Here is a 57,671-nt window from a genome sequence, read left to right on the forward strand (position 1 = left end):
CGGCACATCCTACGACCCCAACAAACACCCCGCCGCTAGCTTCTTGCTCACAACAGGTTGACACAGGAAGTCTCATGTGGCCTCCCCCAGAATAATTACCGGCAGGTCCCACTGGATCAGCACGACGCAGCCGTCCTTCGTCCACACCGAATGCTCGGTGCCGACCGGGTTCAGGATGACGCTGCCCCGGGGATAATCGCCGTTCTCGTCGCTCTGTGTGCCCTCGAGCACGACAATGGTTTCCAGGCCGACATGGCGGTGGCGCGGCACGCCGGCTCCGGCCCGATAGTCGAGGATCGCCACCGACGGCTCGACCGGTCCGCCCTTGAGCAGCCAATGCACGGTGATGCCGTCGCGAAAAGGCTCGAACGCCAGCTCGCGCCAGCCGCCACCGACGAGGCCGGCAAAACTCAGATTAGCCATTCGCGATTCCCTGCAGCACCTGGTCGGTCATCGCCGTCCAGCCGACGATCGCGCCCTGGGCGCGGATCATGGCGATGGCCGCCGCCTTGAACTCCGGAAAATAGCTTTCCGTCGCATCTTCGGCGAGCAGGCACTCATAGCCGCGATCATTGGCCTCGCGCATCGTCGTCTGCACGCAAACCTCGGTGGTGACGCCGGCGAAAACCAGTTGCCGAGCGCCAAGCCGCTTCAGCTCGTCACCTAAGCCGGTCGCATAGAAGGCGCCCTTGCCCGGCTTCTCGATGACGATCTCGCCGGGCAGCGGCGTAAGTTCGGCGATGATCGCGGTGCCCGGCTCGCCCGATATCAGCACGCGGCCCATCGGCCCGACATCGCCGATGCGGATCGACGGATTGCCGCGGTTGCGCTTGGCGGGCGGCAGGTTTCGGCGCGGTGGCACTCCATCGTATGGATCACAGGCAGGCCGGCGGCGCGGAACCCCTCGATCAGCTTCTTCACCGTCGGCACGATAGCCTGGATGCGGCTGACGTCGTTGCCGAGGCTGGCGCCGAAGCCGCCGGGCTCGGCGAAATCGCGCTGCATGTCGATGACGACCAGCGCCATCGTGTCGGGCTTGAACGCAAAGGCGAACGGCTGCGCGTCGATTTGCGCCATCAGTGATGTCCCGCCATATGCTCGCCGATGGTCTGTACGCTCGCGCCGGCGGTCGGCGTCTCATAGACCAGCGCGCCATCCGACATGACGAAAATGCGGTCGGACAATTCCAGCAGCTCGTCGAGGTCTTCCGACATCAACAGCACGGCCGCACCCGCATTGCGCGCCTTCATGATGCGGGCGCGGATTTCGGCCACCGCCGAGAAGTCGAGGCCGAAGCAGGGGTTGGAGACGATCAGCAGGTCGACCTCGCCGGTCAGTTCGCGCGCCAGCACCGCGCGCTGCACATTGCCGCCCGACAACGCGGCGATGGGCGAGGACAGCGAAGCGGTCTTGACCTTGAACTGCTCGACCAGGCGGGCGCTGAAGGCGCAGATGGCGCTGGTGCTGATCCAGTTCACCGGCCTGCCATTGCCGTCCATGTCGAAGGTGCGGAAGGAGATGTTTTCGGCCACCGTCATTTTCGGCGCGCAGGCATTCTTGAGCGGCTCCTCGGGAATGAGACGCACATTGAGCGCCCGCGCCTCGGCGCGCGTCGCCGCATAGGCGGCACCGCGCACCAACACCTCGCCGGCGTCACGCGGACGCTGGCCGGCCAGCACTTCCAGGAATTCCTTCTGGCCGTTGCCGGAAATGCCGGCGATGCCGACGATCTCGCCCGAGCGCACGCCGAGGTCCTCGATGCTGATCGACTTCAGCCCGGTTCGATCCGGCGCCTTCAGCGATTTGACCTTGAGCACGATCTCGGCATCGCGTTTCGGCGTCGCGCGGCTGTCAAGCGTGGCGATCGGCTGGTCGCCGATCATCATCGCCGCCATCGCCTTGCGGCCGAGGTCGGCGACGCGGCCGGCCCCGGTAAGCTTGCCCTTGCGCAGCACGCTGACATCGTCGGCGAAGGCAGTGACCTCATGGAATTTGTGCGAGATCATCAGCACGGTGAGGTCGCCGGCCTTGGTCATGTCGCGCACCAGCCCCAGCACCTCCTGCGCCTCGCCGGGCGTCAGCACCGAAGTCGGTTCGTCCAGCACCAGGAAGGAGCGGCCGAGATAGAGCTGTTTGATGATTTCGAGCTTCTGCTTCTCGCCGGCCGCAAGCTCCGCCACCTTGACGTCGAGCGGCAGCTTGAACGGCATGCGCTCCATGAACATGGCAAGATCGCCCCGCTCCTTGCGCCAGTCGACAATGCCGGGCACCTTTTCGCGCGAGATGACGAGGTTCTCCGCTCCGGTCAGCGACGGCACCAGCGTGAAGTGCTGGTAGACCATGCCGAGCCCGAGCGCCGAGGCATCCCTGGGGCTGGCAATCTTGACCTCCCGGCCATCGACCAGCATGTCGCCGGAGGCCGGGTGATAAAAACCCATCATGCATTTGACCAGCGTCGACTTGCCGGCGCCGTTCTCGCCGAGCAGCGCGTGGAAGGAACCTGCCGGCACGTTCACCGACACGGCATCCAGCGCCATGAAGCCGCCGAAGCGCATGGTCATGCCGATGGTTTCGACGCCGACGGCCTTTCTGACGCTGCCACTCATAGCGCCCTCCTCACGGCAGTTGCGCGACGAGCGCCTTCGAATTCGACACCGTGCCGAAGACGCCGCCCTGCATCTTGATCATCTTGATCGCCGCAAGATGGTTGCCGTGGTCGGTCGCCCCGCAGCAATCCGCCAGCATCATGCATTCATAGCCGCGGTCGTTGGCCTCACGCATGGTGGTGTGCACGCAGACATCCGTGGTGATGCCGGTGAGCACGATGTTCTCGATGCCGCGCTGGTTGAGGATCAGCTCCAGATCGGTGGCGCAGAACGAGCCCTTGCCCGGCTTGTCGATGATCGGCTCGCCTTCGATCGGATAGAGATCGGGGATGATGTCCCAGCCCGGCTCGCCGCGCACCAAGATGCGCCCGCACGGACCTGGGTCGCCGATGCCGGCATTGATGCGGCGCGAGCGCCAGCGCTTGTTGGCCGGCAGGTCGGCGAGATCGGGCCGATGCCCCTCGCGCGTGTGGATGATGGTGTAGCCCTTGGCCCGCATCACCGAGAGCACAGACTTGATCGGCTCGATCGGCGCCCGCACCAGCGACAGGTCGTAGCCCATGTGGTCGACATAGCCGCCCGGCCCGCAGAAATCGGTCTGCATGTCGATGATGATCAGCGCCGTGTTGTCGGGCCGCAGATCGCCATTGTAGGGCCACGGATAAGGCTCTGCGTCGATCGTGTGCTGGATGATTTCGGCTCTGGCGTTCACGGGCAAAACTCCAGTCATTTTGTGATCGACAGTTCGCCTGGCGCACCGGCGAGCGAGCGTGTCGGCGACGAGGTGGCGATCATGATGATGAGGGTGAGGATATAGGGGGCGGCATAGAACAGATAGTAGCCCTGCGTCACGCCGACAGATTGCAGCGCCGGGCCGAGCGCGCCTGCCCCGCCGAACAGAAGGGCGGCGGCAAAACAGCCGAGCGGGTTCCAGCGCGCGAAGATGACCAGCGCCACCGCCATCAGGCCCTGGCCCGAGGAAATGCGCTCGGTCCAGCTACCGGGATAATAGAGCGAGAGATAGGCGCCGCCGATGCCGGCCAGGGCGCCGCCGACCCCGGTGGCGAGCAGGCGCACAGTGTCGGGGTTGAGGCCCATGGCGCGGGCCGCGTCCGAACTGTCGCCCACGACGCGCACGATCAGCCCGGCGCGCGTGTTGCGGAAAGCCCACCACAGAATAATCGAGAGCACGGCCCCGATCAGGAACAGCACGTTGACGTCGAGCGCTGCCTGCACCTGCGGGATGTCGGACCAGCCGCCGAAGGGAATGGCGGGCAGGTTGGGCGCCTTCGGCTTGATGAACGGTTTGCCGAAGAAGAAGGCGAGACCCGAGCCGAACAGCATCAGTGCAATGCCGATGGCGATGTCGTTGACCTTCGGAAATTTGCAGATCCAGCCATGGAACAGGCCGAAGCACAGGCCGGCGCCGGCGGCGGCGATCAGGCCGAGCCAGGGCGAGTTGGTCATCACCGCGACCGCATAGGCGGTCATGGCGCCGAAGACGAGCGTGCCTTCGAGCCCGAGATTGATGCGGCCGGAACGCTCGGTGATCGCCTCGCCCAGCGAGACGAAAATGAAGGGCGTCGACACGCGGATGGCGCCGCCGAGGATGGCGAGCGGCACGCCCCAGAGTCCGATGCCGGTCGCGTCCATCAGGCAGTCCCCCTCGGGAGATCGGGCCTCGCCCAGAGATCGGGATTGAAGGCCTTGAAGCGGCCGTAGAAGGTTTCGCTGAACAGGATGACGATGAAGATCATGCCTTGCAGCACCAGCACGGTGGCGTCAGGCAGGTCCATGCGGCGCTGGATCAGCCCGCCCGAGGCATCGATGCCGCCAAGCAGGATGGCGACCGGGACGATGGCCAGCGGATTGTGGCGGGCAAGGAAGGCGACGAGGATGCCGGTGTAGCCATAGCCGGCCGCGAGCGAGGCGTTGGCGCTGCCTTGCACTGCGGCGACCTCTAGCATGCCGGCGAGCCCGGCAAAGCCGCCGGCCAGCGCCGTGAAGCCGACGATGAGCGGCCCGACGGCCAACCCCTGCACCTGTGCTGCCCGCACATTGCCGCCGGCGATGCGAGCGGCGAAGCCCCAGCGCGTCTTTTCGATGAGCACCCAGGAGAGGATGCAGGCGACGACGCCGACGACCAGCCCCCAATGCACGTCCATGCCCGGAATGTTACCGATGCGGTAGATATCCGCCAGCGGCTGGGTCGACGGCTTGTTGAGCGAGGCCGGGTCGCGCAGCGGCCCCTCCACCAGTTGGTTCATCAGCGCGATGGCGATATAGGCCATCAGCAGGCTGGAGATGGTCTCGTTGACCGCCCGGTAGTGGCGTAGCGCGCCGACGGCACCGATCCAGATGCCGCCGGCGGCCATGCCCGCCACGCCCATGGCAAGAATGACGATTGAGGGAGGCGCGCCGCTTAGCGCCACGCCGATGGCAGCGGCGGCGACGCCGCCGAGCACGATGGCGCCCTCGCCGCCGATGACGACAAGGCCGAGCCGAGCCGGCAACGCCACGCATAGCGCCGCCAGCAACAAGGGTGCGGCCCGCGACAGCGAGTTCTGCACCGAGAACCACGAGCCGAAGCCGCCCCGCCACATGGTCTCGTAGAGCAGGACCGGCGACTTGCCGACCAAGGCGATGAACAGGCTGAACAGCGCCATGCCGACGATCAGCGCCGCGAGCGGAATGACGAATGCCTCCGCCCGCCGCGCCATCCATTCCAGCGCCGCCGGATAGCCCCTGGCGCCGAATAGTGCCGGCATGCCGGCTCCTGTCACCGTATCCGTCATCGCCCCGTTCCCCTCAGATCAGGCGGTCGAGCCGACGACGCCCTCGACCAGATAGTCCATGCTTTCGAGTTCGATGGCGGTCTCCGGGAACGCCTGGCCCGCGGTGGCGACGACAGCGCCCTTGTTGCTCTTCAGCGGTCCCTTGATGACGGCGAAGCCGCCCTTCATCATTTCGGCCAGCGTGGCGTCGAACTGCTTGCGCGCCGGCTCGCCGACGGCGGGGCCGAGCGGGCTCATCTTGACGAAACCGTCGGCCAGTCCGCCGCGCGTGAAGTTGGGCAGCGGCGTGCCGGCCACCAGATCGTCGACGAACATCTTGTAGACCTTGGCCCAGTTCCACTCGGCGCCGGTCAGGTATTTCTCGGGCGCCAGCGGGCTCTGGTTGGCATGATAGCCGCAGACGAAGGCGCCGCGCCCGGCGGCCGTCTCGACCACCACTTTCGGGCTGTCGACATGGCAGGTGATGACGTCGGCGCCCTGGTCGACCAGCGCGTTGGTGGCTTCCGCTTCCTTGACCGCCAGCGACCATTCGCCGGTGAAGATGACCTGGCAGGTGATGGACGGATCGACCGAGCGTGCGCCGAGCAGGAAGGAGTTGATGTTGAGCAACACCTGCGGGATCGGCTTGGCCGCGACGAAGCCGAGCTTCTTGGTCTTCGAGGTGTGGCCTGCGACCACGCCGTTGAGATACTGGCCCATGCCGATATAGCCGAAATAGGAACCGGCATTCATCGGATGCTTGGTCTTGTCCCACATGCCGCCGCAATGGCGGAACTGCACGTCGGGGAATTTCGCGCACATGGCCAGCATGTGGGGGTCGAAATAGCCGAAGGAGGTCGGGAAGATCAGCGAGGCGCCGTCGAGGTTGATCATCGATTCCATCGTCTTCTGGACATCGACCGTCTCCGGCACGTTCTCCTCCTCGACGACGGTGATACCCTCCATGCCCTTCAGCGCTGCGGCACCCTCGGCATGCGCCTGGTTGTAGCCGTAGTCGTCCTTCGGCCCGACATAGATGAAGCCGACCACGGCAGCGGCGGCGAACGCCTTGCTGACGGGAAAGGCTGCGGAGGCAAGCCCTAATGCGGCTCCGGCGGCGGAGGTCTTGAGCAACTGGCGACGGCTAAGCACGAATCTGTCGGTCATCTCTTATGCTCCCCTATAGGACCCTTTCCGGGTCGGTTAACGCCTTCTCAAGAAAGTGCATGCAATCGTTGTGCCAATTCGAGTTTCAAAATTTCATCAATAAAATCAATCATCCTTGTGAGGAACCATGCACAAGCGAAAGGCAATTGCATGCACTTTTTGCCTTGAAAACAGACAATTTGACAAGAAGATTAAAACATAGGCATATCGGGTGCGGCCGAGTCGGGATCGTGCCGTTCGGCCGCAGGGTTTCAGGGACCTGGAACACCGAAGCACGGGAGGCGAAGCAGTTTTGTCGGGAAAGCGCAGCTTGATCCGGGCGGGCACGACCGTCGATCAGATGGTGAGGGCGATCGGCGACCGCATCGTTACCGGCGTGCTGCGTCCCGGCGAAAAACTCGACGAGGTCTCGCTTGCCGCCCGCTTCGAGGTGTCACGCACGCCGGTGCGCGAGGCGCTTGGCCAACTCAGCGCCATGGGCCTGGTCGAGCGGCGGCCCAACAGGGGCGCCATCGTCGCCGTCGTCACGCAGGAGCACCTCGCCTCGATGTTCGAAAGCATGGCCGAGTTGGAAGGCATATGCGCGCGCTTCTGCGCCGAGCGGATGACCGGCAGCGAGCGCCGCGCGCTCGAGGTCGAGCATCAGGCCTCGGCGCGGCTGGTACGGCTGGGTGCCGAGGAGGACTATGAGTACTTCAACACCGAGTTCCACAGCCGGCTCTATCGCGGTGCCCACAGCACGCACATCCACGAATTGACCGCGACGACGCGCAGCCGGCTGGCCCCCTTTCGCCGCGCCCAGTTCAGGCTGGCCGGACGCCTGGCGAAGTCCTGGCAGGAGCATGACGCCATCGTCACCGCGATCCTGCGTGGCGATGGCGCTGCTGCTGGCAAAGCCGCCAGGGAACACGTGTCCATCGTCAGCGAAGCGAGCGCGGTGTTTGTCGTTGACGGCCATGCACGAGGCGCGCCGCTACACTCCTAGAGGTCACTCGAGAGGAAATGGTTCCACCCGGCACTGCGCGCTCATGGCATTGTAGCAGCTCATTCGAATGAGGTTGAGGCATCCCTGAAAACGGTGCTGTCATGCCCAGCACCGCAAGAAATATCGCGGGGTTTCTGAATGTGGGGAAAGGCGGTAGCGCACTCCCGCTACCGGTCCACAAAGCCGTCGCCAGAAGCGATTTGGCCTGAGCCGGCTGGCTCGATTGCTCGCCCGGCCGTCAGGCCGTGCGAACGGTGCCGCCCAATGCGCGGCATTCCGATGGGCAAGGCGCCTCCGAAAGCAAGATACCAACGATGTTTCAGCAATAGCTAAAGGAACCGAACGGCGATCGCTGAATTTTGCTTCGAGCGGATATCGAAGGGACCGCGTTTCTGGAGCACCTGCATGGGCAACATGAGCGCCGAAGTCTCTGAGAAGCAGAGCAACATTCGGGCAAGAGGGCCATTCCAGCGATTCCTGCGCACAATCGGACCTGGTTTCATCACAGGCGCTTCGGACGACGACCCTTCGGGCATCGGCACTTACAGCCAAGCGGGCGCCCAGCTGGGGTTCAACGTCGGCTGGACCATGGTATTCACTTTTCCGCTCATGGTCGCGATCCAGGAGATAGCGGCGCGGATAGGCCGGACGACAGGCCGAGGTATTTCCGGCAATCTGGCCCGACACTACCCGTCTCCCCTGATGTATTTTGTAGCCTTGCTTCTGTTCGCCGCCAACGTGATCAACATCGGGGCGGACCTGAGCGCGATGGCTGACGCGCTGCGATTGCTGGTGGGCGGCCCAAGCTCGCTTTATGTCGTTGCGTTCGGCGTGGCATGCGTTTTGGCGATCGTCTTTCTCGACTACAGCCGATACGTCACGGTCCTGAAATGGACAACGCTGAGCCTCTTTGCCTACGTGGTGGCTACGTTTCTGGCCGATATCCCATGGGGCGAGGCCCTCAAGGGGGTAGTTCTTCCCCACGTGGAATGGAATCGAGCGTTCTTCACGACACTTCTGGCCATATTCGGCACCACGATTTCTCCCTACCTGTTCTTCTGGCAAGCATCGCAAGAGGTCGAAGAGGAGACGATCGACCCGAAGGCCAAGCCACTGAAGCGGGCACCATGGCAGGCGTCGCGTGCCTTCCAGCGCATTCGCGCCGACACCTTGGCAGGCATGGCTTTTTCGAACCTGATAGCCATTGCAATCATCGTCACAACGGCCGCCACCCTGCACAAGGCCGGAGTGACCGACATCAATTCCTCCACCGATGCGGCCAAGGCCCTGGAGCCGGTCGCGGGCAAATTCGCATTTGTGATCTTTGCAATGGGGATTATCGGCACGGGCCTTCTGGCGGTGCCGGTTCTCGCGGGCTCGGCCGCATTCGCCGTGGGCGAGGCGCGCCGTTGGCCAGTGGGGCTGGAGCGCAAGCCGAAGCACGCGATAGCATTCTATGCGACCTTGGCCACCGCGGTGGTGCTGGGAATGGGTATCATGCTCACGCCGATCGATCCGATCAAGGCGCTTTACTGGAGCGCCGTCATCAACGGCATATGCGCCGTCCCAGTCATGGTCGTCATGATGCTGATGACCGGACGTTGCGACATCATGGGCGAATTCCCCGTTGAGGGTTGGCTGCGCCTTCTCGGATGGCTCGCGACAATCACAATGGGACTGTCCGTGGTCGGCCTCGCGCTGCAATGGGCCTTTTGAACAGCCGATCGGCTGGGAGGTGCTTGCTGCAACGGTCATGGGCAGGCTGGAAAGCGGGCGAAGGAACCCAGCCACGAGAAGATTCATCGAGCCGCCCTGGCAAGCACCTGCCGGCACCATACTAGTCTAGCAACCCGGCAAGCCAACGAGGGAAATACCTTGAAGCTTGCACCGCCGGTTCCTCATGTGGATGTCAGAGCTGGCGGACGGCTTTCGCCCGACCGCACCGTCTGCGATTTCCAGCCAGGGCCGGTCCGCCCGGGCCTTGCTCCTCAACGTGCGCTCAGCGCGACCATGCGATCAAGGGCGCCGCCGAGTCCTTTCAGCGACACCGGAAAACTCAGCGGGGTCTCGGCCGCGGTGGTGACGTTGAGCTTGAGCTCGGTGCCTGCCTTGAGCCTCTGCGCCAGCGCCCGGTCGATCGGAAACAGCGCGACGCAGCCATTCGGCAGGCAGGTCCTGAACTTCAGAGGTCCGACGGGCTGCTGGTCGTCGACCTGCGCCGCCACGCCGGGGTCGAACAGGATGCCGAAGGGCAGCAGCAAGGTTCCGGTCAATCCGCCCTTCTGCGCCACGCGCAGCTCCACGGCCAGAAGCCTCTGGCCGTTTTTCTGCGTCTGGTCCTGCGTGACCGTGCAGACCCGGGCATTGTCCTGCATGCCGCAGGCCAGTTGCCAGTCCTGATAGGTTTCCTGGAGGGACGATGCGCCGTTCGGAAGCGACGCCGCCTGCTGCTGTTGCGCGAAAGCAGCCGGCAGCGAAGCGGAAAAGGCAACCGCGCAGATGGCGGCTGCCTTCAGGCAAGAATGTCTACGAACCAATGAATGCGGCCTTCTCTTCGGTGCCGGGCAAATGCCCAAAGTATCGGCTTCGAGAGCCCGAGTTTACTGTCACGTACAGACCCATTCTCGGATCTTGCATTGGATCCCCCCTGCCTCGCAGGCCTGCAGGGCGAGATCCTCCGCTTCCCGGCGGGTCTCGGCCGAGTTCACGCCCCAGGGGGTGAACCGGTGCTCCACCTTGTCGGCCACTGCGAGCGCGCCGCAATGCTTGTAGGGAAATCCGGTCTCGTCGTCGTCCGTCCAATGGCGGTGATTGCGGAACACGGCAACGACATTGCAGGTTTTTCCACCGGCATTCTCGCAATATTTCTGCGCTATGTCCTTGGCTTCCTGACGCTTGTCGGCACCCCAGAAGAAGCCGTACTTTGTATCGGTCTGCGAGTAGGCGATAGCCGCCCAGATGCCTTTCTCCTCCTGCGGCGGCTCGGACGGCTCCACCAGGTCGGCCGAGACCACCTGCCCGCTCCACAGCAAGGCCATGCACAAGACTGTCAAACGTCGCGATTTCATGGTCCGCAATCCTTTCCAGGGCGTCTCGCCCATTCGCCTGACATCCTCACTTGGCCGCCGATGCGATGGAAATCACCACACATGTATTGCCCGTCGGCAGGAGAAGCGCTTCGCCCGTGTTGCCGCCAAGCTCGTACACTTCGACCTGTCCGAGATGGTCGGTGATCTTGCTGCCTTGCGGAAGAACGGACGGAATGTCCGCGCACGGACTGGCGAACGGCGCCACCCGCACCATCGCGCCCTCGCAACCCGAAGCGGTGGGCGATGCGAAGACCACGCCAGCGGCCGGCCCGCTGTAGCGGTCCGTGGCATAGTCCATGCCGACAAAGGCCTGGACGGCGTGCTTGTCGGCGGCCTGGTCGTTCCACTGGGATTTGACGCTGTATTTCGTGCCGGTCGTCAAAAGCTGTCCGAGCACCGGAAAGACGGTCGAACAGGCCTGCACGCCGGCCTGCTTGACGTGCTGGAGGAAGGGCGAGTCCGGCAGCGCGGGAGCGGCGGCCGCCTCGGCCTGTGCGGCCGTCGGGCTGCCGACCAGACCGGCGATCGCGGCATAGTTCGCGCCGGCAAAGCCAATGCCCATCATGACCAGCCCCATCAGCGACAATCCGACGATGCGCGGCCACCGCCGCGGCGGCTCGACGGTCCTCTTGCGATCCGGCTCGGCGATCCTTCTGCGGTCCGGCTCGATGGTCGGATTGCTGCGCGTCGCGGAGATGAACGGGTCTTGCTGGCTCACGGTGCTGCCTCGGTTATTTGACTGGCGCAAGGGCCTCGGACAGCCCCTTGAGCGTTGCGGTGACGGTAATGGTCTGGCCGTCGACGGTCGGGTAGGAAATCGCCGGCGTCGCCTTCTGAGCTATCTCCTGGCGCATCAGGGGTCCCACCGGCAGCATGCCGACGCAGACCATTTCGTTGCAACCATTCAGATGCACGTCGATCGACTCCGCGCGCCCGTCGAACTTCAGCGACACCAGCCCGTCGCTCCTGGCGTTCGGCGCGGTGCGCAGGATCATGTAAGGCTTGCCGTCCTGGGTGGCGGCGAGCGACCAGCTGAACGCCATCTTGCCGGCGCCGTCCTCGATCACCTGCGAGACGTTGCAGACCTTCTTGCGCGCCTTGAGGTTCTCGTCGCAGATCAGCGTCCAATTCTCGAAGGGACGGATGGTGCGCTGGTATTGTCCGAGCTTCGCATCGGGAGGCACGACCACGTCGGAGGGCTTGACCCTGTAGGGCGAAGCCACCTGCCCGGCAGCCGGCGCCAGCCCGCCGGCAAGCGCCAGGCAGGTCAGGCATGCCATGGCAAATCCGGGAAAACCAGATGGTTTCCCCGGATTCGCGTCTAGCCTGTCATGGCCGGTTCGCCTGTTCATTGCCGCCCTGTTGCCCGCCTCAGTTCAAGGTGAAGCTCAGGCCGGCGCCGACACCGACATTTCCGCCTGCCGCCGTGCCGGACACATTGCCACGGATGCGGCCGTCCTCGCTGGTGTAGCCAGCGCCGAAGGCAAAGGCGCTCGAATCCCGCCAGAAGCCACCGCCGGCCGCCACGCTCAGCTTGCCGGGACGGTCGTCATAGCGCAGCGAGGCCGCCGCCAGTCCGATTGCCGCCGCCTGCCGTGCTTCGTCCCTGATGCCGCTGATATCGGAATTGAGCTGGCTGAACTTCTGGTCGGTATAATTGTTGGCCTGCTGCAGCGTCGTGACCGCCACCTGGTCGGTATAGGTCTTGCTCTGGGCCAGGTTCAGGTTCAGCTGGTTGACGTTGACCGCGTCGGTGCCGGTAACGCCGGGGCCGACATTGGAGATGACGACAGGCGCATTCGGGTCGCCGCCCTGCAGCGTTATCTTGTTGGTCTTGGTCGTCGATCCGTCCGGATTGTTGACGGTGTCGTATTGCACGGTGTTTTGGACGGTACCGCCGATGCCGCCGATCGTCTTGGTCAGATCCTCGATCGCCGTGTTGGTGGCGTAGAGCTGCGAGCCGTTGATCGCATCGGTGCTGTCGGAAGAAACGCGTCCGGCGGCGACATTGGTGATCGTCCGCTCGGAGCCGGCGTCGCCGACGCTGACGGTTCCGGTCGGGGTCGTCCCGGCAAAGGCGTAGGTCTTGCCGTTGATGACCGTGTCGGACGTGCCGACCGCGGCCTGCGACACCGAGCCCGAACCGAGCGCGACATCGCTGGCGTTGTTGGCCTGTGCGCCCTGGCCAAGCGCGACGGCGCCTTGCGCCGCGGCGATCGAGCCATGGCCCGCTGCCAGGCTGTCGGTGCCGCTCGCCACGCTCTCCGGCCCGATCGCCACGGCGTTGGTACCGCCTGCGACCGAGTCGGCCAGCGTCGAATTCGCGTGGAAATACTTGATGCCGCCGCCATTGTTGATGTTGGTCAGCGCATTGTCGACAGCGGTGAAGCCATCATAGACGGTCGAATAGTTGTTGCCCTGGATGGTGTAGGTCGGGCCGGTGATCGAGCCGTCGGGATTGACCGTGGTGCCGCCGCCGAACAGATTGGAAACGTTTTGCGAGACGCCGCGCAGTTGCGAGACGTTGACGCCGTCCGTGTCGGCCGAGCCCGCCGCGACATTGGTGAGCTTGCGTTCGGCGCCCGCGGCACCGAACGACACTTCGCCGGCGGAAGTCTGCGCAGCGGTCAGGCCAAAGGCGGTGTAGCCGGCCTGCGCGCCAACCGAGGTGATCGACGAGGCACCCAGTGCGACGCTGTTGGCGAAGGTGCTCTGGGCGCCGGCGCCGAGCGCCACCGACTGGATGCCGGAAGCGGTCGAGTCCGTACCGAGCGCGATGCCGTCGGCCAGCATCACATGGGCGTTCTGGCCGATGGCCGTGCCGCCGGGCGCCGTCTGATCGACGACGGCGCCGTTGCCGATGCCGACGCCATTGTCGCCATTGACGACCGTGGTCGGGCCGACCGCGACCGATTCCGCACCGACCGCCAGCGAGTCGCCAGCTGTCGAATTGGCATGGAAATATTTCGTCGGGGTGGTGGAGACCGCAGCGATCGCCCCCGCCAGCTGGCGCACCGTCACGGCGTCCTGGTCCTGCGTGCCGTCGGCGACGTTGGTGATCTGCCTGTAAGCGGTGGCGGTGCCGACCGAAACGGCGCCGAGCAGCGTCTTGTCGGTGGTGTTGTACTGGATGAAGTTCGACGGACCGGCGGCGATCTGCCCGGAAGCGGGAGCGATCGCGCGATCGGAGACCGAACCCGAGCCGAGCGCTACGCTGCCGTCGATGCTGGCCGCGCTGCCGCGTCCGAGCGCCAGCGCGCTGTCGCCGGTCGCGGTCGCCTGGTAGCCGACGGCCGTCGAGCCGACGCCCTGGGCGAAGGAATCGGTCTGCGCCAGTCCGGTCTCGTTGGTGCGGGCGTAGCGAATGCCCACGCCGTTGGCGTCGGTATAGGCGGTCGAGGTGTCGCCGGCGATGTTGTTGATCGTGTTGCCGAGATTGGCGATGTTGCCGCCGATGGAGGCGATGTCGGTGGTGTTCTGCGTCACCTGCTGGTTGGTGGCGAAGAGCTGCGAACCATTGACGGCGTCGGTGGAACCGCCGTTCAACTGCCCGGCCGCGACATTCTGGATCTGGCGCTCGGCGCCGGCCGAGCCGACAGAGAAGGCGCCGGCCGGCGTGCCGCCGGCGAAGCTGTAGTTGACGCCGCCGATCGTCGCGCCGCCGACAACCGTGGTTGGCCCCGATGCCGAATTGAGGCCGATCGCGACGTCGCCGGCATTGTTGGCCACGGCATTCGGGCCGACGGCGACGGAATCGGTCCCAAGCGCCTGTGAATCCGCCAGCGTCGAATTGGCATGGAAATATTTGATACCGCCGCCGACATTGATGCTGGTAATGGCGGCGCCGATGGCGTCGACCGCCTTGTTGGTGGCGAAGAGCTGAGAACCGTTGATCGCGTCGGTCGAGAGCGCGCTGATCCGCCCCGCCGCCAGATTGGTGAGCGTGCGTTCTGCGCCGGGCGCGCCGATGCTGACCGTCGAGGTCGGATTGATGCCCTGGAAGGCATAGGTGGTGCCGTTGATCACAGCACTGGGCGTAGCTACCGCCGCGACGGTCGTCGAACCGGAGCCAAGCGCCACGTCGCCGGAACTCGCCGCCGCCGTCGCGCCGTCGCCGAGTGCGACGTTGCCCGCAAGACCGGCGGCACCCGCCGTGGAGCCGTTGCCGAGCGCCACGGAGCCTTGCCCGATCGCCTTGTTGTTGTTGCCGATCGCGACGGCGCCCGCCGCCTGGTTGGCGGCCGTGGCGCTCGCCGTGCCGTCGCTGTTGGCGATGTTGTTGGCGCCGCTGGTGACGGCGCCGGTGCCGCTGGCATAGCTGGGGTCACCGATCGAGACCGCGCCGTCGCCGTAAGCGGTGTTGCCGGAACCGATGGAGACGGCCTTGCCGCCGGTCGCCACCGCGGTCGTGCCGATGGCGACCGACTGGGCCGAGTTGGCTGTGGCGCTGGTGCCCATGGCGATGGCATCCTGCGCGCTTGCATTAGCCTGCTTGCCGACCGCCGTGCTGTTTATACCGCTCGCAGTGGCGCCCAGACCCAGCGCGCTTGCGCTCGCGGCAGTCGCCCTGGCGTTGTTGCCGAGCGCGGTAGCTGAGACGTCCGTGGCCTGGGCTCCGGAGCCTGCCGAGACCGAACCGATCCCGCTCGACACAGCCTGATTGCCCAGGGCCAGGGCAAAATTGCCCGAAGCATTGGAGGTACTGCCGAGTGCCGCCGAGTTTACGCCGCCGGCAGCGGCCAGGCTGCCTACGGCAGTGGAATTGGAAGCGGAGGCAGCCGCTCCCACGCCGAGAGCGGTCGCTTGAACGTCGGTTGCAAACGCGTTCTGGCCGATCGCGGTGCTGGACGTGGCTGTGGCGTTGGCATTGGGTCCGATGGCGGTACCGTATTGGCCTGATGCCTTGGCTAGGTATCCAAACGCGGCTGCGTCGAGGGCCGATGCAACGGCCTCACGGCCGACGGCGGTGGAACTGGCGCCGCTGGCGACGGTGCCCCAGCCTATGGCCGTCGCATAATTATTGCTGGCCCAGGAACTGGTGCCGACGGCAGTGGAGTTGCCGCCCGAGGCAATGGAGAAAGTGCCCAAGGCATTGGCGCCGGCTCCGGTGGCACTGGCCTGAACGCCGAGCGCCACCGAATTGACACCGCTTGAGACAGTGCCCTGGCCCAATGCCATCGCGCCGCCGGTGCCTGTGGCTTTCGCGTTCAGGCCGAGAGCCACCGAGTACTGTGCCGACCCAACGGATTGACGTCCTATCGCGATGGCGTCGACCTGGGATGCCGTAACATCGGTGCCGATGCCGATCGCGCTTTGTGCGAGCGCGCCCGTTCCCGCAACGGTGCGCGAACCGAGATAGACGGAGTTGATCTGGGTCGCTAGCGACTGGAAGCCAATTGCGACGGCATTCTGGTTACCCGCATTGGCATTGGTGCCCTGGGCGATGGAATCGATCCCTGCCTGCGTTGCTCCAGAGCCAAGAGCGATGCCACGCAGCCCAGACGCGTTGGCGGAAGGACCAACCGCGACCGAGCCAGCGCCAGTCGCTGTTCCGCCGCCGGCCGCATACTGCGCCAGCGCCGGCGTGGCGATGCTTCCGAGACCTGCGACAGCCAGCGCCGCCGCAATCCGGCCGGCGCCGAGCATGCCGAGCCCATGTTCCTTGCGGCGCATACCAAGCACCCGATGCGCCATGCGCAATACTGCCATCAGGCGCCGGCGAACCGAGCGCGAGCCCAGATCGCCCCCCGCGATCCAGCGCCCGGCGAAATGCGCCGCGCGGCGCTGCACAACAAGCGAGCCGCTCGAAATCTTGGTGTCGGTCATGGTGCCCTCTCCGCTGGCCGGCATGGAATCGTCTGACAATTCCAATCCATGACAGGAAGACATGATTCCTGATTGCGGTATTTCATGATATTGCTGTCTTGTGAGAAAAGAGCCGAGCAACCGGACGGAGGTTAATAGCTAGTTACCTTAGCTACTGCTTTAAAACCAAGTAATCAAACAATGTCGCGAGCGGCGCCTCATCTAACCTTGGCGTTAAGCTTGCCCACCCGCGCCTGCAGCGGCGTCACCTGCCGGTATTTCTTCAGCATGGTGGTAAAATGGCTCTGGCTTGAAAATCCGCAGGAATGAGCGATGTCCGCGATCGCCATGCGGCTGTCGGCAAGCCGCCTTTCGGCAAGGTCCAGCCGCAGGTCGAGGACATATTGGTGCGGCGGCACCCCGAACGTCCTGGCAAACGCCCGCACGAAGTGAGAGGGCGAAAGCCCGCAGACCGCTGCCATCTCGGCAAGCGCCAGCTTGCGCGTGAAGTTCTCGCGCAGGAAGTCCTGCACCTTGCGTGCGCCGCGAGGCGAAAGCCCGCCTTTTGCGTTGAACTCCGGCTGCCGGGCCGAATTGATTCGGGAAACCGACCCGGGGAAATCATCATCGCCCGGCATTCTTCGGCCTCCTGACGCGTCCCAGATGCAGTTCAACCCGAGGCCTTCTTCCCCGTTCCCCCCAAAAACAATTCGTGATTGATCGCAGCAGGCATGCACCGTCAGGCCCGCTCATGGGATCGATCCATCCGACTGCGAACAATGCGCAGGCCGCATGGACGCAAGCATGATCGCTACGGGGTATTCCCTGGCCGGGAATGTCGGCGAACCGGACCCCCGAACGGAATGGATCACGCATCCTTGTGCGGCGGCCCTTCGCGGACCGGCACTTTCAGGAATGTTGTCCAATCGAGCTGTCCGCTCTCGATCGATGCCCCGGGAAACGCCGCTTTCCCGAGCCTCGTCCGCATGTTTCATTCGCGCTGCCTCAGTCGTCTCGACGCCGTCTCAAATCCCCTTTCCCGACCCGAAGCCAAGGTAACGCACGCACCTTGGCTTGGGAAGAACCCCCACGCGCAAAGAAAAATCTTTATTCGGGAAAAGAAAGATTGGTCGGCGATGACGAGCGTTTCATTTTCGCTTCGTGCGAGGTCTTCGCCATCCCGGAATTTTGCCGACCGGCCAGACACGACCGGTCATGCGATTCTGTATTCTCGTCAACCACTGATGGAGGCTGAAGGCCACGCACAGAGCCGGTGATTGACGGCCCGCGGCTACAGATCACCGCGCCGGTTCTCGTACAGATCCCAGGCGAGTTCCACGAAAGCCAGAAGAACGTCGTCCCGGTTCCAGCCGGCAGCCACCGCCGCCTGGACGATTTCATTGATGAGAGGCAGCAACTGGTCCTGGCAGTCGGCCGACATATCGCCGTCGCCCGGCCCTTCGAAGTTGAACGTCATCATCCGGCGCCCCCCTTCGCCTTCAGCCGAAGTGTTACATCGGCAATTTCATTCCCTTTGATATACAACGGATGCGGTTCCAAAGTACAGGAAGCCCTGGAGGACCAAAGCAGCACGGGACGACGCCGGATCACACCGGTTCTATGCTTTCCTGGGGTCAGGGGTGGACGCCGCTTTCAGCGTCCTGGTTTGCTTGCTCAAATAACCGTGCGCCAGCCGTTCTCGCATCCGTAGACGCAACCGGCAGCGCCGCGCGGCCAATGGGCGGTGTGGACATCGCCGGCTGCATTGCCTTCCGCGGGCGCTCGCTGGATAGTCCCGGCAATGTTCGAAACTCTGGTGATTCACTGGCCCCAAATACTGGCGATCATCTCGGTGGTGATGGCGACCATCGGCATTGCCCATGCCGTCATGACCAAGGAGGACGTCCGCGCCGCCACCGGCTGGGTCGGCGTCATGGTGCTGTCGCCGATCCTCGGCGTGCTGATCTATGCGGTGGCCGGCATCAACCGCATTCGCCGCGCCACGATCAGCGCACAGCGCCCGCTTGCCGATGGCCTGGTGTCGGCCAAGCATGAGCGCGACGTCGCCGCCGAAGAGGCGTTGATCATCGAGCGCTACGGACAGCGCTTCACCGGCCTCCGGACGCTGGGCGACAGGGTGGCGCGGCGCGCGCTCAATCCGGGAAATGCAATCGACGTGCTGGAGAGCGGCGACGAGGCCTACCCCGCCATGTGCGCGGCCATCGACGGGGCCGAGCGCAGCGTCCTGCTCGAGACCTATATTTTCGACAATGACGCCGTCGGCCTGTTTTTCGTCGAAGCGCTGGCCGGCGCTGTCCGGCGCGGCGTCACCGTCCGTGTGCTGATCGATGCCGTCGGCGCCCGCTACTCCGTCCCGAGCATCCTGGGGCATCTGCGCAGCGCCAATATCACGGCGGATGTCTTCAACGGCAACATCGTCATGGGCCTGCGCCTGCCCTATGCCAACCTGCGGACCCACCGCAAGATCCTGGTGGTGGACGGCACGGTTGCCTTTACCGGCGGCATGAACATCCGCAAGGGTTTTTCGGCGGAGTTCGCCGGGTCGAACAGCGCCAGGGACACGCATTTCCAGGTCACCGGACCTGTTGTCGCCGATCTCTTCTCGGTCGCCGCGGAAGACTGGCGCTTCGCCACCAAGGAGGCGCTGAAGGGCGATGCCTGGCGGATCACACCGGTTTCACCGCCCGCCGGCCAGCCGATGCTGGTGCGTGCGGTCGCATCGGGGCCGGATGCCAGCAACGAAACCAACCACAAACTGCTGATCGGCGCCTTCTCGGTCGCGCGCAAGTCGATCCGGCTGATGTCGCCCTATTTCCTGCCGGACCGGGAACTGATCAGCGCCTTGATCACCGCGGCGAGGCGCGGTGTCGAGATCGATGTCGTGGTGCCGGCGGTGAACAACCTCTTCCTTGTCGACCGCGCCATGACCGCCCAATTCGACCAGATCCTGAAGAATTATTGCCGCATATGGCGCACGGAGGGACCCTTCGACCATTCCAAGCTGCTTTCGATCGACGGCGTGTGGGCCTATGTCGGGTCCTCCAACCTCGACGCCCGCTCGCTTCGGCTCAACTTCGAGATCGACCTGGAGGTCCTCGACGTAGGTTTTGCCACCGAGATCGAGACCCGGATCGGATCGGCAATCGAAACGGCCGTCCCTGTCACGCTGGCCTCCTTGCGCGCCCGGCCGTTCATCATCCGCCTGTTCGACCGCATCCTTTGGCTAGGATCGCCCTATCTCTAGAAAAACCATTATCTCCGAGAAGAAACCCTATCTTTAACAAAACGACGTGTTTGCCCGATAGCGTGTCGCCAACCATGGAACATCGGCCGAAAGACTCTATTTCTAGGTGCATGGTGAGAACAGCAAGGATGATGGGCGCGCCATGCGAATGAACGGGCGCAGCCTGCCGGCCAGCGTGCTCCTGTCCATTCGCGACAGGCGGATGCGCAAGGCCAACGCCTTGTCGCCGAAGAAGGGTGGCGTCACCGGGACGCTGGTCGCCTCCTACAACGTCCACAAATGCATCGGCGTCGACCGCAAGTTCGATCCCGACCGCACCAGCCGCGTCATCCGCGAGATCGCCCCCGACCTCATCGCCCTGCAGGAGGCCGACAATCGTTTCGGCGACCGTGTCGGGCTTCTCGACCTGCACCGTCTCGAACTGGAAACCGGCCTCGTGCCGGTGCCCATTTCGGCAACGGGCAAAGGCCATGGCTGGCACGGCAATGTCCTGCTGTTCAAAAGGGGCGTCGTTCGCGACGTGCATCAGATCAGGCTTCCGGGTCTCGAACCGCGCGGCGCCGTGGTGGCCGAGATCGATCTCGACGGAAATCAGTCCTTGCGCATCATCGCGGCCCATCTGGGATTGCTGCGCCGCTCCCGCTCGCAGCAGGCCCAGGTCGTGCTCGATCTCATGAACAGCCCCGACGAGAAGCCGACGCTCCTGCTCGGCGATCTGAACGAATGGCGGCTCGGAAACCGCTCCGCGCTGAACACGCTGCACGCGACCTTCGGCCCGCAGCCGCCGGCAGTCCCCACCTTCCCGTCCAACCTGCCGCTGCTGGCGCTCGACCGGATCATGGCCAACCGGCACGGCATGATCGCGACCGTCGAAGCGCATGACACGCCGCTGTCGCGCGTAGCCTCCGACCATCTGCCGCTGACCGCCTTCGTCCACTTATAGTATGTGGCCGATAACGCCTTGATGTCGCCGGCGTAGCAAAGCGTGTGGATTTGAGCGGAACACCCGGTTCTTCCGCGAGTTTATGTGCATTGAACATTCAGGAGGATGGAATGAAGAAATTGATTTTGGCCTCGGTGCTGGCGTTTGCCGCGACAGCGGCAGCGATTGCGCCTACGCAGGCTGCAAGTGTGACAATCCAGTCCGACGACGGCAACCAATATTCGAATGACGATTCCGCAGTCGTCGTTCGCCGTCATCATGTGCGCCGTTATGACAACCAGTATGATGGCGACCAGAACGCTCAGTACAATGACTACGGCAATGGCGGCTACCGCTGGCACCACCGGCACCACCGCTGCCACATCGAGACGGTCGTGCATTGGCGTCACCACCACAGGGTGATCGAAGACGTTCGCGTCTGCGGCTGAGGCCGGTTCGTCTCCCGATCCTATCCTTGGCGGGTTGCCGCCAAGGATAGCCATTGACGGCCGTCGCCTTTCCACGGACGCGGCTATTGCCGCATTGCACAAATTCCCGAGCATGCCCACAATGCGGGCATGATCCGAACTTCACTCGCCGTCCTGGTGATCGACGAAAACCGCATCCGCGCTTCGATAATCGAGGCCGGCTTGCGCGAGGCCGGCCATGAGCGGGTCACCGTCGTCCATGACGTCAGCGGCATAGCGCGCCGCATCGCCGAGATCGAGCCGGACGTCATCGTCATCGACCTGGAAAACCCCAACCGGGACATGCTGGAAAACATGTTCCAGCTGTCGCGTGCGGTGAAGCGGCCGATCGCCATGTTCGTCGACCGCTCCGACCAGGCCTCGATCGAGGCGGCTGTCGATGCCGGCGTTTCGGCCTATGTCGTCGACGGGTTGAGGCAGGAGCGCGTCAAGCCGATCCTCGACATGGCGGTGAGCCGCTTCAACGCTTTCTCGCGCATGGCGCGCGAACTGGAAGAGGCGCGCAGCGAACTCGAGAGCCGCAAGGTGATCGACCGCGCCAAGGGCATCCTGATGAAGTCGCGCGGCCTGACCGAAGAAGCCGCCTACACGCTGCTGCGCAAGACGGCGATGAACCAGAACCGCAAGATCAGCGATATCGCCCAGAGCCTGGTGACTGCCGCCGGGCTTCTCGGACCGGCGGAGGACGAATAGACATGGGCGCCGAGCACCAGATCACCGCTGGCTTCATGCCGCTGTTCGACAGCGCCGTCCTGGTCGCGGCCGGCGAACTGGGCTTTGCCGCGCGCGAAGGCATCGATCTCATCCTGCACCGCGAGACCTCCTGGGCCAACATCCGCGACCGCATCGCCATCGGCCATTTCGACCTCGCGCACATGCTCGGGCCGATGCCGCTTGCCTGCAATCTTGGTCTCACCCCCCTCGCCTCCGAGACCATCGTGCCCTTTTCGCTGGGGCTCGGCGGCAACTGCGTCACCGTCTCCAACGCCGTCTGGGAAAGCATGGCGGCGCATGGAGCCGTATCGGACCTCGATCCGGCACGTGCCGGCGCAGCCCTCGGTGCGTTCATCCGCGAGCGGGCGGCCGCCGGCCGCGAGCCGCTGCGCTTTGCCGTCGTGCATCCGCATTCCGGGCACAATTACGAACTGCGCTATTGGCTCGCCGCCTGCGGTGTCGACCCGGACCTCGAGATCGAGATCGTCATCGTGCCGCCGCCCTTCATGACCGATGCGCTGGCCGCCGTCCGCATCGATGGCTATTGCGTCGGCGAACCCTGGAACAGCGCCGCGGTGGCGGCCGGCACCGGCCATATCGTCACCGTCAAGGCGCTGCTCTGGCGCAACAGCCCGGAGAAAGTCATCGGCGCGCGCAAGGCCTGGGCGCAACAGCAGCCGGACGCGCTGGCGGCGCTGCTGAGGGCGCTGCACCACTCCGCCCGCTGGTGCCAGGACGCGGCAAATCATGGCGAACTGGCGGCGCTGATGGCACAGCCCGGCTTCCTCGGCCAGAAGGCGGCCATTGAGATGCCGATCCTGACCGGGCATTTGCAGCTCGGCGGCGGAGCACAACGGACCGTCGAGGATTTCTTCCTGCCTTTCGGCAAGGCCGCCAACTTTCCCTGGAAGAGCCATTCGCTGTGGTTCTACACGCAGATGGTCCGCTGGGGCCACGTCGCACACACGCCGGAAAACCTTGCCATCGCCCGCGATTGCTACCGGCCCGACCTCTACCGCTCGGCGCTGAAGCCGCTCGGCGTCGCGCTGCCCGGCGCCAATGCCAAGGTCGAAGGCGCGCTGAAGGTGGCGACTCCGGTGGGCTCGGCGGGCGCAAGCCTGGTGCTCGGCCCGGACGGCTTCTTCGACGGCCAGATCTTCGATCCCGATGAGATCGACACCTATATTGCGAGCCAGTCGCACCCCTGAGCATTTGCGCGCCATTCTTGTGCATTGCACAAAATTTATGCGATCCATCGACCGGATTGGTCAATGTTTGACCTTATCCGTTGCCGGCGCGGCCGAACCATGAGTCGGCGATCCAGCTGATTTCATTAGAAATTCCTGCTGAGGGAAAAACTGGCACGGTTCCTGCTTTGAAATAAACGAGCCCTTCACGGGCAACGGAACAGGCGTCCAACGATGGGCGCCCACAGGCAAAGCTGCCGCTCAGGTCGACACGCGATCCCGGATGTACGGACGCGAGGGCCTGGACGGCGGCTTTTTTGTTTTTGACCCGAACACGCAATCGACGGCGCTGATCCCAAGCGGCGCCCCAACCGGAGACGACGATGACGAAACGGATCGGAACTGACACGCTCCTCAAGGATTTCACGCGCCGCGATTTTCTTGCCAGCAGTGCGCTGACGGCGGGGCTGTTCGTCGCCGCAAAGACGCTGTTTCCAATTCCGGCCCGTGCCGAAATGCTTGCCGTCGAGAAGGACGAGCTCAAGTTCGGCTTCATCAAGCTGACCGACATGGCGCCGCTCGCCGTCGCCAAGGAGCTCGGCTACTTCGAGGATGAAGGCCTCTATGTGACGCTCGAGCCGCAGGCCAATTGGAAGGTCCTGCTCGACGGCGTCATCACCGGTCAGCTCGACGGCGCCCACATGCTGGCCGGCCAGCCACTTGCCGCGACCATCGGCTACGGCACCAAGGCCGAACTCGTCACGCCCTTTTCCATGGATCTCAACGGCAACGGCATCACCGTTTCCAACGCCGTATGGGAAATGATGAAGGCCCACATCCCGGTCGCGGACGGCAAGCCCGTCCATCCGATCAAGGCCGATGCCCTGAAGCCCGTCATCGACAAGTTCAAGGCCGAGGGAAAGCCGTTCAACATGGGCATGGTCTTCCCGGTTTCGACGCACAATTACGAGCTGCGCTACTGGCTGGCTTCGGGCGGCATCAACCCGGGCTTCTATTCGCCGGACGACATTTCGGGCCAGATCAAGGCGGATGCGCTGCTCTCGGTGACGCCGCCGCCGCAGATGCCGGCCACGCTCGAGGCCGGAACCATCGTCGGCTACTGCGTCGGCGAGCCGTGGAACCAGGCCGCCGTGTTCAAGGGCATCGGCGTTCCGGTCATCACCGACTACGAGATCTGGAAGAACAATCCGGAAAAAGTCTTCGGCATGACCAAGGAGTTCACCGAAAAATACCCAAACACCACGATTGCCATCACCAAGGCGCTGATCCGTGCCGCGATGTGGCTGGACGCGGACAACAACGCCAACCGGCTGGCGGCGGTGAAGATGCTGGCCAAGCCCGAATATGTCGGCGCCGACGAGGCGGTGATCGCCAATTCCATGACCGGCACCTTCGAATATGAAAAGGGCGACAAGCGCGACGTTCCCGACTTCAACGTCTTCTTCCGCCATTTCGCCAACTATCCCTACTATTCGGATGCCATCTGGTACCTGACGCAGATGCGGCGCTGGGGGCAGATCCCGGTCGGCAAGGACGACCAGTGGTATGCCGACACCGCGAAATCCGTCTACCTGCCCGACATCTATCTCAAGGCCGCGAAAATGCTGGTCGACGAGGGCAAGGCTGGCAAGGCCGACTTCCCCTGGGACAGCGACGGTTACAAGGCGCCTACGGCTGAGTTCATCGACGGCATCGCTTACGACGGCAAGAAGCCCAACGCCTATATCAATAGCCTTTCGATCGGGCTGAAGGCCAAGCAGGTCATCCAGGGCACGGAGATCGCCGGCTGATGACGTTTGCAACCGGAACAAACGCCGCGTTGGACGTGGCCCGCGCCAAACGCAAGGAGCGTCTGCTCACGCGCATCAACGGCGCGGCGCGATGGCTGGAAGTGCTCGGCCTCGCCTGGTTGGCGCCGATATTCAGGATCGCCGCCGGCGACAATGTCTCCGAGCAGCTTGGCGAATTGAAGCGCCTGCTTGTCATCCCGCTGCTTGGCATTGCGGTTTTCCTGGCTGCCTGGGGCGTGCTCGCTCCGCGCGTGCAGACCTCGCTCGGCGCCATACCGGGCCCGGTCGAGGTCTGGCAGCAGGCCGGTGTTCTATGGGCCGACCACTGGGCCGAGCGCGAAAAGGAAGCTGCCTTCTACCAGCGGCTCGAGGCGCGCAACGCGCAGCTGGTGAGCGAGGGCAAGGCCGACCAGGTCAAGCAGCGCGCCTACACCGGCAAGCCGACCTATTTCGACCAGATCCTCACCTCGCTCGAGACCGTCGGCCTAGGCTTCCTGATCGCCACGATCGTCGCCGTGCCGCTCGGCATCGCCTCCGGGCTCTCCAAGACGTTCAACGGCGCCGTCAATCCGCTGGTGCAGATCTTCAAGCCCGTGTCGCCACTGGCATGGCTGCCGATCGTGACGATGGTCGTTTCGGCGCTCTATGTCGATCCAAGCGACGCGCTGCCGAAATCGCTGGTCATTTCCGCCGTCACCGTGACGCTGTGCTCGCTCTGGCCGACCTTGATCAACACCGCGCTCGGCGTCGCCTCGATCGACAAGGATCTCGTCAACGTCGGCAAGGTGCTGCAGCTCTCGACCCTCACGACGATCCGCAAGCTCGTCCTGCCTTCGGCGCTGCCGCTGATCTTCACAGGGCTGCGGCTGTCGCTCGGCGTCGGCTGGATGGTGCTCATCGCCGCCGAAATGCTGGCCCAGAATCCGGGGCTCGGCAAATTCGTCTGGGACGAGTTCCAGAACGGCTCGTCGACGTCGCTCGCCCGCATCATGGTCGCGGTTCTGACCATCGGCATCATCGGTTTCGTGCTCGACCGCATCATGTTCGCGCTGCAGTCGGCGCTGACCTTCTCGGCCAACAGGTAGGGCGCACGCGATGGCTATTCTTGAAGTGACCGGCCTGTCGAAGGCCTATGGCGAGGGAGCCAGGCGCACCAAAGTCCTGTCCGACATCAACCTCAAGGTCGAGGAGGGCGAGTTCATCGCCATCGTCGGCTTTTCCGGCTCCGGCAAGACGACGCTGATTTCGGCGATCGCCGGCCTGATCAGCTCCGATAGCGGCGGCGTGCTGGTGCGCGGCAAACAGATCGATGGTCCCGGTGCCGATCGCGGCGTGGTCTTCCAGTCCTATTCGCTGATGCCATGGCTTTCGGTCTACGGCAATGTCGCGTTGGCGGTCGATGCCGTCCTGAAGGGCACGCCGAAGGCCGAACGGCAGGCGATCACGCGGGACTATATCGAACTGGTCGGCCTTTCGCACGCCATCGACCGCAAGCCGGCCGAGCTTTCCGGCGGCATGCGCCAGCGCGTCTCGGTCGCCCGGGCGCTGGCGACGCGGCCGGACATTCTTCTTCTCGACGAGCCGCTGTCGGCGCTCGATGCGCTCACCCGTTCGAAGCTGCAGGACGAGCTGGCCGACATCTGCGGCAAGGAGAAGAAGACCATCATCCTGATCACCAACGACGTCGACGAGGCGATCCTGCTCGCCGACCGCATCATCCCCCTGAAACCGGGGCCGAATGCGACGCTCGGGCCGTCGTTTCGCGTCGACATCGAGCGGCCGCGCAACCGCGCCGCGATGAACCATGACGAGGAATTCATCCGCCTGCGCGCCGCGGTGACCCAGTATCTGATCGATGCCGGCGCCGAAGGCGGCGACCTCGAAAGTGGCATCCAACTGCCGAAAATCGTGCCGATCACTCAGAAGAGCACGCCGCCGAAAGCCTATCGCGAGGCGTCGGCCTCGCCGGTCGAGGAGCGCTATGTCGAGTTCTTCGAGGTGCGCAAGGTCTATCCGACACCAAAGGGTCCGGTCACCGTCGTCGACGGTTTCGACCTCAAGATGAAGAAGGGCGAATTCATCACGCTCATCGGCCATTCCGGCTGCGGCAAGTCGACGGTGCTGTCGATGGCGGCCGGCCTCAACGGCATTTCCAGCGGCGGCATCGTCCTTGACGGCAAGGAGGTGACCGGCGCCGGACCCGAGCGCGCCGTCGTCTTCCAGGCGCCGTCGCTGATGCCGTGGCTGACAGCGCGCGAGAATGTCGCGCTGGGTGTCGACCGCGTCTATCCCGATGCGACGCCGGCCGAGCGCAAGGACGTCATCGAATATTACCTTCACCGGGTCGGGCTCGGCGACTCCATGCACCGGCTGGCCGCCGAACTCTCCAACGGCATGAAGCAACGTGTCGGCATCGCCCGTGCCTTCTCGCTGTCGCCCAAGCTGCTTTTGCTCGACGAGCCGTTCGGCATGCTGGATTCGCTGACGCGCTGGGAACTCCAGGACGTCCTCATGGATGTCTGGAAGCGCACCCAGGTCACCGCCATCTGCGTCACCCACGACGTCGACGAGGCGATCCTCTTGGCCGACCGCGTGGTGATGATGTCGAACGGTCCCAACGCCCGCATCGGCAACATCATGGAGGTGGATCTGCCGCGGCCGCGTTCGCGCAAGGCGCTGCTCGCCCACCCGGATTACTACGCTTACCGCGAAGAATTGCTCGACTTCCTCGAAGCGTATGAAGGCGGCGCCGATCCCGATCCGGCGCTGCTGCAACAGATCAAACAGAAACGCGCGCACCGCACGCGCCGTGGCGACGGCGCGCTTTCAGTCGCGGCGGCGGAATAGGAGGCCCAAGGATGACCCCCAGGGACATTGAACTTCCAGCGATGGCAAAAGAAAAACTCGTCATCATCGGCAACGGCATGGCGCCCGGGCGCATGCTGGAGCACCTCCTGGAGCAGGCACCGGACCGTTACGCGGTCACCATCTTCAACGCCGAGCCGCGCGTGAACTACGACCGCATCATGCTGTCCCCGGTTCTGTCGGGCGAAAAGGCCTATGAAGAGATCATCATCCATGGCGATGGCTGGTACATCAAGCACGGCATCACCCTCTACAAGGGCCACAAGATCGTAGCCATCGACCGGCAGGCGAAGACCGTCACCTCGGACCACGGCGTGACCGAACCCTACGACAAGCTGGTCATCGCCACCGGTTCGGTGCCGTTCATCATCCCGGTGCCGGGCCACAATTTGCCGGGCGTGCTGACCTATCGCGATCTGGATGACGTCCGCGCGATGATGCTTGCCGCGCAGTCGCGCGCCAAGGCCGTGGTCATCGGCGGCGGCCTGCTCGGGCTCGAGGCCGCGGCCGGACTGAATTCACAAGGCATGGACGTCACCGTGCTGCATGTCATGCCGACGCTGATGGAACGCCAGCTCGATCCGGCCGCCGGCTATCTCCTGCAGCGCGCGGTGGAGGAGCGCGGCATCAAGGTTATCACCAAGGCCAACACCCAGGCCATCACGGGCAATGGCAAGGTCGAGCAGGTGGAACTGGCCGACGGCACCATCATTCCGGCGACGCTGGTGGTGATGGCGGTCGGCATCAGGCCGAACGCGGCACTTGCCAAGGATGCAGGCATCGCGGTCAACAGAGGCATCGTCGTCGATGCCGGCATGCGCAGCAACGACCCCGACATCTTCGCGCTCGGCGAGTGCGCCGAGGTGGGCGGCATGGTCTACGGGCTGGTGGCGCCGCTCTACGAGATGGCGCGTGTTGCCGCCCATCAGCTTGCCGGCGACGAAACCGCCGCCTTCGTCCACATGGACACGCCGACCAAGCTCAAGGTCACCGGCATCGATCTCTTCTCGCTCGGCGACTTCGCCGACGGCGACGATCGCCAGGAGATCGTGCTGCGCGATGCTTCCGCCGGCGTCTACAAGCGGCTGGTGCTGAAGGACGATCGCATCATCGGCACCGTGCTCTACGGCGAAACGGCCGATGGCGCCTGGTTCAACGACCTGAAGAAGAAACAGACCGACATATCGCAAATGCGCGATACGTTGATCTTCGGCCAGTCCTACCAGGGGGGTGCCCCGCTGGACCCTATGGCGGCCGTTGCAGCCTTGCCGGATGATGCGGAAATCTGCGGCTGCAACGGCGTTTGCAAGGGAAAGATCACCGGCGCGATCACGGGCAAGGGCCTGACTTCGCTCGACGACGTGCGCGCCCACACCAAGGCGTCGGCCTCCTGCGGCTCCTGCACCGGGCTGGTCGAAAAGCTGATGGTGCTGACCCTCGGCGACACCTACAACCCCGCCGCGGTGCAGCCCATGTGTTCCTGCACCACCTTCGGCCACGACGAAGTACGCCGGCTGATCAAGGCCAAGCACCTGAAGACCATTCCGGCGGTCATGCAGGAGCTGGAGTGGAAAACCTCCTGCGGCTGCGCCAAATGCCGGCCGGCACTCAACTACTACCTCGTCTGCGACTGGCCGGACGAGTATGCCGACGACTACCAGTCGCGCTTCATCAACGAGCGCGTCCACGCCAACATCCAGAAGGATGGCACCTATTCGGTGGTGCCGCGCATGTGGGGCGGCGTGACCAATGCGGCCGAACTGCGCGCCATCGCCGACGTCGTCGACAAGTTCGAGATTCCGATGGTCAAGGTTACCGGCGGCCAGCGCATCGACATGCTGGGCATCCGCAAGGAGGACCTGCCGGCGGTGTGGGCCGATCTTGGCCAGGCCGGCTTCGTCTCGGGCCATGCCTATGCCAAGGGCCTGCGCACGGTGAAGACCTGCGTCGGCTCCGACTGGTGCCGCTTCGGCACACAGGATTCGACCGGGCTCGGCATTCGCATCGAGAAATTCATGTGGGGCTCGTGGACGCCCGCCAAGGTCAAGATGGCAGTGTCGGGTTGTCCGCGCAACTGCGCCGAGGCGACATGCAAGGATGTCGGCGTCATCTGCGTCGACAGTGGCTACGAGATTCACTTCGCCGGTGCCGCCGGCCTCGACATCAAGGGCACGGAAGTGCTGGGGCTGGTCAAAACCGAAGACGAAGCGCTGGAGCATATCGTAGCGCTGACGCAGATGTACCGCGAGCAGGGCCGCTATCTCGAGCGCATCTACAAATGGGCCAAGCGCATCGGCATCGCCGAGATCAAGCGCCAGATCATGGACGATGGCGAGAAGCGTCAAGCCTATTACGAGCGCTTCGTCTTTTCGCAGAAATTCGCGCAGGTCGATCCCTGGTCGGAGCGCGTCTCCGGCAAGGATAAGCACGAGTTCAGGCCGATGGCGTCGGTCGGGTTTGCGCAGGCGGCGGAGTGATGATGATGAATTGGGTATCGATCGGCAAGATCTCCGACATCCCCCGCCGCGGCGCGCGTTGCGTCGCGACACCGCAGGGCAAGATCGCCGTTTTCCGCACAGCGGACGATCAGGTCTTCGCCATTGACGACCATTGCCCGCACAGAGGCGGACCGCTCAGCCAGGGCATCGTCCATGGCGCAGCGGTGACCTGTCCCTTGCACAATTGGGTGATCTCGTTGGAGACGGGCAAGGCGCTTGGCGCCGACGAGGGCGCGGTACGCACCATTCCGGTCAGGATCGAGGATGACCGGATTTCCATAGGCCAATCGTGGGTGGTGGCGGTCGCGGCGGAGTAGCATGAGAACCTCACGTTCCGGACGGACGCCGTCCCTGTTCCTTTCAAGCAAGGAGACCTGACCATGGCATATGTCGCACCTGCGGAATTCGTGACCAAGATGATCGACGCCGGCGAAGCGAAGATATTCATGTCGACGAGGGACACTCTGATCCGCGCCTATATGGCCGGCGCCATCCTCGCGCTCGCCGCCGTCTTCGCCGTCACCATCAACGTCCAGACCGGGCAGCCACTCGCCGGCGCCATCCTGTTCCCGGTTGGCTTTTGCCTGCTGTATCTGATGGGGTTCGACCTGCTGACCGGCGTCTTCACGCTCGTTCCCCTGGCGTTGATCGACAAGCGTCCAGGCGTGACGTCAGGCGGCGTGCTGCGCAACTGGGGCCTGGTCTTCATCGGCAATTTCGCCGGCGCGCTGACGGTCGCCCTGATGATGGCGATCGTCTTTACCTTCTGCTTCACCGTGGAGCCGAACGTCGTCGGCCAGAAGATCGGCGAAATCGGCGAAGGTCGCACCCTTGGCTATGCCGCCCATGGCGCCGCGGGTATGCTCACCCTCTTCATCCGCGGCATCCTGTGCAACTGGATGGTTTCGACCGGCGTTGTGGCGGCGATGATGTCGACCTCCGTGTCGGGCAAGGTGATCGGCATGTGGATGCCGATCATGGTCTTCTTCTACATGGGTTTCGAGCATTCCGTCGTGAACATGTTCCTATTTCCCTCGGGTCTCATGCTCCACGCGAAATTCTCGATCATGGACTATTTCGTATGGAACGAGATTCCGACCGTGCTCGGAAATCTCGTGGGCGGGATAACCTTTGTCGGCCTGACGCTTTATTCCACCCATGCCCGCACCGGCCCCAAGCGTGTCGCTCCCGCGGCTCGCCTCGCGGCCGGCGCGCGCGCTGCCGCGGAATAGTCCATGGCGAAGCTGATCTGGGCCGCCGCCCTCCGTTCAGAACGGCGGGGAGCCATGGCGACATGGCGCCGCTGCCCATGCGTTCCGAGCATGGTTGTCTCCTCACCTGATTGGGTCCGTCGATGAAGGCCATGGCGCCCTTTCAGGTAAAGACCACCTGCCCCTATTGCGGGGTGGGCTGCGGCGTGCTGGCGAAGGTCGCCGCGGACGGGCAGGTGTCCGTCCGTGGCGACCCCGATCATCCGGCGAATTTCGGAAGGCTCTGCTCCAAGGGCTCCGCACTCGCCGAGACCATCGGCCTCGACGGCCGATTGCTCGATCCGCAAATCCACGGCCGCGGTTCCTCTTGGGACGAGGCGCTCGACCTCGTCGCCTCGACCTTCTCGCAAACCATTGCCGAGCATGGTCCCGACGCGGTCGCGTTCTACGTCTCCGGCCAGTTGCTGACCGAGGATTACTACCTCGCCAACAAGCTGATGAAGGGTTTTGTCGGCTCGGCCAACATAGACACCAATTCGCGTCTGTGCATGGCGTCGTCGGTCGCCGGCCACCGCCGCGCCTTCGGCTCGGACACCGTGCCGGGAAGCTACGAGGATCTGGAACTGGCTGACCTGATCGTGCTGGTCGGCTCCAACCTCGCCTGGTGCCATCCGGTGCTTTATCAGCGCATCGCGGCCGCCCGCGAAAAGCGGCCCGAGATGAAGGTGGTGCTGGTCGATCCGCGCCGCACCATGACATCTGATATCGCCGACATGCATCTGGCGATCGCGCCGGATGGCGACGTCGCCCTGTTCACCGGATTGCTCGCCTGGCTCGGCCAGCACAATGCGCTCGACCGTGCCTATATCACGGCCCATACGACCGGCTTTGGGCAAGCGCTGTTCGCCGCCTCGGCGCTCGACCTTGCCGGCGTCGCCGCCGCCACGGGGCTCAGCGAAGACGAACTCGGCCGCTTCTACAGCCTGTTTGCCAGGACGCAAAAGACCGTCACCGTCTACAGCCAGGGCGTCAATCAGTCGTCCCAAGGCACCGATAAGGTCAACGCCATCATCAACTGCCATCTCGCCACCGGCCGTATCGGCAAACCGGGCGCCGGGCCGTTCTCTGTCACCGGCCAGCCCAACGCCATGGGCGGCCGCGAGGTCGGCGGCATGGCCAACATGCTCGCCGCCCATATGGAGATCGAAAACTCCGAGCATCGCGAGCGCGTGCAGCGCTTCTGGAAGGCGCCGGCGATTGCAGGGAAGCCCGGCCTCAAGGCGGTCGAGATGTTCAAGGCGGTTGCCGACGGACGCATCAAGGCGCTGTGGATCATGGCCACCAACCCGGTCGATTCGATGCCGGATGCAGGCGCCGTCGAAGCGGCTATCAAGGCCTGCCCCTTCGTCGTGGTCTCGGACGTGCTGGCCGAGACCGATACGGTCCGCCACGCCCATGTCCGGCTGCCGGCGACGGCCTGGGGCGAGAAGGACGGCACCGTCACCAATTCCGAGCGCCGCATCTCGCGCCAGCGCGCGTTCTTGCCGCCCCCCGGCGAGGCGCGGCCCGACTGGTGGATCATTGCCGAGGTGGCGCGGCGCATGGGCTTTGACAAGGCATTCGCGCATGAGACGCCAGCAGAGATCTTCGCCGAGCACGCGGCCCTGTCAGGGCTCGAGAACGATGGCGAGCGCGATTTCGACATCGGTGCTTATGGCGAGGTCGATGCTGGGGCCTACGACGCGCTGGCGCCCTTCCAATGGCCGGCGCCGAGCCCAGGCACCCCCCTCTGGCCTGCCGGCCATCTCCCCCGCAAGGGGGGAGATCGGATGTTGTCGCGGCCTTCGCCAATCTTCAACGTTGCTAGGCAGGCGCCGGCAGCAACGCTGCCAATCTCCCCCCTTGCGGGGGAGATGGCCGGCAGGCCAGAGGGGGGTGTTCAAGCTCGACATCCGCCAAAAGTGGGCGGCACCACCAGGCACCAGCCCACCCGCTTCTTCGCCAACGGCAACTTCTACACGCCCGACCGCAAGGCGCGCTTCGTCGCCCTCCGCCCAACCGTCGAAACCCGCATCACCCCCGACTTCCCGCTCATCCTCAACACCGGCCGCATCCGCGACCACTGGCACACCATGACGCGCACCGGCAAAAGCCCGCGCCTGTGCCAGCATATCGCCGAGCCCTTCGTCGAAATTCATCCGGTGGATGCGCAACGCCACGGCATCGGCGATGCCGATATCGCACGCGTCTCGACTCCGCGCGGCGAGGTGCTGGTCCGCGCGCTGGTGACCACGCGCCAACGCCCGGGCAGCCTGTTCGCGCCGATGCATTGGACCGACCAATTCGCCGCCCGGGGCCGGCTCGACACGCTCACGGCATCGCTTGCCGATCCGGTGTCAGGCCAGCCGGCGTTGAAGCATGTCGCGGCCCGCATCGAGAAATTCACCGCCAGGGCCTTCGGCTTTGCCGTGACGCGCAAAAGGCCCGTGGCGATGGCCGCCGACTACTGGGCGGTAGCCAGATGCCGGGGCGGCTGGCGGGTCGAGCTTGCCTTTGCCGATGACGATGTCGACTGGACGGCCTTCGCCGGTTCGCTCTTCGGTACCGCGGACGCCGAGGTTCTCGCCTATCACGACCGCGAGGCCGGCCAGCACCGCATTGCCGCCTTCGAAGGCGAGCATCTGGCGGGTGCCTTGTTCATCGCACCCGGTCCGGTCGCGGTCTCACGCGGCTGGGCGGCCGAGCGGCTCGGCGAGATCCACGCCAGCCAGCACCAGCGCTTCAAGATCGTTGCCGGTCGCGCCGGTGCCGAACGACCCGATGCCGGCGCGACCGTCTGTTCCTGTTTCAACGTCGGGGTCAACCAGATCACGGCTGCCGTGTCGGCTGGCTGCACCACCGTGGACGCCATCGGCGCCACGCTGAAGGCAGGGACCAATTGCGGCTCCTGCCGGTCCGAGATTCGCGCGATCATCCTGGCCAACCGGGTTCAGGCCGCCGAGTGAAGGCGACATGACCCGCTGGGCCGGTTTCAACTCCGGCCGGAATGTGGGATCGAACCTGTCCAACAGTTAATCCAACTTCGCGGGGTTCGGCCGTATCGGTTGATGGGGGTGAAAGATGCCGCCATGACCAGCGATTGGACACGCCCCTGCAGACGACCGTCGCACAACGCTGCGGCTGGATTCCGCTGTTCGGCTAACGATTATTGGGAAGGAGTTCTCCAGCTATAGCAATCAGTTAGCGGAATGCGCCATATAACCATCGCCGTCGATCTGTGCCTCGGCTGGCCCTGTTCTCCGCAGTCGGTACGACTGGACATGTGCGCTGAAGACTGGAAAATGGGGACGCAACCTCGCCATCCGAGCTCATTCTAGGCATTGGGAGATCAACGCTGAATCTGGAAGACATAGCCGACCATCCGGCCTTGCACCGCTACGTTCAGGAACAGTCGCAGTCCCTGATCCGTATCTACGAGGAAAGCCCGCGGCTGGCTTCCATCTTTGCCACGCAGCAGCGCTGGCTTTTGGGCCATATCGGCCTTGCCATGCACTTCAGGCGCGACCCTAACGACCGCCGCAAGGAACTGACCGTATCGCGTTTCATCGAGGTCGTGCACAAGAACGCGGTGGCCAGCCGCAACACGGCCGACGCCTTCATCAAGGAGATGCTGCACTACAACATCGCCGAGTATGTGGCGGGCGGGGACGGCCGCACGCATCCCCTGCAGCCGACGGCGGCCACCATCGAGCGATTCACCGGCTGGGTGACAGCCCATCTGCGCACGCTCGACCACATCGACGGCGGCGACCGGCTGGCCAGATTCCTGGAGCGGCCCGAGATGCTTGCCACGCTGCAGCCCCTGGTGGCCGACGGCCTGCTTGCGTCCAAGCCGGTGCGCGAACCCAACCAGACCTTTTCCCTGTTTATCTGGCTCAACAATGGCGGCATCGTCATGGACTGGCTGATGTCGGGCATCGACCCTGATCACGCCGGCCTGGAGCGGATTCCGACCAGCGTGGTTTCGATCGGCGACTTCGCCAAATGGCTCAAGCTGTCGCGGACCCATCTCGGCCGCAAACTGCGCACGGCGGAGGAACTCGGCAGCATTGGCTGGCTTGGTCAGCGCGGCCATTCGGTGATGTGGGTATCGCACGGATTCTACGAGGAATACATGACCGTCCAGGCCGCCAAGCTGGCCGTCGTCGACACCGCCTTCAAGGCCTGTTTTCCGCCATCGCAAAGCGACGGCTGAGTCGCGTCGCGCACGAGCGCAATTTCAGGAAAAAGTGTGAAACGATTTTCGGTCCGGAGTTGCGCCAGAACAGGTCGATTGACCGGTTCCGTGTTTGCGTGGCTGCGCGACGCCGAGGACCTCGGCAGCGTCGGCTGGCTCGGCCAGCGCCCAGTCACGAAAAGCCGACGCTGGACAGGCGTCAGAAGCTGTCCAGCGTTACTGCTGCGTTCTCAATCGATGTCGAAGGAGACGCCTTGGGCCAACGGCAGCGCCTTGGAATAGTTCACCGTGTTGGTGGCGCGGCGCATATAGGCCTTCCATGCATCGGAGCCGCTCTCGCGGCCGCCGCCGGTTTCCTTTTCACCGCCGAAAGCGCCGCCGATCTCGGCCCCCGACGTGCCGATATTGACGTTGGCGATGCCGCAATCCGAGCCGTCGACACCGAGGAACCGCTCGGATTCCTGAAGGTCGCGAGTGAAGATCGATGACGACAGGCCGGCGCCAACCGCATTGTGCTCATCGAGCACGGCGTCGAAATCGGAATACTTCATCACATAGAGGATCGGCGCGAAGGTCTCTTCCGTCACGGGTGCAACCTGTTTCGGCATTTCGACCAGCGCCGGATGGACATAATAGGCACCCGGATGGCCATTCTCGACCCGCGTCCCGCCGGTTACCTTGCCGCCATGGGCGGTCGCTTCGCTCAAGGCCTTCTGCATGGCGTCGAACGCGGCCTTGTCGATCAATGGCCCGACCAGCGACGAGGTCTCCAGCGGATTGCCGACGGAGACGCTCTGATAGGCCTTCTTCAGGCGCGGAACCAGGGCGTCGTAGACGCTGTCATGGACGAACAGGCGGCGCAGCGTCGTGCAGCGCTGGCCGGCGGTGCCCATGGCCCCGAAGGCGATGGCGCGCAGCGCCATGTCGAGATCGGCGGTCGGGCACACGATGCCGGCATTGTTGCCACCCAGTTCCAGCACCGCGCGCGCAAAACGCTTGGCCAGGCGCGGACCGACATCCCGGCCCATGCGGGTCGAGCCGGTGGCCGAAACCAGCGGCACCTTGGGATGGTCGACCAGGATCTCGCCGACGGCGCGGTCGCCGATCAGCACCGGCGCCAGGCCTTGCGGTGCGTCCGCGCCGAAGCGCTTGACCGCGCGCTTGAAGATTGCCTCGCAGGCAAGCGCCGTCAGCGGTGTCTTCTCGGAAGGTTTCCATACCACTGCATCGCCGCAGACCAGTGCGAGCGCTGCATTCCACGACCACACGGCGACCGGGAAGTTGAAGGCCGATATGACACCAACGACGCCGAGCGGATGCCAGGTTTCCATCATGCGATGGCCGGGACGCTCGGTGGCGATGGTCAGACCGTACAATTGCCGGGACAGACCGACGGCGAAATCGCAGATGTCGATCATCTCCTGCACTTCGCCGAGCCCTTCTGAGGGGATCTTGCCGACCTCGATCGACACCAGCCGGCCAAGCGCGGCCTTGTGTGCGCGCAGTTCCTCGCCCAGCAGCCGCACCAGTTCGCCGCGCTTGGGACCCGGCACCAGCCGCCAGGACTGGAATGCCTGGTGGGCGGCATCGATCGTCTTCGCCGCATCGGCCGGCGAGATCGTCTTCAGCGCCGCGATCTGCTCACCCGTCACCGGGCTGCGCACGATCAGGTCGCCGCCGTCAAGCGCCTCTTTGGCCACGCCCAGTTTCGCCAGAAGCTCGGCCGTTTCCTTCGCTATCGTCATTTTTTGTCCCTTTCAGATCCCGCCGCTCGTATGGCGGGGTCAACGCCTTGCGCCATGCCTTCCCGGCGCCGTCGCGGCTGGAAGGGGCTATCATGGCGTGCCATTACCTGTTTCAGGGGAAAATCGCCACCCCGGCATGGTCCAAGCCCAAGCTGCACGATTGAGCCAGGCGACTCTTGAGCCGACCGGACAGAGCGCGCTCAGTTTGCCTTTTTCGCCGGCGCGCGCACGGCACCGTCCTTGATCAGACGGTCGATATGCATGCGGATATGGGCTGCTTCCGCCGCCGTGTTGGCGAGCGCAATGGCGCGGTCGAAGGCGATGCGCGCCTCCTCGCCCCGGTCGAGTTGCATCAAGAGCCCGCCCTTGAGACCGAAGAAATGGAAATAGCCAGACAGTCTCTGTTCGAGCGGCTCGATCATCGCCAGCGCCGCTTCCGGTCCGCGCACCTTGGCGACCGCGACCGCACGGTTGAGCGTGATGACCGGCGACGGCTGCATCTGTTCGAGCAGGCCGTAGAGCAGGTCGATCTCCACCCAGTCCGTGTCCTCGGCCTTCTCCGCTCGCGCATGGAGCGCTGCGATAGCCGCCTGCACCTGGTAAGGACCGGGCTTGCGGTGGCGCAGGGCCTTGTCGACCAGCGCCAGCCCTTCGTCGATCATCTTGCGACTCCATAGGCTCCGGTCCTGGTCCTCGAGCAGCACGATCTCGCCATCGCCGTCGAAACGAGCCGGTGCGCGCGCATGCTGCAGCAGAAGCAATGCCGTCAGCCCCATGATCTCCGGCTCGGTCTGGAAAAGTCTGAGCAGCAGCCGGGCCAGCCGGATCGCCTCTTCGCAGAGCGGCGCGCGGGCCGGCGCCTCGCCGCTGTTGGTCGAGTATCCCTCGTTGAAGATCAGGTAGACCATGGACGCGACCGCCGCGAGCCGTTCGGAGCGCTCGACCGCGCCCGGCGTCTCGAACGGCACGCCGGCGTCCGCGATGCGCGCCTTGGCACGGGTGATACGCTGCTCCATGGCGCTCTCGCCGACCAGGAAGGCGCGCGCGATCTGCTTGACGGTGAGGCCGGAGACCACGCGCAGCGCCACTGCGATCTGCTGCGTTGCGGGCAAATCAGGGTGACAGCAGATGAACAGCAGCCGCAGTATGTCGTCGCGGTAATGCGCGCCGTCGAGCCGCTCGGCGATGTCGCTCTCGGCATCTTCCAGATCTGAGATCTGGTCCTCCTCCGGCATCGGCGCCTGCTTGGCGCGCTTGCGCACCGCATCGATGCCGCTGTTGCGGCCGACAAAGATCAGCCAGGCCGCCGGATCGCGCGGCGGTCCGTTTTGCGGCCAGTTCTTGATTGCCCTGAGGCAGGCGTCCTGGAAAGCTTCCTCCGCAGTGTCAAGATCGCGAAAATAGCGCAGCAGCGCGCCCATCGCCTGCGGGCGGGCAGCGCTGATCGCGGAGCTTATCCAGGCGAGTTCAGTCATGCTGGAATCCTGGTCGGAAGGAACACCGATACCGGCCGGATCTCATAGGAACCGCCGCTCGGGTTGACCTCGGAAAGCTCGCGGGCGAATTCGACGGCCTCGTCGAGATCGGCGCAATCGAGCGTGTAGAAGCCGAGGAACTGTTCCTTGGTTTCGGCGAACGGCCCGTCGATGACCAGCGATTCGCCTTTCACTTTTCGCAGCGTCGTTGCCGCTGTTGTCGGCAAAAGCCGCGCCACGGGCCCAAGCCGGCCGGCGTTGGCATACTTCTCCTGAACGCCGAGGAGGTCGGCCATGACCTTGTCGTCCTGTTCCTTGCTCCAGGAGCAGACGACATCTTCGGAGGCGTAGCAGAGGATGGCGTAAAGCATGATCGGTCCTTTTCTGTATCAAAGGACGAAACAGTATGACCGATCCCGACACGGCGTCGATAAAAAAATCCGGCAGCCGTGGATTTGGTGTTCGTCCGTCGCCCGAGTTAGCTTTCGTGTGTTTTTAGCCATCTCAGCACGAGCGCTTCCTCCTCATCGAGACCGTTTATGGACCGCTTGCGCTTGTTGGCTTCCGCCATTTCGGCAAGCAGCCGTCCCTGCGACCAGGCCTCGAAAACCTGCGGGTGGATATAGCATTTGCGGCAGACCGCACGCGTATTGCCCAGCCGTGCGGCCACCTTGTCGATGACGTCGTTCATGACCCGCTTTTGCCGTGCTTGGCTTTCAGGCAGTTCGGTCTGCGCAAACAGCGACGCGGCGTGGATGGTGCCGCCCCATGTGCGAAAATGCTTCGAACTGAACGCGTCGCCGGCGGCGTCCCGGATGTAGCGGTTGACGTCGTCGGAGCGGACCGGGCGTCTATCGTCTCCCTCGTCGAGATACTGGAACAGTTTCTGGCCCGGCAGGTCCTGCGCGCTCCGAACGATCCCGGCGATGCGGCGGTCGATCAGCTTCAATCTCCATTCCTTGCCGGACTTGCCCTTGAAGGCGAAGCGCAGGCTCGACCCCTTGATGTCGACATGCCGGTCCCGCAATGTCGTCAGGCCGAAGCTCTTGTTGTCGCGTGCATAGGCCGCGTTGCCGACGCGGATCATCGTGTTGTCGAGCAGCCAGACCACTGCGGCGACCACGCGTTCGAGCGGGAGGCCGTGACGGCGCAAATCGCTGTCGATTCTGCGCCGAAGGTCCGGCAGGCTTTCGGCGAAAGCGACGAGGCTCGAATATTTGGCACCGTCGCGCTCCTCGGCCCATTGTGGATGATAGCGATACTGCTTGCGCCCCCGCTGATCCCTCCCGGTCGCCTGGATATGTCCATTCGGATCGGGCGAAATCCAGACATCGGTCCAGGCCGGCGGGATGACGATCGCCGCGATGCGCGCCCTGGCGGCATCGGAGACCGCTTTCCCGCCCGGTCCCTTGTAGGCAAATCCCTTGCCAGCCTTCAGCCGGCGGATACCGGGCTCGGCATCGCTGACATAGGTCAGCGCGGTATCCCTGGCGGGAACCTGTGCTCCATTCTTGGGTATGCTATCCCCATCGGCCAATCGGCTATGCGACGATCCGGTTCTCTGCAGCATGTAAGCTCCACACGAAATACGCGTAGATAAGCTGCGGGCTGACGGCTGGTTCCACACCCGTCTGGAAAGCAGGCTATCCCGCTCGCGTCGGCAAGGCCTACAATGCGCTTCGCATCTGAGTGATCGGAAAGGACAGCCGGCGACGCGCCGCGAGCTTGAATTTGTAGCGCAGGCAGCGCCAAGCTTCCGAGCGCCGCTTCGGCGCCGCCGAGGCTATTGCGAGAAAGCGCGCCGCCATGTTCAGGTCGCCCCGTGCATAATGGACACGAGCGATCTTGAGCGCGACAAGGCCCTCCCTGGTCTTGAGCGCCGAGAGCGGGATGTCGCAGTCGGCCAGGGTGCGCAGTTGCCGGCGCCACTCCAGGAAGCGCCGCACCGGGTTGATCGCGAAACGATCGTCGGATCGTTCCGGCGAGACCTCATAGATCATGACGGGCTGCTGAATCATTGCCAGCGATGCTTTGCTCATCAGCCGCGCCCAGAACAGCGTGTCCTCGTCATAGGCCAGCCCGACTGGAAACCGCGTCTCCCCGATCAGGTGCCGGGATGCCAGCACACTGCCCACAGCGACCGAACGTATATCGCCCTTCACATAGGCCGAAGCGTTTGCCAGGCACGCAGCCTGATAGCCGTTCGGCACCTTGATCTGCCGGTCCTGGCCACTCACCCGTCGCCGGTAGGCGCCAACGATCATGTCGGCTTTCGGCTGGGTCTCCGCCTGCCGCAGCAACGCGCCCAACCCGCCCCGAAGATGCAGGTCGTCGGCGTCGATCAGATACACCCAAGGATGGCGTGCTTCCGCCAGCGCCACGTTACGGGCACCGCCGGCATCGCGGCAACTGGCTGCCAACACGCGCAACGGGAGCAAAAGTCGAGCGGCCGCCTGCTGCGCATCGGCGACAGTATCATCAGTGGATCCATCGTCCACCAGAAGGACCTCGCCGATGACCTCGGCTTCGCCGCGGAGTGACGCCAACGTCGTCGCGATAGTTGCTGCCGCATTGTGCGCGGGAATAATTACGCTAACCGTTTTCAAATTACACAGCACCCGCCCCGTGCGCTTTAAGAATACACCTATTGTCTCCTTCAACAAAACGAAGACAGAGTAGCTGCCACGTTCAGGTTTGAGAAGACGTTTTGTCTATCCATGCCGGGCAAAAGTAGGCATGTCCCCGTTTTCACGCCTTTTCGAGCACCACCGGGATGACGTCGACAGCCTGCTCCCCGACCTGTCCGCCGGTCGTCTTCAACACACCGACGATGGGCGCCACATCCGAATAGTCGCGCCCGTAACCGACGGTGATATGGTCGTTGGAGGCCCGCATGCCGTTGGTCGGGTCGAACTCCTGCCAGCCGGCATCGCGTCCACACCAGACCTTGACCCAGGCATGCATGGCATCCGCACCTTCCAGCCGGGGCTTGCCCTTGGGCGGAATGGTGCGCAGGAAGCCGCTGACATAGCCGGCCGGAATGCCGAGACCGCGTAGCCCGGCGATCATGATGTGGGAGAAATCCTGGCAGACGCCCCGCTTCAGCCGGAAGGCATCGCTGGCCCGGGTTCGCACCGTGGTCGCTTCGCCATCATAGGTGAAATCATGGTGGATGCGCTTGCAGAGGCTCATCGCCGTGCCTGCGGTCGAGCCACCGATGCTGTCTTGCGCATAGGCGGTGATCGCCGCATCCATTCCGGCATGACCGCTTGCCACCAAGAAGTGATGCGGCGATGCCGGTGCCAGCGACCGCACGGCGGCCAGTTCCTGCCTGAGCCGGCCAATATCGGGCGACACGTCGAGCCCAGGCTCTGGCCGCGACACCGATACGCGCGCGCTCATCCTTATGTCGAGCGCTTCATGCGCGTCGCGAAACGCGATCGAGGTGACGTTGTTGCGGAAAAAATCGGTGAAGTCGGATCGTTCATTGGGCGCCGGCTCAAAGGAAAGCGAAGCGGCGATGACACGCTGCACGTCGCCAATGGTCGGCGGCAGCACCCGCACCTGATGCCGGCCACCGCCGGCAGCGGCGGCGTAGTCGTAATGGAGCAGAAGCCGGATGTCGTACAGCATGGCCATTGCTTTCTAGCCGAAATAGGCTCTGGCGAGGCTGTTGTAGAGGCCGCCGATTTCGCTGGCGAGTTCGTTCAACGCCTTCGTCGTCATGTCAGCCGGCTCCTTGATGGCGATGGCGGTGTTGAGCTGCAGGATCTCCTTGGCCGCCGCCGACATGTGCCCCTCGCCGCCGGTCGCCGGCAACAGTCCTATCTCGGCTTTCAGCCGTTCCAATTGGAACAGGATGGAGCGTGGATTGAGCGGATCGAGCGCCAGGAGATCGATCACCGTGCGCCGGCCGGCCTGCACCGGATATTGCCGGCGATGGGTCATGACGCTGTCGCCGATCTCCAGCATCATGTCCAGCGCGCCATCCGGCGCCGTGCCACCGGTCAGTCGGGCCAGCGTTCTGGCGATCTGGATGCCGCGCTCCAGCCGCCGGCCGATCTCGAGGAAGCGCCAGCCGGCGAAACGGTACATGTTCTCATGCAGCAGGCCCGAGAATCCCGCAAGCTTGCGCAGAATGACGGTCATGGCCCGCGTCGCGTCGTCGCCGGGCGCCACGGTGGTGGCGAACCGATGGATCGTCTTCGACAGATCCTTGAGCGCCAGCCAGCCATCCGGCGAGAAACGATCGCGGATCTGGCCGGCGCTGTAGACGGCGCTGTCGAGCATGCCGATCAATCCCGATGGGATCGCCGTTTCGACATCGATGCCGAGCGGTTCGAGATAGTCCCTGATATCTGCCAGCAGAGGCATGTCGGGATCGGATGTTTCGGCGAGCCGCACATGATAGGCGCGCAGGATGCGCACGGTGTCTTCCGAGCGTTCGATGTAGCGGCCAAGCCAGGTCAGGTTTTCCGCCGCGCGGCTGGGCAGGCTACCCGGCTTGGTGCGGTTGAAGCTGTCGCCCTCCTGCGGCAGCAGCGTCTCGCGCTCGACCGGCCTGTCGCTGACCACCCAGACATCAGCCGCCTGGCCGCCGCGCTGCATGGCCATCGCCGTCGGGTCGAGCGACATGCCGACTCGGGCGAAACCGCCCGGCATCACAGTCCATCCCTCGAGCGTGCGCGCCAGATAGACGCGCAAGCTTGCCGGCCGCGGTTCCAGCCAGCCTCCGACATAGACGGGTGTCGTCGAAAGTGTCACCGCTTCCTGGCCGACGAAGGCCTCGCCATCGCGTTCGATGCGCGCCACCAGCTCCGCCCGTTCCCCGGCCGATAGCGCCGAGCCGAGCTTTGTCTGTCCGTCATCCTCGAAGGCAAGTCTTGTCGACAGCGCCGGGCCGACCACCATCCGGTCGATATTGGCGAGCACATGGGCGCGCTCCGTCTCCTGCCCGCACCACCATGTCGCCACACTGGGCAAAAGCAGCTCCTCGCCCCACAATTCACGCGCGATCTTAGGCAGGAAGGCAAGCAGCGCACGCGTCTCCATCAGGCCGGAGCCAAGCGCATTGACGGTGGACACCGTTCCTTGCCGGATCGCTTCGACCAGGCCCGGCGTGCCGATCTGCGAATCCGCGCGCAGTTCGAGCGGATCGGCGAAGGCGGCGTCGAGCCGCCGCCACAGCACGCTGATCGGCATCAGGCCCGACACGGTGCGCACCATCAGCCTGCCGCCGGAAACGGTCAGATCCTCGCCTTCGAGCAGCATGATGCCGAGGTAGCGGGCGATATAGGCGTGTTCATAGTAGGTTTCGTTGAGCGGTCCCGGCGTCAAGATGGCGACGCGGCCGTCGCTCTCCTTTGCCATGCCGATCAGCGCATCGCGGAAGCGACGGAAGAAGCCGGCGAGCCGGTGCACATGCATCTCGCCATAGATGTCGGACAAAGCGCGCGTGGTGGCGACACGGTTCTCCAGCGCGAAACCGGCGCCCGAAGGCGCTTGGGTGCGGTCGCCCAACACCCACCAGCGGCCATCCGGGCCTCGGCCGAGTTCGAAGGCGCAGAAATGCAGGAAATGCCCTCCGGCCGGCCTGGTGCCGACCACGGGCCGCAAATATTCGGGGCTCGCCGCGATCAGCCCTGCCGGCAGGATGCCTTTTTCGACCAGCCGGTTCTGCCCATGGATATCGGCGACAATTTCCTCGAACAGGTCGGCGCGCTGCACCAGGCCGGCGCTGATCGTCTGCCACTCGCTGTCCTCGATGAGCACAGGGATGTGCGCCAGCGGCCATTCGCGCTCGTTGGCGCCCGCCTTGTCGTAGACGCGGTAGTAGACACCGGCATCGCGCAGATACTGGTCGGCGCGGGCGAAACGCTGGCCGAGCTTTTCGGCCCCGAGTTCGTCCAGCGCCTCGACAAAATGCTTCCAGACCGGGCGGGGATTGCCCGACGCGTCGACCATCTCGTCGACGACGCCGTCGATCGGCTGGTAGCGCTCCAGCAGGCTATGGGCCTGCGGCTTGCCGCGTACCCTTTTGTGATTCCCCTTTGCCATGTCAGATCACAGTCTTGGTGGACGCCTGAGGTCAAGGGTCATCGGGAAATCTTCCCCCGGCTGTTCCTCGCGCAACACATAGCCGGACGGGGTATGGCCGCGCGGTTCGAAGCGGGCGAGCCGCCGTGCCTCGGCCTCGTTGCCGTTGACCGGGAAGGTGTCGTAGCTGCGCCCACCGGGATGCGCGACATGGTAGACGCAGCCACCTACTGCCCGGTCGGACCAGCGGTCGTAGATGTCGAACACCAGCGGCGTGTTGACCGGAAGGGCCGGATGCAGGCCCGAGGCCGGCTGCCAGGCCTTGAAGCGCACGCCCGCCACCGCGACCTCCCGGTTGTCGGTCACCTTCATCGGCACGATGCGGCCGTTGCAGACGATCGCATGGCGCTCCGGATTGAGGCCTTCGGTCCTGACCTGCAGCCGTTCGACCGAGGAATCGACGAAACGCACGGTGCCGCCGATCGCGCCTTGCTCGCCCATCACATGCCATGGTTCCAGTGCCTGCCTGAGCTCCAGCTTGATGCCGGCATGCTGGACTTGGCCGCAGAAGGGAAAGCGGAATTCGAGCTGGGCGTCGAACCATTCGGGCCGGAACTCGAAACCATTGAGCTTGAGGTCGTCGAGCACATCGAGAAAGTCAGCCCAGACATAGTACGGCAGCATGAAGCGGTCATGCAGCGAGGTGCCCCAGCGCGCGAAGCGTCCGTCGAGCGGGTTCTTCCAGGCGCGTGCGATGATGGCCCGCACCAGCAATTGCTGCGCGAGAGACATGCGCGCATTGGGTGGCATCTCGAATCCACGGAATTCGACAAGGCCAAGCCGGCCGGTTGGACCATCCGGGGAAAACAGCTTGTCGATGCAGATTTCCGAGCGATGCGTATTGCCGGTGACATCGGTCAACAGATTGCGAAACAGGCGGTCGACCAGCCACGGCAAGGGTGCGGCCCCTTGGTCGGGATGCGGCACCTGCGCCATCGCGATCTCGAGCTCGTAGAGCGAATCGTGCCGCGCCTCGTCGAAGCGCGGTGCCTGGCTGGTCGGACCGATGAACAGGCCGGAGAACAAGTAGGACAGCGAGGGACGCCGCTGCCATTGCAGCACCAGGCTTTTCAACAGATCGGGCCGGCGCAGGAACGGGCTGTCATTAGGTGTGGCGCCGCCGACCACGACATGGTTGCCGCCGCCGGTACCGGTGTGGCGGCCGTCGATCATGAACTTGTCGGCGCCAAGCCGCGTCTGCCGCGCCTCGTCATAGATCGCCGTCGTCGTCGCCACGCAATCCTGCCAATTCGAGGCGGGATGGATGTTGACCTCGATTACGCCGGGATCGGGTGCCACGCGGATGACGTTGAGGCGAGGATCCTGCGGCGGGCCGTAGCCCTCGATATGCACGGGAAGGCCAATCGCCTTTGCCGCGTTCTCGGCAGCGGCGACGAGTTCGAGATAGTCTTCCAGCGCCTCGACCGGCGGCATGAAAACGCACAGCCTTCCGTCACGCGGTTCGACCGAAAGCGCCGTGCGCACCGCGCCGCCGATCTCGGTGATCTCCTGCTCGACCCGCTCCTGCTGGCCGGTCGCCGCCGTGAACGACACGGCCTGCTGGCGACGGGCCATTTCGTCGGCACCTTCCAGTTCGGCTGGCGCGGCCGTCGGCAAGATCGCTTCCCGCACGGGCAGCGGGCCACGTGGCAGCGACGGATCGACAGGCACGATGTAGGGGAACTGCGCCGGCGGCACGTAGGGCAGCGTGCCCAGCGGCAGACGATAGCCGACCGGGGAATCGCCCGGCACCAGGAACAGCCGGCCGCGCCGCGTCTTCCATTTTTCCGAGCGCCAGCGCGGATCGGACGCCTGGCTGTTCCAGCGCTGCACCGGCAGCACATAGCCGGACGGCTTGGTCAGCCCGCGCTCGAACACTTTCGCCATGCGGCTGCGTTCTTCCGGATCTTCCAGCTTGGAGTTGGACGGGTCGACATTCTCGGGCAGCTTGCCTTCCTTGAGCAGCCATTCGGCTGGGTCCTCATAGGCTTCGCTGACCATGGATGTGTCGATGCCCAGTTCGCCGGCGATCGCCGTCAGCAGGCTTTCGGCCTGTTTCGGCCCGACATCAGCCGAGCTTTTCTCCCGCGCGATCAGCGACGGGTCGCTCCACACCGGCTCGCCGTCGGCGCGCCAAAAGAGCGAGAAGGTCCAGCGCGGCAGGCTTTCACCGGGATACCATTTGCCCTGGCCGTAGTGCAGAAAGCCGCCGGGCGCGAAACGCTCGCGCAGGCGGCGGATCAGCGCGTCGGCCTTTTCACGCTTGGTCGGGCCGACGGCGGCGGTGTTCCACTCGGCGGCCTCGAAATCGTCGATCGATACGAAGGTCGGCTCGCCGCCCATGGTCAACCGCACATCCCCGGCCGCGAGCGCGGCATCGACCTTGTTGCCGAGTGCGTCGAGCGCCTGCCAGCTTTCATCCGAGAACGGCTTGGTGATGCGCGGATGCTCGGCGATGCGGTCGACCCGCATCGCGAAGCCGAACTCGACATTGGCAAAGCTCGCCATGCCCGAAATGGGTGCCGCATTGCGGAAATGCGGCGTGGCGGCCAGCGGAACATGGCTCTCGCCGGTGAGCAGACCGGAGGTCGGGTCGAAACCGATCCAGCCGGCACCGGGAAGATAGACCTCGCACCAGGCATGCAGGTCGGTGAAATCGACCGATGTGCCGGCCGGCCCATCGAGCGCGACAAGGTCGGGCTTGAGCTGGATCAGATAGCCCGAGACGAAGCGCGCGGCGATGCCGAGATTGCGCAGGATCTGCACCAGCAGCCAGCTCGAATCCCGGCAGGAGCCCTTGGCCGCCGCCAGCGTTTCCTCCGGTGAGAAGACGCCGGTCTCCATGCGCACGATATAGGCGATCTCGCGCTGCAGACGCGCATTGAGGTCGACGAGGAAATTGACCGTGTTGGGCGCGCTGCGATCGACGGATTCCAGGAAAGCCGAGAGAAGCGGCCCCGCCGGCTCCGGTGTCCGGTAGATGGCGAGATCATCCCTGATTTCTTCGGGATAATCGAACGGGAACGCCTCGGCCGACGGCTCGACGAAGAAGTCGAACGGATTGTAGACGGTCATATCGGCGACGAGGTCGACCTCGATCTTCAGTTCCGTCACCGGCTCGGGAAAGACGAAACGGGCGAGGAAATTGCCGTAGGGGTCCTGCTGCAGATTGACGAAGTGGTTCGCCGGCTCGACCTTCAGCGAATGGCTCAACACCTTGGTGCGGGAATGCGGTGCGGGCTGAAGCCTGATCACCTGGGGACCCAGAATCACCGGCCGGTCGTATTTGTAGTGGGTCAGGTGGTAGACGGCTGCCAGAATTGCCATGGGGCCCCATAGATCGGCGTTTAGCTTGCCGAACCCTGACACATCTGGCCGCCATTCTCCAAGCGGATGTTGCGGTGCACCTAAATTAAAGAACCCGTTGCCGGCTTAAAGTCGCTCAAAAGAACGCCTGTATCCCCGTCTGCGCCCTTCCCAGGATCAGCGCGTGCACGTCATGCGTGCCCTCATAGGTGTTGACGGTCTCCAGATTCTGCGCGTGGCGCATGACGTGGTAGCCGATCTGGATGCCGTTGCCGCCATGCATGTCGCGGGCCTGGCGGGCGATGTCGAGCGCTTTGCCGCAATTGTTGCGCTTGACGATCGAGATCATTTCCGGCGCCATCTTGCCCTCGTCGAGCAGGCGCCCGACGCGCAACGAAGCCTGCAGCCCCAAAGCGATCTCCGTCTGCATGTCGGCGAGCTTCTTCTGGTAAAGCTGGGTGCCGGCCAACGGCTTGCCGAACTGCTTGCGGTCGAGGCCATACTGCCGAGCGCGATGCCAGCAATCTTCCGCCGCACCCATCGAGCCCCAGGAGATGCCGTAGCGGGCCCGGTTGAGGCAACCGAACGGTCCACCGAGGCCCTTGGCGTTGGGCAGCAATGCGTCCTCGCCGACTTCGACGCCTTCCATCACCACTTCACCGGTGATCGACGCCCGCAGCGACAGCTTGCCGCCGATCTTCGGCGCCGACAGCCCCTTCATGCCTTTCTCCAGCACGAAACCGCGGATCTCGTCCTTGCCGTTCTCGCCCTTCAACTTCGCCCAGACGACGAATATGTCGGCGACCGGGGCGTTGGAAATCCACATCTTGGAGCCGGTCAGCTTGTAGCCGCTGGCGGTCTTTTCCGCGCGCGTCTTCATGCCGCCGGGGTCGGAGCCGGCATCCGGCTCGGTCAGACCGAAACAGCCGATCCATTCGCCGCTGGCGAGCTTCGGCAGGTACTTCTTGCGCTGCTCATCCGAGCCATAGGCATGGATCGGATACATCACCAGCGATGACTGCACCGACATCATCGAGCGATAGCCGGAATCGACGCGTTCGACTTCCCGCGCCACCAGCCCGTAGGTGACATAGTTGGCGCCGAGGCCACCGAACTCCTCCGGAATGTTGATGCCGAGCAGGCCGGCCTCGCCCATCTCGCGGAAGATCGCAGTGTCGAAAGTCTCGTTGAGATAGGCCTCCTCGATGCGCGGCGCGAGCTTGTCGGCGGCAAAGGCCGCCGCGCCGTCGCGCACCATGCGCTCGTCTTCCGAAAGCTGGTCCTCGATCAGGAACGGGTCTTCCCAGACGAATGCATTCTTGTCGGCGGCCATGGCTTGATCCTCACAAGGGTGAAGCCCGGCTTATCGGCCCGTGGCCTGAAAAAATCAAACGAAATTGCTTCACGGATCAATGAGCGTTAGGAATGGATCATGAGTGTTCAGCGCCGACTTTTGCCCAACATCAGCGCCCTCGCTGCCTTCGAGGCGGTGGCCCGGCTTGGGTCCTTCACCGCCGCCGCGCAGGAGCTTGACTTGACCCAGGGCGCTGTCAGCCGGCAGATCAGGCTATTGGAGGATCAGTTCGGCCGCCGATTGTTCGAGCGCGACAGCCGCAACGTCCGCCTGTCGACGGCAGGCGAAATCTATGCCGAGGCGGTACGCTCGGCACTTGGCCAATTGCGCGACGCAGCGCTCGGATTGATGAGCAATCGACATAGCGGTATCCTGAACCTGGCCATTTTGCCGACCTTCGGCACGCGCTGGCTGATGCCGATGATCCCCAATTTCGTCGAAAGCAATCCCGACATCACCATCAACTTCGTAACCCGCGTCGGCCGCTTCGACTTCGCCAGGGAGAGGCTGGACGCGGCCATCCACTACGGCTTGCCGGACTGGCCGGAAGCCCACTCGACGCTTCTGGTGCGCGAAACCGTGGCGCCGGTGGTGTCGCCGGAATTCCTCGCCGGCCGCGCCATCGCCACGCCGGCCGACATCGGTCTTTTGCCGCTGCTGCACATGACGACCCGCCCCGGCGCATGGACGGAATGGTTCGAAAATCAGGGGCTGAACGCGCCGACCGGACCAGGCATGCAGTTCGAACAGTTCGGCACGGCCGCCCAGGCCTGCATGGCGGGGCTCGGCGTGGCGCTGTTGCCGCTGCTCCTCATCGAGGGTGAATTACAGCGCGGCCAGCTTGTGCCAGCGCCCGGCCAGCCGATGCAAAGCCGCAGCGCCTATTACCTCGTCGTTCCCCACGACAAGCGCGGCTATCCGCCGGTTGCCAGTTTTCGAGACTGGCTGCTGGGGCAACTTGAGAAGGAGCCGGCCGTTCTGGCATGGTAGCTACTTCCGCTTCAGCGCATCCGCCAGCGCCGCGCCGAACGCACCTTGCTGTGCCGGCCGCTCCGGCTGGCGGTGCGGCGCCGGCGAGCGTGGCGCCGGCCGGCCGCCGCCATTGTCGCGCGGTCCGCCCTTCGATGCGCCGCCCTCGCCGGCATCCTTGCGCATGGAGAGTGCGATGCGCTTGCGCTTGATGTCTACATCGACGACGCGCACCTTCACCACGTCGCCGGCCTTGACCACCTCATGCGCGTCCTTGATGAAACGGTCGGCCAGTTGCGAGACATGCACCAGCCCGTCCTGGTGCACGCCGATATCGACGAACGCGCCAAACGCCGCGACGTTGGTGACGGTGCCTTCCAGCAGCATGCCGGGCTTCAGATCCTTGATGTCGTCGATGCCGTCGGCGAAGGTCGCCGTCTTGAAGCCGGGGCGCGGGTCGCGGCCTGGCTTTTCCAGCTCGGCAAGAATGTCGCGCACCGTCGGCAGGCCGAAACGCTCGTCGACGAAGACGCGCGGGTCGAGCGCCTTCAGCGCGGCACTGTCGCCCATCAGCGCGCGGACATCGCGGCCGCATGCGGCGACGATCTTCTTGGCCACGCCATAGGCTTCCGGATGCACCGACGAGGCATCGAGCGGCTCGCTGCCATTGGCAATGCGCAGGAATCCGGCGGACTGTTCGAACGCACGCGGCCCAAGCCGTGCCACCTTCAGCAGATCCTTGCGGCTGGCGAACGGGCCGGTCGCATCGCGATGCGCGACGATGGCTTCGGCGAGCGACGCGCCGAGGCCCGAAACGCGCGCCAGCAAGGGCGCCGAGGCGGTGTTGAGATCGACGCCGACCGCGTTGACGGCGTCCTCGACGACAGCCTCCAGCGAGCGGCCGAGCCGGTACTGGTCGACATCGTGCTGGTACTGGCCGACACCGATCGACTTCGGCTCGATCTTGACCAGTTCGGCCAGCGGATCCTGCAGCCGCCGCGCGATCGACACCGCGCCGCGCAGCGACACGTCGAGGCCGGGAAACTCGGCCGCCGCCGTCGCCGACGCCGAATAGACCGAGGCACCCGCCTCGCTGACGATCACCTTGAGCGGCTTCGGGCCTGCCCCCGCGGGCATGTCCGACAGCATGTCGGCCACCAGCTTCTCCGTTTCGCGGCTGCCGGTGCCGTTGCCGATCGAGATCAGCTCGACCTTATGCTGGCGGATCAGCGCGGCAAGCTCGGCCTGCGTGCCGCGCACATCGTTGCGCGGCGGAAACGGATAGACCGTCGTCGTTGCCACCAGCTTGCCGGTGCCGTCGACCACCGCGACCTTGACGCCGGTTCGGATGCCTGGATCGAGGCCCATCGTCGGCCGCGAGCCGGCGGGAGCCGCGAGCAGCAAATCCTTCAGGTTGCGGGCGAAGACATGGATCGCCTCTTCCTCGGCCCGCTCGCGCAGGTCGCGCATCAGATCGAGCGTCAGGTGCAGGGAAAGCTTGATCCGCCAGGTCCAGCCGGCGACCTCCATCAGCCAGCGGTCGCCCGGCAGGCTGCCGCCGATGGCGTAAGCGTTGGCGATCATCCGCTCGACCGGCTTCACCGGCGAGGTGTCATCCGCGTCGACCTCGATATCGAGCGACAGCACCTCCTCGTTGCGTCCGCGCAGCATGGCCAGCGCGCGGTGGCTTGGCGCCGTGGACCAACGCTCGACATGATCGAAGTAGTCCGAGAATTTCGCGCCGGCCTCCTGCTTGCCGTCGACCACCCTGGCGCGCAGGAAGGCGCGCTCCTTCATGTAGCTGCGCAGCTTACCGACCAGATCGGCATTTTCGGCGAACTGCTCCGACAGGATATCGCGCACGCCTTCGAGCGCGGCCTTGGTGTCGGCCACCTCTTCGGTGACATAGGCGAGCGCGACTTCCGCCGGCACCAACGAACGGTTGTTGAGAATGGCTTCGGCCAGCGGCCCCAGCCCGCGCTCCCTGGCGATCTCGGCCTTGGTGCGGCGCTTCGGCTTGTACGGCAGGTATATGTCTTCAAGCTCCGCCTTGGTGGCCGCCGCCCCGATCTTGGCTTCCAGGTCTGGCGTCAGCTTGCCCTGCTCGCGGATCGAGCCCAGGATGGTGTCGCGGCGGGCGTCGAGCTCGCGCAGATAAACAAGACGCTCGGCAAGGTCGCGCAGCTGCGTATCGTCCAGCCCGCCTGTCACCTCCTTGCGGTAGCGTGCCACGAACGGCACGGTCGCCCCTTCATCGAGCAGTCCGATCGCCGCGGCCGCCTGTTCGGGCCGCGCCTTGATTTCGGCTGCGATGATGGCTGCGATGCGCTTGATGTCGGATGCCATGTCGTTCCCACTCTCGTCGAAAAGAGCGGCGACCATAGGCGCACACGTTCAGTCCGCCAACCGCGACGTTTTCAACGGCGGCGGAGGTCCACAGGAAAGCGCGGACGATTGGATCGTCCGGGCTGGTCAGACCATCCGGCTCAGCGCCTCGAAAAACGCGACGATCTCGATATCGAGCGGATCGTCGACCGGCTCCGGCTGCGACGACATCTTGGCGATCACCACTTCGGTCCTGGGATCGACGTAAAGCCACTGGCCATGGATGCCGATGCCGCAATAGGCGCCATTTTCGAAGCCGGTCTGATACCATTTGTTGCGGTAGCGGCCTTTCGGGAACAGCGGCAGCATGGCACCGCGCTGCCAAGCCTCGGAATTGCCGCCAGTGCTGGTGGTGTCGCGCACCCAGGCCTCGGGAACGATGCGGCGGCCATTGGCCGTGCCGCCCTGCCGCATCATGTCGCCGATGCGCGCCAGGTCACGCGGCGTCACCGAAATGCCGCCGGCGGTGCGTGCCGTGCCTTCCATGTCGACGCCGACGGAGGCCTCGCTGACGGCGCCAAGCGGCAGCCACAGTTTTTCGCGCATCAAGTCGCAGAAGCGCTGCCCTGACGCGCGTTCCAAGAGAAGGCCGAGCAGGTCGGAATTGGGCGAGCGGTAGCGGAAGGTCTGGCCATGCGGCTCGGCAAGCCGCTGCAGGGTCAGGATGAATTCGCGCAGGCTTTCGGTGCCGCCGCCGGGATTCCACAGCGTCGCGCGGCGATAGCGGGCGAAGGCGCTTTCCGGATCGAGATAGGCCTCCTCGAAATCGAGGCTGACGCTCATGTCGAGCATATGCCGGACGCTCGCATCGCCATAGGCTGAGTCGGCGGCTTCGGGGATGTATTGCGTCACCGGCGCCTTGGGGTCGAACACCCGCTCGCCTTCCAGTATGCCGGCGATGATCGCGGTCACCGACTTGCTGATCGAGAAGATGATGTGGCGCGCGCCGAAATCCATATGCGGCGCGAACCAGTCGCCAACGATCTTGCCGCCCTTCATCACCGTCAGCGCGTCGGTGCTGGAGCGCAGGAGGAATTCAGCCATCGTCTCCGGTGCGCTCGCGACCGTGACCTTCTCGCCGAGCAAGCCACTGAGGTCTCGCATCGGTGCCTCGACACCGGCCGGCGCCGTCACGCGGGCGGTTGGCACCAGTTCGCCGAGATTCTGGAACGACCACCGGTTGAACGGGCCCGTGCGCCAGTTGCCGAGCAGCACCTCGTTACGGCGGAATCCGTATCGTGTCTCGAACGCGGTCTTGCCGGTCATGGCGTTTCCTTCCAGTCTTTTTCTTCTTGAGGTTTAGGCGAGCGCCGCAGCGATGCCGTGCACGGCCTTCAGCGTTGCCACGGAATAGGCCATGTTGCTGAAATCCGGGTAGGTCGACAGCTTCACCACCACCATTCCTGTGTTCCAGTCGATGTGGATCAACTGTCCGAACACGCCACGGCACATCAGTGCCCGCGAACTGGAATTCTCGATCCAGAACTGGTTGCGATAGCTGCCATCGGGCAGGCTGGCGGAGAAATCCGGACCATGCTTGCCAGTGCGCGTCGCCTCGATCCAGTCGGCCGGCACGATGCCACCGCCATCGTCGAGGATCAGCTGGCCAAAGCGGGCGTAGTCGCGCAGCGTCGCGTTGAAGCCGCCATCGGCCAGCGCATAGCCAGCGCTGTCCACGGTGATGCAGGCGCTTTCATCCGCGCCGAGCTTTTGCCAGAGCTCCTCGGAAACCAGCTGCGCCAGCCGCTTGCCGGTCACCCGTTCCATGATGAAGGCGAGCACGTCCGTCTCGATCGAGCGATATTCAAACCGAGCGCCGTGCGGGCGCACGGTCTCTTTCAAGCCCAGGATCAGCTCGAACATGTGAGAGGGCCAGCGGAAAGCCGGATCGCTGCCCGGTGGCACCGGCTTCCAGCCGGTGGCGACATCGACCTGGCCGATGTCGGAATAGCGGTCGGTGTATTCCTCGGAGAACCGCACGCCGGTGGTCATATCAAGCACATGCTGGACGCTGGCGCCGGCCCAGCCGGTGGCGCCGAGTTCCGGCAAATAATCGGTGACCGGCCTGGCCGGATCGATCAGGCCGCGCCCGGCTAATATGCCGAACACCGTGCCGGTGACGGACTTCGCCATCGACTGCGACAGATGCAGCGTGCGCTCGTCCATGCCATTGAAATAGCGCTCATAGGCTATCCTGCCGTCCTTGAGCACCAGGAAGCCGTCCGTATAGGTCTCGTCGAGCAAGCCGGCGAGTGTCGAAGGCCTGCCCTCGCTGTCCTCGACAGCCAGCCCGTCGAGATCGACCTCGGCGCGTTCGAGGCGGCGGCGGTGACCAGTGCCGCGCCAGACTTCGGCGGTCGGCAGAATTTCCCTGATGTGCTGGAAAGCCCAGCGGTTCCAGGGCGGCCTGTCCCAGTCCAGCTTTGGCGGCACCATGGCGGGCGGCGAGCCCTGCATGATTGGCGGCCGCGGATCGCTGTTGCGATAGGAGTCCATGAAAGGCCGTTCCCGGAAAAGAAAAGACCCGGCGGCGGGTGCCGCCGGGTCCCTTGTGTCTTTGACTACTTCTGCAGTTCGGTCCAGATCTTGGTGTAGATGTCCTGGATTTCCGGGGCGCACATTTTCTGGAATTCGCCTTGTGGCTTCGCGGCGGCCGGAATCACGACTTCCGGCGCGTCCTTCATGTCCGCCGGCATATACTTGTCCGAGCCGGTGATGGCGTTGGCGTAACGGTGGAAGGCAGAGAGGCCCGCCGCGTTTTCCGGATCCATGATGAAGTTCTGGAACAGCTTGGCGTTCTCGACGTTCTTGGCTTCCTTGAGAACGACAACGTTATCGCTCCACAGGCCGTAGCCTTCCTTCGGATAATTGTAGTGGATGGCCGGATTGGCCAGGCGTTGACGCAGAGCCGACCCGTTCCAGTCGCTGGTTGCCTTGAAGTCGCCGGCGCCCATCTTTTCGATGGTGTTGTATTCCATGGCGATCCAGTTCGGCTTGGCCGCGACAAGCGTATCGCGCACCTTCTTCAGAACCGCCTTGTCGTCGGTGCATTGCTGGCCACCGACATATTTGATCGCCGCGAAGATGACGTCATTCATCTCGGGAACGACGTTGACCTTGCCCTTGAGCTCGTCCGGCGTGTTGAAGATGATGCCCCAGCTGTCGGCCGGCCCCTTGTAGACGTCGGTGTTGACGACGACACCGACGGTGCCCAGCGCCCACGGCACCGAATATTTGCGACCTGGGTCGAAGTCGGGATTGGCCCATTCGGGCGCAACGTTCTTGAAGTTCTCCATCTTGCCCGGATCAGTCTCGAGCACGAGACCTTCCTTGATCCAGATCGGCACGTAGGTTTGCGACGGAACCGCGATATCGAAGCCGGTGCCGCCCTGGCGAACCTTGGCCAGCGCGGTGTCGTTGGAATCGTAGTCGGTGATGGTCACCTTGACGTTGTATTTGGCTTCGAACTTCTTGATCACGTCGGGGCTGGTGTAGTTGCCCCAATTGTAGATGTTCAGTTCGCCATCGGCGCGGGCGATGCCCGTCGAAGCGAGCAGCGCCAACCCCATGGCGCTCGCTGTTGTCTTCCAGTTCATGGTTTTAACTCCCATTTCAGGTTCAGTCTCGTTTCCTGCTGACGAAGAAAAACAACGTGACGATCGCGACCGAAAGCAGCAGGAAGGCGGTCGATATCGCGTTGATCTCGGGTGTGATGCCGCGGCGGATCTGGCCGAGCATGTAGGTGGGCAGCGTGTCCTGGCCGCCCGATTTGACGAATTCGGTGATGACGACGTCATCGAGCGAGATGACGAAGGCCAGCATCAGCCCGGCCAGGATACCGGGCCACAAAAGCGGCAGCGTGATCCGGCGGAAGGTCTTCCACGGCGTCGCGTAGAGGTCGGCCGCGGCGCGTTCCAGCGTCAGGTCCATATTCTCCAGCCGCGCCCGGATCGGCAGATAGGCAAAGGGAATGCAGAACGCCGTATGCGCGGCGACCAGGTAGCCGATGCCTGAGTAGCCGGTGAAGATCTTGATGCGCGAGAAGAAGATCAGCAGCGCCACGCCGGTGACGATCTCGGGCACCATCAGAGGCTGGTTGATCGCCGCGTATTTGAAGGTCAGGCCGGGATAGGACGCCGTGCGCGTGGTGGCGAGCGCGGCCATGGTAGCGAAAATGGTCGACAGCACCGCCGCGATGGAGCCGATCTGGAACGAGCGCAGCGTCGCATCGATGACCTGCGTGTTCTGGTATGCCGACTGGAACCATTTCAGCGAAAAGCCGCCCCATTCCGAGGTCGAGCTTGCCGCATTGAAGGCGTAGATCACCAGCACGAAGATCGGCAGATAGAGCACGATGAAACAGGTTGCCGCGATCGCGGTGAAGCCCGGCTGGTGCTTGATGGAGAAGTTGCTAGCCATGCCGCACCCCCGACTTGCCGGCATTGCGCACATAGGCAAGCAGCGCCACCATGACGATGATCATCACCGTGATCGACAGCGCCGAGCCCAGCGGCCAGTTGCGGCCCTGTCCGAACTGCAACTCGATCAGGTTGGACAGCATCATGTTCTTGCCGCCGCCAAGCACGCTTGGCGTCACATAGGCGCCCAGTGCCGGAATGAAAACCAGGATCGAGCCGGCAATGACGCCGGGTTTGACCAGCGGAAAGATGATCTTGCGCAGCACCTTGAAGCGTGTCGCATAGAGATCATAGCCCGC

At 64.3% G+C, this 57,671-nt stretch carries 44 protein-coding genes and 1 pseudogene (1 of these 45 running past the window's edge); 16 read left to right on the forward strand and 29 right to left on the reverse strand.

The window, feature by feature from the left end; genetic code table 11:
- Positions 1-72 precede the first annotated feature (72 nt).
- From FJW08_RS10445 to FJW08_RS10475, 7 genes and pseudogenes are all read right to left on the reverse strand, one after another.
- Positions 73-423: a cupin domain-containing protein gene (locus tag FJW08_RS10445; protein WP_027144369.1), complete on the reverse strand. Its 351-nt coding sequence runs from the start codon at positions 421-423 to the stop codon at positions 73-75.
- A pseudogene (locus FJW08_RS10450) lies at positions 416-1,077 on the reverse strand (isochorismatase family cysteine hydrolase). The gene FJW08_RS10445 and the pseudogene FJW08_RS10450 overlap by 8 nt, the downstream one beginning before the upstream one ends.
- Complete coding sequence (locus tag FJW08_RS10455; RefSeq protein WP_140810455.1) at positions 1,077-2,606, reverse strand: ABC transporter ATP-binding protein; 1,530 nt, start codon at positions 2,604-2,606, stop codon at positions 1,077-1,079. Before FJW08_RS10455 ends, FJW08_RS10450 begins: the two are co-directional and overlap by 1 nt.
- A 10-nt stretch (positions 2,607-2,616) precedes the next feature.
- Entirely contained in the window at positions 2,617-3,318 is a 702-nt protein-coding gene (locus FJW08_RS10460) for an isochorismatase family cysteine hydrolase (RefSeq protein ID WP_246682298.1), read from the reverse strand.
- Positions 3,319-3,332: 14 nt separating this feature from the next.
- Complete coding sequence (locus FJW08_RS10465; protein ID WP_140810458.1) at positions 3,333-4,259, reverse strand: ABC transporter permease; 927 nt, start codon at positions 4,257-4,259, stop codon at positions 3,333-3,335.
- Entirely contained in the window at positions 4,259-5,374 is a 1,116-nt protein-coding gene (locus FJW08_RS10470; RefSeq protein ID WP_246682307.1) for an ABC transporter permease, read from the reverse strand. Before FJW08_RS10470 ends, FJW08_RS10465 begins: the two co-directional genes overlap by 1 nt.
- 45 nt (positions 5,375-5,419) lie before the next feature.
- On the reverse strand, positions 5,420-6,547 hold the full coding sequence (locus FJW08_RS10475) for a BMP family ABC transporter substrate-binding protein (protein ID WP_140810460.1): 1,128 nt from the start codon (positions 6,545-6,547) through the stop codon (positions 5,420-5,422).
- 310 nt (positions 6,548-6,857) lie between these two features.
- Between FJW08_RS10475 and FJW08_RS10480 the strand changes: the two genes are divergently transcribed.
- Together FJW08_RS10480 and FJW08_RS10485 are read left to right on the forward strand one after the other, a co-directional pair.
- Entirely contained in the window at positions 6,858-7,532 is a 675-nt protein-coding gene (locus FJW08_RS10480) for a GntR family transcriptional regulator (protein WP_140755812.1), read from the forward strand.
- Between the two features lie 405 nt (positions 7,533-7,937).
- Positions 7,938-9,248 (forward strand): Nramp family divalent metal transporter, encoded by a 1,311-nt coding sequence (locus FJW08_RS10485; RefSeq protein ID WP_140810462.1) that lies wholly within the window; start codon positions 7,938-7,940, stop codon positions 9,246-9,248.
- A gap of 272 nt (positions 9,249-9,520) precedes the next feature.
- Here the strand turns inward: FJW08_RS10485 and FJW08_RS10490 are convergent, their stop codons facing one another.
- The 7 genes from FJW08_RS10490 to FJW08_RS10520 all read right to left on the reverse strand — a co-directional run bounded on the left by FJW08_RS10490 (position 9,521) and on the right by FJW08_RS10520 (position 17,906).
- Complete coding sequence (locus FJW08_RS10490) at positions 9,521-10,069, reverse strand: invasion associated locus B family protein (RefSeq protein ID WP_140810463.1); 549 nt, start codon at positions 10,067-10,069, stop codon at positions 9,521-9,523.
- A 69-nt stretch (positions 10,070-10,138) separates the two neighbouring features.
- Entirely contained in the window at positions 10,139-10,600 is a 462-nt protein-coding gene (locus tag FJW08_RS10495) for a DUF4189 domain-containing protein (RefSeq protein WP_140810617.1), read from the reverse strand.
- Between the two features lie 46 nt (positions 10,601-10,646).
- Entirely contained in the window at positions 10,647-11,339 is a 693-nt protein-coding gene (locus FJW08_RS10500; protein WP_140810464.1) for a hypothetical protein, read from the reverse strand.
- Between the two features lie 13 nt (positions 11,340-11,352).
- Positions 11,353-11,901 carry an invasion associated locus B family protein gene (locus tag FJW08_RS10505; RefSeq protein ID WP_140810465.1) on the reverse strand — a complete coding sequence of 183 codons (549 nt, stop codon included), beginning with the start codon at positions 11,899-11,901 and terminating at the stop codon, positions 11,353-11,355.
- Between the two features lie 91 nt (positions 11,902-11,992).
- Positions 11,993-16,447, reverse strand: a complete 4,455-nt coding sequence (locus tag FJW08_RS10510) for a YadA-like family protein (protein ID WP_140810467.1) — start codon at positions 16,445-16,447, stop codon at positions 11,993-11,995.
- A 197-nt stretch (positions 16,448-16,644) separates the two neighbouring features.
- Positions 16,645-17,064, reverse strand: a complete 420-nt coding sequence (locus FJW08_RS10515; RefSeq protein WP_181182893.1) for an AraC family transcriptional regulator — start codon at positions 17,062-17,064, stop codon at positions 16,645-16,647.
- A 653-nt stretch (positions 17,065-17,717) separates the two neighbouring features.
- Positions 17,718-17,906, reverse strand: coding sequence for a hypothetical protein (locus tag FJW08_RS10520; RefSeq protein ID WP_181178313.1), 189 nt, complete (start codon positions 17,904-17,906; stop codon positions 17,718-17,720).
- 321 nt (positions 17,907-18,227) lie between these two features.
- On the opposite strand from FJW08_RS10520, the gene FJW08_RS10525 reads away from it, so the two are divergent.
- From FJW08_RS10525 to FJW08_RS10585, 13 genes are all read left to right on the forward strand, one after another.
- The gene (locus FJW08_RS10525) at positions 18,228-19,691 is read left to right on the forward strand and encodes a phosphatidylserine/phosphatidylglycerophosphate/cardiolipin synthase family protein (RefSeq protein ID WP_140810469.1); all 1,464 of its coding nucleotides are present in this window, start codon (positions 18,228-18,230) and stop codon (positions 19,689-19,691) included.
- A 142-nt stretch (positions 19,692-19,833) separates the two neighbouring features.
- Entirely contained in the window at positions 19,834-20,634 is an 801-nt protein-coding gene (locus FJW08_RS10530) for an endonuclease/exonuclease/phosphatase family protein (protein ID WP_140810471.1), read from the forward strand.
- Positions 20,635-20,744: 110 nt separating this feature from the next.
- The gene (locus tag FJW08_RS10535) at positions 20,745-21,062 is read left to right on the forward strand and encodes a hypothetical protein (RefSeq protein WP_140810472.1); all 318 of its coding nucleotides are present in this window, start codon (positions 20,745-20,747) and stop codon (positions 21,060-21,062) included.
- 129 nt (positions 21,063-21,191) lie between these two features.
- Positions 21,192-21,794: an ANTAR domain-containing response regulator gene (locus tag FJW08_RS10540; RefSeq protein WP_140755834.1), complete on the forward strand. Its 603-nt coding sequence runs from the start codon at positions 21,192-21,194 to the stop codon at positions 21,792-21,794.
- 2 nt (positions 21,795-21,796) lie between these two features.
- Entirely contained in the window at positions 21,797-23,023 is a 1,227-nt protein-coding gene (locus tag FJW08_RS10545) for a CmpA/NrtA family ABC transporter substrate-binding protein (protein WP_181182894.1), read from the forward strand.
- Between the two features lie 362 nt (positions 23,024-23,385).
- Positions 23,386-24,813 carry a CmpA/NrtA family ABC transporter substrate-binding protein gene (locus FJW08_RS10550; protein WP_140810475.1) on the forward strand — a complete coding sequence of 476 codons (1,428 nt, stop codon included), beginning with the start codon at positions 23,386-23,388 and terminating at the stop codon, positions 24,811-24,813.
- Positions 24,813-25,898, forward strand: coding sequence for an ABC transporter permease (locus FJW08_RS10555; protein WP_140810476.1), 1,086 nt, complete (start codon positions 24,813-24,815; stop codon positions 25,896-25,898). Before FJW08_RS10550 ends, FJW08_RS10555 begins: the two co-directional genes overlap by 1 nt.
- 10 nt (positions 25,899-25,908) lie before the next feature.
- Positions 25,909-27,660 carry a nitrate ABC transporter ATP-binding protein gene (locus tag FJW08_RS10560; protein ID WP_140810477.1) on the forward strand — a complete coding sequence of 584 codons (1,752 nt, stop codon included), beginning with the start codon at positions 25,909-25,911 and terminating at the stop codon, positions 27,658-27,660.
- A 41-nt stretch (positions 27,661-27,701) separates the two neighbouring features.
- On the forward strand, positions 27,702-30,155 hold the full coding sequence (gene nirB, locus FJW08_RS10565) for a nitrite reductase large subunit NirB (RefSeq protein WP_140810479.1): 2,454 nt from the start codon (positions 27,702-27,704) through the stop codon (positions 30,153-30,155).
- Positions 30,155-30,493, forward strand: a complete 339-nt coding sequence (nirD, locus tag FJW08_RS10570) for a nitrite reductase small subunit NirD (RefSeq protein WP_181178317.1) — start codon at positions 30,155-30,157, stop codon at positions 30,491-30,493. Before nirB ends, nirD begins: the two co-directional genes overlap by 1 nt.
- A 63-nt stretch (positions 30,494-30,556) precedes the next feature.
- Complete coding sequence (locus FJW08_RS10575; protein WP_140755846.1) at positions 30,557-31,408, forward strand: formate/nitrite transporter family protein; 852 nt, start codon at positions 30,557-30,559, stop codon at positions 31,406-31,408.
- Positions 31,409-31,539: 131 nt separating this feature from the next.
- A complete protein-coding gene (locus tag FJW08_RS10580; protein WP_246682300.1) occupies positions 31,540-34,392 on the forward strand; it encodes a nitrate reductase in 2,853 nt (950 codons plus the stop codon).
- A 422-nt stretch (positions 34,393-34,814) separates the two neighbouring features.
- Complete coding sequence (locus tag FJW08_RS10585; RefSeq protein ID WP_224616664.1) at positions 34,815-35,642, forward strand: hypothetical protein; 828 nt, start codon at positions 34,815-34,817, stop codon at positions 35,640-35,642.
- Between the two features lie 212 nt (positions 35,643-35,854).
- Here the strand turns inward: FJW08_RS10585 and FJW08_RS10590 are convergent, their stop codons facing one another.
- The 9 genes from FJW08_RS10590 to FJW08_RS10630 all read right to left on the reverse strand — a co-directional run bounded on the left by FJW08_RS10590 (position 35,855) and on the right by FJW08_RS10630 (position 49,579).
- Positions 35,855-37,369: an aldehyde dehydrogenase family protein gene (locus tag FJW08_RS10590; protein ID WP_140810483.1), complete on the reverse strand. Its 1,515-nt coding sequence runs from the start codon at positions 37,367-37,369 to the stop codon at positions 35,855-35,857.
- A 200-nt stretch (positions 37,370-37,569) separates the two neighbouring features.
- On the reverse strand, positions 37,570-38,844 hold the full coding sequence (locus FJW08_RS10595; RefSeq protein ID WP_140755854.1) for an RNA polymerase sigma factor: 1,275 nt from the start codon (positions 38,842-38,844) through the stop codon (positions 37,570-37,572).
- Positions 38,841-39,215, reverse strand: coding sequence for a YciI family protein (locus FJW08_RS10600; RefSeq protein ID WP_140755856.1), 375 nt, complete (start codon positions 39,213-39,215; stop codon positions 38,841-38,843). The genes FJW08_RS10595 and FJW08_RS10600 overlap by 4 nt, the downstream gene beginning before the upstream one ends.
- Before the next feature lie 107 nt (positions 39,216-39,322).
- Complete coding sequence (locus FJW08_RS10605; RefSeq protein WP_140810484.1) at positions 39,323-40,414, reverse strand: DNA topoisomerase IB; 1,092 nt, start codon at positions 40,412-40,414, stop codon at positions 39,323-39,325.
- A 97-nt stretch (positions 40,415-40,511) separates the two neighbouring features.
- Positions 40,512-41,450, reverse strand: a complete 939-nt coding sequence (locus FJW08_RS10610; RefSeq protein ID WP_140810485.1) for a glycosyltransferase family A protein — start codon at positions 41,448-41,450, stop codon at positions 40,512-40,514.
- 142 nt (positions 41,451-41,592) lie between these two features.
- Positions 41,593-42,477 carry a transglutaminase family protein gene (locus FJW08_RS10615; RefSeq protein ID WP_140810487.1) on the reverse strand — a complete coding sequence of 295 codons (885 nt, stop codon included), beginning with the start codon at positions 42,475-42,477 and terminating at the stop codon, positions 41,593-41,595.
- A gap of 12 nt (positions 42,478-42,489) precedes the next feature.
- A complete protein-coding gene (locus tag FJW08_RS10620) occupies positions 42,490-44,901 on the reverse strand; it encodes a circularly permuted type 2 ATP-grasp protein (protein WP_140810488.1) in 2,412 nt (803 codons plus the stop codon).
- A gap of 6 nt (positions 44,902-44,907) precedes the next feature.
- Positions 44,908-48,267 (reverse strand): transglutaminase family protein, encoded by a 3,360-nt coding sequence (locus tag FJW08_RS10625; protein ID WP_140810489.1) that lies wholly within the window; start codon positions 48,265-48,267, stop codon positions 44,908-44,910.
- A gap of 115 nt (positions 48,268-48,382) precedes the next feature.
- Entirely contained in the window at positions 48,383-49,579 is a 1,197-nt protein-coding gene (locus FJW08_RS10630; RefSeq protein WP_140810490.1) for an acyl-CoA dehydrogenase, read from the reverse strand.
- 99 nt (positions 49,580-49,678) lie between these two features.
- Here FJW08_RS10630 and FJW08_RS10635 point away from each other — a divergent pair, with 99 nt between their 5' ends.
- A complete protein-coding gene (locus FJW08_RS10635; protein ID WP_140810492.1) occupies positions 49,679-50,590 on the forward strand; it encodes a LysR family transcriptional regulator in 912 nt (303 codons plus the stop codon).
- Here the strand turns inward: FJW08_RS10635 and FJW08_RS10640 are convergent, their stop codons facing one another.
- From FJW08_RS10640 to FJW08_RS10665, 6 genes are all read right to left on the reverse strand, one after another.
- Positions 50,591-52,915 (reverse strand): Tex family protein, encoded by a 2,325-nt coding sequence (locus FJW08_RS10640; RefSeq protein WP_140810493.1) that lies wholly within the window; start codon positions 52,913-52,915, stop codon positions 50,591-50,593. It abuts the gene before it with no gap.
- Between the two features lie 126 nt (positions 52,916-53,041).
- Positions 53,042-54,220 (reverse strand): serine hydrolase, encoded by a 1,179-nt coding sequence (locus tag FJW08_RS10645; protein ID WP_140810494.1) that lies wholly within the window; start codon positions 54,218-54,220, stop codon positions 53,042-53,044.
- Positions 54,221-54,253: 33 nt separating this feature from the next.
- A complete protein-coding gene (locus FJW08_RS10650; protein ID WP_140810496.1) occupies positions 54,254-55,450 on the reverse strand; it encodes a serine hydrolase in 1,197 nt (398 codons plus the stop codon).
- Between the two features lie 65 nt (positions 55,451-55,515).
- Entirely contained in the window at positions 55,516-56,550 is a 1,035-nt protein-coding gene (locus FJW08_RS10655) for an extracellular solute-binding protein (protein WP_140810497.1), read from the reverse strand.
- 22 nt (positions 56,551-56,572) lie between these two features.
- Positions 56,573-57,373: an ABC transporter permease gene (locus FJW08_RS10660; protein ID WP_140755878.1), complete on the reverse strand. Its 801-nt coding sequence runs from the start codon at positions 57,371-57,373 to the stop codon at positions 56,573-56,575.
- A protein-coding gene (locus FJW08_RS10665; protein WP_140755880.1) for an ABC transporter permease crosses the window boundary here: on the reverse strand, positions 57,366-57,671 show its 3' end. The gene runs 615 nt beyond the window's last position; the window shows 306 of its 921 coding nt (coding positions 616-921); its start codon lies off the right edge, out of view; the stop codon is at positions 57,366-57,368. Before FJW08_RS10665 ends, FJW08_RS10660 begins: the two co-directional genes overlap by 8 nt.

The sequence above is a fragment of the Mesorhizobium sp. B3-2-1 genome (genome assembly GCF_006439515.1).
Lineage (GTDB): Bacteria > Pseudomonadota > Alphaproteobacteria > Rhizobiales > Rhizobiaceae > Mesorhizobium.

What these genes read in the sequence shown, in the direction of transcription:
- FJW08_RS10445 (WP_027144369.1), bottom strand. Translation starts at nt 423, where the DNA reads ATGGCTAATCTGAGTTTTGCCGGCCTCGTCGGTGGCGGCTGGCGCGAG.
- FJW08_RS10455 (WP_140810455.1), bottom strand. Translation starts at nt 2,606, where the DNA reads ATGAGTGGCAGCGTCAGAAAGGCCGTCGGCGTCGAAACCATCGGCATG.
- FJW08_RS10465 (WP_140810458.1), bottom strand. Translation starts at nt 4,259, where the DNA reads ATGGACGCGACCGGCATCGGACTCTGGGGCGTGCCGCTCGCCATCCTC.
- FJW08_RS10470 (WP_246682307.1), bottom strand. Translation starts at nt 5,374, where the DNA reads ATGCCGGCACTATTCGGCGCCAGGGGCTATCCGGCGGCGCTGGAATGG.
- FJW08_RS10475 (WP_140810460.1), bottom strand. Translation starts at nt 6,547, where the DNA reads ATGACCGACAGATTCGTGCTTAGCCGTCGCCAGTTGCTCAAGACCTCC.
- FJW08_RS10485 (WP_140810462.1), top strand. Translation starts at nt 7,938, where the DNA reads ATGGGCAACATGAGCGCCGAAGTCTCTGAGAAGCAGAGCAACATTCGG.
- FJW08_RS10495 (WP_140810617.1), bottom strand. Translation starts at nt 10,600, where the DNA reads ATGAAATCGCGACGTTTGACAGTCTTGTGCATGGCCTTGCTGTGGAGC.
- FJW08_RS10505 (WP_140810465.1), bottom strand. Translation starts at nt 11,901, where the DNA reads ATGGCATGCCTGACCTGCCTGGCGCTTGCCGGCGGGCTGGCGCCGGCT.
- FJW08_RS10510 (WP_140810467.1), bottom strand. Translation starts at nt 16,447, where the DNA reads ATGACCGACACCAAGATTTCGAGCGGCTCGCTTGTTGTGCAGCGCCGC.
- FJW08_RS10515 (WP_181182893.1), bottom strand. Translation starts at nt 17,064, where the DNA reads ATGCCGGGCGATGATGATTTCCCCGGGTCGGTTTCCCGAATCAATTCG.
- FJW08_RS10520 (WP_181178313.1), bottom strand. Translation starts at nt 17,906, where the DNA reads ATGATGACGTTCAACTTCGAAGGGCCGGGCGACGGCGATATGTCGGCC.
- FJW08_RS10525 (WP_140810469.1), top strand. Translation starts at nt 18,228, where the DNA reads ATGTTCGAAACTCTGGTGATTCACTGGCCCCAAATACTGGCGATCATC.
- FJW08_RS10530 (WP_140810471.1), top strand. Translation starts at nt 19,834, where the DNA reads ATGCGAATGAACGGGCGCAGCCTGCCGGCCAGCGTGCTCCTGTCCATT.
- FJW08_RS10535 (WP_140810472.1), top strand. Translation starts at nt 20,745, where the DNA reads ATGAAGAAATTGATTTTGGCCTCGGTGCTGGCGTTTGCCGCGACAGCG.
- FJW08_RS10540 (WP_140755834.1), top strand. Translation starts at nt 21,192, where the DNA reads ATGATCCGAACTTCACTCGCCGTCCTGGTGATCGACGAAAACCGCATC.
- FJW08_RS10545 (WP_181182894.1), top strand. Translation starts at nt 21,797, where the DNA reads ATGGGCGCCGAGCACCAGATCACCGCTGGCTTCATGCCGCTGTTCGAC.
- FJW08_RS10550 (WP_140810475.1), top strand. Translation starts at nt 23,386, where the DNA reads ATGACGAAACGGATCGGAACTGACACGCTCCTCAAGGATTTCACGCGC.
- FJW08_RS10555 (WP_140810476.1), top strand. Translation starts at nt 24,813, where the DNA reads ATGACGTTTGCAACCGGAACAAACGCCGCGTTGGACGTGGCCCGCGCC.
- FJW08_RS10560 (WP_140810477.1), top strand. Translation starts at nt 25,909, where the DNA reads ATGGCTATTCTTGAAGTGACCGGCCTGTCGAAGGCCTATGGCGAGGGA.
- nirB (WP_140810479.1), top strand. Translation starts at nt 27,702, where the DNA reads ATGGCAAAAGAAAAACTCGTCATCATCGGCAACGGCATGGCGCCCGGG.
- nirD (WP_181178317.1), top strand. Translation starts at nt 30,155, where the DNA reads ATGATGATGAATTGGGTATCGATCGGCAAGATCTCCGACATCCCCCGC.
- FJW08_RS10575 (WP_140755846.1), top strand. Translation starts at nt 30,557, where the DNA reads ATGGCATATGTCGCACCTGCGGAATTCGTGACCAAGATGATCGACGCC.
- FJW08_RS10580 (WP_246682300.1), top strand. Translation starts at nt 31,540, where the DNA reads ATGGCGCCCTTTCAGGTAAAGACCACCTGCCCCTATTGCGGGGTGGGC.
- FJW08_RS10590 (WP_140810483.1), bottom strand. Translation starts at nt 37,369, where the DNA reads ATGACGATAGCGAAGGAAACGGCCGAGCTTCTGGCGAAACTGGGCGTG.
- FJW08_RS10595 (WP_140755854.1), bottom strand. Translation starts at nt 38,844, where the DNA reads ATGACTGAACTCGCCTGGATAAGCTCCGCGATCAGCGCTGCCCGCCCG.
- FJW08_RS10600 (WP_140755856.1), bottom strand. Translation starts at nt 39,215, where the DNA reads ATGCTTTACGCCATCCTCTGCTACGCCTCCGAAGATGTCGTCTGCTCC.
- FJW08_RS10605 (WP_140810484.1), bottom strand. Translation starts at nt 40,414, where the DNA reads ATGCTGCAGAGAACCGGATCGTCGCATAGCCGATTGGCCGATGGGGAT.
- FJW08_RS10615 (WP_140810487.1), bottom strand. Translation starts at nt 42,477, where the DNA reads ATGCTGTACGACATCCGGCTTCTGCTCCATTACGACTACGCCGCCGCT.
- FJW08_RS10620 (WP_140810488.1), bottom strand. Translation starts at nt 44,901, where the DNA reads ATGGCAAAGGGGAATCACAAAAGGGTACGCGGCAAGCCGCAGGCCCAT.
- FJW08_RS10625 (WP_140810489.1), bottom strand. Translation starts at nt 48,267, where the DNA reads ATGGCAATTCTGGCAGCCGTCTACCACCTGACCCACTACAAATACGAC.
- FJW08_RS10630 (WP_140810490.1), bottom strand. Translation starts at nt 49,579, where the DNA reads ATGGCCGCCGACAAGAATGCATTCGTCTGGGAAGACCCGTTCCTGATC.
- FJW08_RS10635 (WP_140810492.1), top strand. Translation starts at nt 49,679, where the DNA reads ATGAGTGTTCAGCGCCGACTTTTGCCCAACATCAGCGCCCTCGCTGCC.
- FJW08_RS10640 (WP_140810493.1), bottom strand. Translation starts at nt 52,915, where the DNA reads ATGGCATCCGACATCAAGCGCATCGCAGCCATCATCGCAGCCGAAATC.
- FJW08_RS10645 (WP_140810494.1), bottom strand. Translation starts at nt 54,220, where the DNA reads ATGACCGGCAAGACCGCGTTCGAGACACGATACGGATTCCGCCGTAAC.
- FJW08_RS10650 (WP_140810496.1), bottom strand. Translation starts at nt 55,450, where the DNA reads ATGGACTCCTATCGCAACAGCGATCCGCGGCCGCCAATCATGCAGGGC.
- FJW08_RS10655 (WP_140810497.1), bottom strand. Translation starts at nt 56,550, where the DNA reads ATGAACTGGAAGACAACAGCGAGCGCCATGGGGTTGGCGCTGCTCGCT.
- FJW08_RS10660 (WP_140755878.1), bottom strand. Translation starts at nt 57,373, where the DNA reads ATGGCTAGCAACTTCTCCATCAAGCACCAGCCGGGCTTCACCGCGATC.